The sequence below is a fragment of the Psychromonas aquimarina ATCC BAA-1526 genome, from assembly GCF_000428725.1.
Taxonomy (GTDB): domain Bacteria; phylum Pseudomonadota; class Gammaproteobacteria; order Enterobacterales; family Psychromonadaceae; genus Psychromonas; species Psychromonas aquimarina.
Window position 1 is genome coordinate 1 of sequence record NZ_KE386791.1, and the last position, 57,671, is coordinate 57,671.

Below are 57,671 nucleotides of genomic sequence, written 5' to 3' on the forward strand. Positions count from 1 at the left end.
ATATAGAAAGCTTAAGGCTGCAAAGTAAAGATAATATGGAAAGACTGGTTACTATCAATGGGTTTATTGCAACGAGATTACTTCAGCTTAAGTTTGCCAATGAACAAGCTGACAGTACAAGTTGCGAGCAAATATTATCAACAAAGGCATGGAAATTACTTTGGTTAAAAAGGGTAAAGACTAAGCTTCCAGATACCGTTCCCAATATGAGGTGGGCTTATAGTGAATTAGCAAAGCTGGGCGGTTGGAAAGATACAAAGCGAACGGGGCGCGCATCTGTCAAGGTGCTATGGCAAGGATGGTTTAAATTACAAACCATCCTTGAAGGTTATGAGCTAGCGAAGTCTCTTGAATCTGACTTGTGATCAAGAGACAGCTGAACAGCTCCTTTATTAAATGCAGCGGAGATATTAAGGCGCTGCTTACTTATCTTTGTCCATCTCTTGGACAAGGTATTCCTCGACAGATTTCAACAGAACAATATCGGCTTCTTTTAAGGTGTTGAACATCAGCCAAAGGTAGGGGTCTTTGTCGTACCAGCGTCGGCGGTACAGTGAAAGGGGGAAATCAAATGTTTTTTCATAACAAAGCAGGCTCGGATCATGTTCTTTGACCAGATCCATCACACCCTTTAAAAGTGGATCCATGACTTTTTGATCCATTTCATTAAATGCATCCAGCCTTTTTCCCAGTACTTCATATTTGTCATACCATCGATTCATTATATCCTCTCTGATTCAGCTTGTTACTTAGTTCTGTTTTCATCCTTGAGGTTTAAATCTTGTTAATTGCGATAATAGTGTAAAGCTGCTGATAATTATAGCGCTATAAATAAAATAGACATATAAAATATGTATCTAATACTTATTTGCAACCCTATGATTTAAGGGACTTTATACTTAACTTCAGTTTCAAATACTAAAACAATCAAATTAAATACACTCTAATTGACCATAACGTGATGATTTTAAATGTTAAAACAGCAATTATTCTGTTCCTAGAATGATAACATTTATAGTTATTTTAATTACATTCACAGTTGTTTAATAACAGTGATTTATCCTGCCTGTCCTTTTGCGTTTATACGTAACTTATATGCTTTATATTTCAATACGTTGTAAGCGTATGTTGATGATTACGCAATGTAAAAAATGCGATCAGCATCTATATGGATATTCAAATAATTATCAAAATATGATCAGCTCGGCATTCTTTTTTCGATTAATGCTGATAATCGCCTAGGTTATCATCAGATTCGATGATTAATATTAAAGAGTGCTGTAAATCTATGTTGTACCTGTGTTTTCATAGGTTTAGCTTCTCTTGATATTTTATAAAAATTAAAAATAAGGATATCTACAATGAGACTTAATAAGGTGATGTCGGCCCTGGCTTTGAGCGGCTTAATGTTTTTTTCTGTAACTGCTAATGCGGCAGATGCAGATCGAGAACTTGCCCGTTCACTGGCGTTAAAAGCCGAACAACTATTACCTAAGCTGGCTAATGAGAATTACCAGTCTTCATTACACAATCTGCTTAAACAGCGACGCAGCCGCCGCTCTGTCAGTGCAGTTCAGACACTGGCTAATGAGGCAGATCAAAGAACAGTAAGTCGTTTGGGTCTAGAGGGCCGTACTGATGATTTGATGCAGATGCGTCTGGCTACTCCGGATATGATCGATCGTGTTAAAGCGGGGGAAGAGGTGTTAATTGCTTATGTCCCGTCTGGAAATGAACGTGAGTGGTCGGCGGTTGAAGCTTTCGACAGTGCGGGTAACGCTGTTTACCTGGATGTTTATGAAGAGCCGGACGTACCGGTTCTGGTGGTTGAAGCAAATGCCCAGAAAGCGCATACCGCAGGAATCGCTTTGGTTAATGAAGCTCTGCAGGACGCTGGCCTGCAGGCTCCTAGAAGTGCGCGAATGACTGCTATGAGCAGTGAGCCGCAAACATTGAAAACATCTGTTTTGAAAAAAATCAGGCTTAATGATGATGCAGAGCCCTGGCTGCTTGGTAAAGCGGAAAGTTATGCCATTGTTGCCGGTGTTAGTCCCAGCCGTGATAAACCGGTAGTTGATATTGTTGATATGCCTTATCTTGATTATTCCGAGCAGACCTACTCTCCTAATCAGACCTGGATTTACTGGGACCGTTATCGCTGGGGCGCCGTTGATGTCGTACTGATGGAGCAGGACAGCAACTATAACTATCAGGAGCTGGCGACTTTGCTGATTGAAGTATTGGAGAAAGGGCTGATTGCAGGCGGCTACCCTGAAGCAGCACCGTTTCTGGAACTTGCCAGTAAGATTGTCAAAGCATTACCGGCGTCGTGGATGACTAACGACGATGATTATGTTGAGTCTTTTTATACTCTTGAGCAGGATCAGTCCTATCAGGATTACCCGGGTGCGTCCGGTAACGCGGTGATCACTCTAGAGCCGAAAGAGATAAATCTAAGTCATAACTAGAACGCTGTATAAACAAAGGCCGCTGTTATTGTAAATACAGCGGCCTTTAGTTTTAAATTTAAGCGCTTAGTTTCTGCTGCACAGTATGCAGGCGCTGTCCTAATAAAACCGCCGCAACAGTTAAGCCTACTGTGATACCGATCCAGAATCCTTTTGCACCTAGAGGGTCAACTACCAGATCTGTCATGCTCAGCAGATAACCTAAGGGTAAACCAACTACCCAGTAGGCGATAAATGTACGGGTAAATATCGACATCATCTCTTTATAGCCGCGTAATGCGCCGGCAGCAACAACCTGGATTGAATCAACACACTGATACATTGCTGAGAACAGCATTAAAGTGACCGCTAAAGTGATAACTTCCGGATTGCTTGTATAAAGCTGAGCGATATCTTCTTTAAAGATAACGGTTGATATAGCCGTTATTATTGATAATCCTAGGCCTGCGCTGAAACCGGCATAACTTGCATTTTTTGCACCTTCTGTATTATGCGAGCCTAAATTAAAACCTACGCGGATACTAACGGCATTAGCCACACTCATAGGCAGCATAAATACCATGCTTGAGAAGTTCATCGCTATCTGATGGGCCGCCACAATCATAGATCCTAACGGTGCAATTAACATGGCAATACCCGCGAAGATAGTGACCTCAAAAAACAGGGCGATGGCAACAGGCAGCCCGAGTTTAAAGATCGACCATATTTGTGTGTAGTCTGGTCTGCTGAAAGATTTGAATAACTGATAGTGCTGCAGTTTTTTAGCATATAAAACGTAAATCAGCAGTGCCAGCAGCATTACCCAGTATACTATGGTGGTTGCAACACCACACCCGGCACCGCCCAGCGCAGGCATACCGAATTTACCGTAGACAAAAATCCAGTTAAGCGGAATATTAGTGAACAGGCCGATAAAACCGATCACCATAGCCGGTTTGGTCAGTGATAAACCCTCTACATAGTTACGCAGCGCCTGGAATAATAAAAATGCGGGAACTGCCGCCAGTACGGCATATAAATACTGTGTGGTGATCTCTTTTAATGCCGGCTCGATATCCATATAGTTAACAATGGCGCTGGCATTATATAAAACCACCATAATCGGCAGTGACAGCATTAGCGCCAGATAAATGCCTTGTTGTCCGGTCTGCGGGATCAGGCTGGTCTGCTGCGCGCCGTGTGCCTGCGCTGTAAGCGGTATTAATGCCATTAATATACCGACGCCGAATAAAATGCAGGGCAGCCAGATACTGGCTGCAATGGAAACAGCCGCCATATCGTTGGCACTGACACCACCGGCCATGACGGTATCAACAAAACCCATTGCTGTCTGCGCAAACTGTGCAAAAAAGATGGGAATAGATAATTTGAGAATTTTGCTGATTTCTTGTGAGTAGGTCACGAAAACTCCGAATGAATAGTTCAAATAGGTATACCCGGATTAAGCTTTGAATCTGCTTGTTCAGGTGGTTGGGGTATAAAGGCGAAGTGTATGCCTAACCCTCTGCTGCGGCAATTAAATTTATGCTGATCAGAGCAATTTAATAATTCGATGATAGGCATCTTATTTTAGTTAAAAAGTTCGGTCAACAATACAGCTAACAAGTACACTGAATAAGCGTCTTCGTGACTACCCAGGTTATTAAATAATAGGTCCCTTATTATGAGCTTACAGATGTTGAAACATTTCTTTAACCCCAGATCAATTGCTGTTATCGGTGCATCTGTTAATCCGCATCGCGCCGGTTATCTGGTGATGAATAATTTACTGGCAGAAGGTTTTAACGGTCCTATTATGCCGGTGACGCCTAAATATGTTTCGGTTCACGGGGTCTTAGCTTATAAAAGTATCGAACAGCTTCCGATAACACCGGAACTTGCTGTGATCTGTACTAATGAATTTCGTATTCCGGAAATTCTGCATGCGTTAGGTCAAAAAGGCTGCACAGCTGCTGTTGTGGTGACCACTGAAAATGAACAGAAAACAGCTGCTGAAATATACGCGCTGGCAAGGAAGTATAAAATTCGTCTGCTGGGTATGAGCAGCTTAGGTATTATTAATCCGCATACGAACTTAAATGCCAGCCTTGCTCACTGCGGCGCTTTAAAAGGTAATATAGCATTTGTCTCCCAGTCTGCTGCTGTATGCACAACAGTGCTGGACTGGGCAAACAGTAAACAGATCGGATTTTCAGCTTTTGTTTCTCTAGGCAATGCGCAGGATATCAGTTTTGCTGAGTTATTAGACTATCTGGCGCGGGATACAAAGACTAAATCGATTTTGTTATATGTCGACAGCATTGCAGATGCACGTGATTTTTTATCGGCCGCCCGTGCTGTTTCACAGCATAAATCGGTATTAGTGATTAAATCGGGCAGTTCTTTAATAGGAGCCAAAGCCGCTGCTTTACACAGTAACGGCCGATTTGGTCATGACAGCGTTTATGATGCAGCTATTAAACGTGCCGGTATGCTGCGGGTGCATGATCTGCATGAGCTTTTTGCCGCTGTTGAAACGCTTGCTTATTCTAGCCATCTGCACGGCGAACGTTTAGCGGTTATTACTAACGGCGGCGGTTTGGGGATTTTAGCGGTGGATAATCTGGCGGCAATGGGCGGCCGTCTTGCTGAGCTTGATATAGAGCTATTGGCTAAACTAGACAGCTGTCTGCCGAGTAACTGGTCGCATAATAATCCTGTCGATATGATCGGAGATGCAGATCCTAAGCGCTATGCCGCGGCGTTAACTCATCTGATGGACAGTGACCAGCTTGATGCAGTTTTAATTATGCATTCACCTTCGGCATTATCGGACAGCGAAAACAGCGCGCGGGCGATTATTGATGTGATCAGTAAACATCCTAGGCGTAAGCAGATTAATATTTTAACCAACTGGACGGGAGAAGCGGCTGCTAAACCTGCCCGCGCTTTATTTGCCCAGGCAAAAATTCCGACATTCAGAACCCCGAAAGGCGCTGTAACCGCTTTTATGCATCTGGTGCAGTACCGTCGTAACAAAAAACTGCTGATGGAAACCCCCGCCAGTATTCCGGATCATCTTGTTTATGATATTAAAGCAGCGGCAGAGTGCATTAGCCAAAATGTTAATCCGCAGTCTCTGTCCGCCCGCCTTAACACCTATCAGGCCAAACCGATATTAGAAGCCTATCATCTTAATACTATTGAAACCGTGGTGGTAAACAGCAGCGAAGAGGCACTGCAGAAAGCGGCTGTGATTGGTTTTCCATTAGCGGTGAAAATAAATTCTCCGGATATTGAATATAAATCGCAGGTTCATGGTGTGATGCTTAATATTAACAGCCGGGAGGCATTGAAACTGGCTTTAACTGAAATTAAGCAGCGGGTTGCCGCTTTTTTACCGCAGGCGCGCTTAAGCGGTTTTACTCTGCAGAAGATGCTTGCCGGCGGCTTAGGTTTAGAGCTGAGAGTGATGATTAAACAGGATCCGATTTTCGGCCCGGTGATTGCTGTTTCTCAGGAGAGTGATGCCCGCGATTTACACACAACCCTGGAAAATGCGGTTGTTGCGCTGCCGCCGTTAAATCTGGCCCTGGCGCGTTATCTGATGATTCAGGGTATTGCCGATAAAAAAATTCAGATCAAGCGCGGCATTCAGGAGTTTAATATGGATGCCGTGTGTTTAATGCTGACCAAGATTTCGCAGATGTTAATGGACAACCCTGAAATCAAAGATCTGGATTTAAACCCGGTGCTGGTGTGCGCCGATAAGGTCACTATTTTAGACGGCCAAATGCAGCTGTCGCTTGCCGCTGAAGGTTACCTTAATCAGTTTGCTATCAGTCCGTATCCGAAACATCTGGAAGAGAATACTAAATTAAAAAATGGTCAGACCGTTCTTATCCGTCCAATTACCCCAGAGGATGAAGGACGCCACCAGGTATTTGACGCCGCATTAACAGAAGAAGATCGTTATAAACGTTATTTCTCGCAGCGCGGTAAAATGACCCATGAAGAGATGGCGATTTTAACCCAGATTGATTATGAGCGGGAAATGGCATTTATTGCGGTTCGTCTGGATAAGCATAAAAACCAGGAAACCTTAGCGGTGATCCGCGCTTCAATTGATCCGGATAATCGTGAAGCGGAGTTTGCCATGATTGTGCGCTCTGATCTGCAGGGCTTAGGGCTGGGTAATATCCTGTTAAATAAACTGATTAACTACCAGAAAACTAAAGGTACAACTTATTTAACCGGCATGACAATGCTCTCCAATGTCGGCATGGCGACTCTGGCTAAAAAACTCGGTTTTTCTGTTGAGCGGGATATTGAAGAGGGGGTGATTAATATGTCCTTAGCACTGCAGAGTTGAGCATAATATAAGGTATTTATAACAGTACGCAGAGGAAACATGCCCGGATGAGCTGATTATTTAATAAATACTGTTATTAAGGGCTTAGCAATCGGCAGCGCTTCTTGTATATTAGAGAGCTTGTTTCTGCTGAATAAAAAAGTATTTTGATTAAGGCGAGAAGAAAAAGGGCAGTTGTTTAAAATAATGATAAAGCGCAGCTTGTCCAGAAGGTCGGACTATTTTTATGCCGCTGCGTTATCAGTTTATACTAGTGAATCACAGCACCGTAAAACAGCTGCCGGCAGAAGCAAACAGTAAAGGGCTGGTCCCGAATAAATTCCAATTTACAGCATAATAAGAGTGTATAAAAATGAGCCAAGTTGCCTCTATCGAAGAAGTTACACAGAAAAACCCGCAGGAAAAGCACCTTTGTGATTATCGTGCTTGTGATTTCGCTGTCAGTACATTAGATCTTGAATTTGATCTGTTTGATGAATGTACGCAGGTTAAAGCTGTTAGTCATATCAGCCGCAGTAATAAAAGCGCCGCACCGCTGTTTTTATTCGGCGAGCAGCTGAAGTTAGTTTCAATTTTAGTAAATGACAAGTCCTATGCTGATTTTGAATTAGTTTCAGGCGGACTGCAGATTAATCAGCTGCCCGATGAGTTTAAATTAGAAATTAATACTGAAATTAATCCGGCAGCCAATAAAGCCTTTGAAGGTTTATATAAATCGGGTGAAGCATTCTGTACCCAGTGTGAAGCGGAAGGTTTCCGTCGTATTACCTATTATTTAGACCGTCCCGATGTGATGGCTAAATTCACCACCAAAATAACAGCAGATAAAAACCTTTATCCGTCACTGCTGTCCAACGGTAACCGTATTGATCAGGGCGATTTAGATAACGGCCGCCACTGGGTGAGCTGGGGCGATCCCTTCCCTAAACCGGCTTATCTGTTTGCTTTAGTGGCCGGTGAGTTTGACTGTTTAACTGACAGCTATACAACAAAGAGCGGCCGCTCCGTTGCTTTAGAACTGTTTGTTGATAAAGGCAATCTAGATAAAACCGCACATGCTATGCTGTCATTGAAAAAGTCCATGTTATGGGACGAGCAGCGCTTTAACCTTGAATATGATTTAGATATCTACATGATTGTGGCGGTTGATTTTTTCAATATGGGTGCCATGGAAAATAAAGGCCTGAACATTTTTAATTCAAAATTTGTTTTAGCCAACTCTCAAAGTGCAACAGACCAGGACTATTTAGGGATTGAAGCGGTTATCGGTCATGAGTATTTCCATAACTGGACCGGCAACCGCATTACCTGTCGTGACTGGTTCCAGTTAAGCTTAAAAGAAGGTTTAACGGTATTCCGCGATCAGGAGTTCAGTTCAGATCTGGGCAGCCGCAGTGTTAACCGTATCGCTAATGTTAAAATTATGCGTAACCATCAGTTTGCTGAAGACGGCGGGCCGATGGCGCACCCGATTCGTCCTGCATCAGTGATGGAGATGAATAACTTTTATACTGTCACTGTGTATAACAAAGGCTCGGAAGTGATCCGCATGATGCATACCCTGCTCGGCGAGACAAACTTCCAGAAGGGCATGAAGCTCTACGTTGAACGTTTTGACGGGCAGGCAGTGACCTGTGATGATTTTGTGGCCGCAATGACAGATGCCAGCGGTATTGATTTATCACTGTTTAAACGCTGGTACTCACAGTCGGGTACACCGCAGGTAAATGTGACCGATCATTATGACAGTGCATCGCAGACTTATCAGATAACCTTTAAACAGAAGAATCTGCCCACTGCGGATCAGCATATTAAACAGAGTTTACATATCCCTATTGATATTGAACTGCTTGATGAAAGCGGTACGGCACTGGATTTAGGTGATGGTAAAACTAACAGCGTACTTAGTCTGACCCATAAAGAGCAGACCTTTGTTTATAAAAATATTGCAGCCAAGCCGGTGCCGAGTCTTTTCCGCGGTTTTTCTGCCCCGGTTAAGTATCAGTATGCCTACAGCGATCAGCAGCTGCAGCATTTAATGGCTTTTGCCAGTGATGAGTTTTCATCATGGGATGCCGGACAGACTTTATTTAATAAATATCTGCTTAAAAATGTGCAGCGTCTGCAGGCAGAGCAGAGCTTAGCGCTGCCGGCAGTATTTACTGATGCTTTTAAAGCTGTTTTAGTTAATGACACTGTGGATCCGGCTTTAATCGCAGATATGTTCGATTTTATCAGTGAAAGCGGGGCAATGGAGTTATTTGAGCGAGTTGATATTGAAGCGCTGCATCAGGCGCGTGATTTTATGCTTAAGCATCTGGCCGCACAATTAAAAGATGAGTTTGTTGATGCTTATGATAAGCATCAGGTTTGTGGTGAATATCAGCCGGATAGCGCCGATATCGCTAAGCGTAAACTGGCAAATACGGCGCTGGCCTATATTAGTAAAGCAGATCCGCAGTTAGCAGATGATTTAGTGATTAAGCAGCTGAGTAACTGCAATAACATGACCGATCATCTCGGTGCTCTGTCAGCAGCCAACAGCGGGCAGCTTGACTGCCGCGAAAGTGTCATGGCAGACTTTGATGATAAGTGGTTTGAAAACGGACTGGTTATGGATAAATGGTTTAGTCTGCAGGCCAGTCTGCCGAATGCTCAGGTGCTGGATAATATCAAAGCGCTGTTTAGTCACCGCAGTTTTGATTTTAGTAACCCGAATCGATTACGCGCATTAGTCGGCTCCTTTGTACAGAATAATGCATATTATTTCCATGCGGCCGACGGCAGCGGTTATGAGTTTTTAACTGAGCAGCTGATTAAATTAAACAGTCAGAACCCGCAGGTGGCGGCACGTTTAATTACCCCGCTTATTCAGTTTAAACGCCTGGACTCACAGCGTGTTGAATTAATGAAAACCCAGTTGAATCGTTTGCTTAAACTAGATGATTTATCTCTGGATCTGTACGAAAAAGTATCTAAAGCGTTAGCGCAGTAATATTCGCAATAATTGCTGTGCAATTAGCGTGATCCACTTTGCCTTTCTGATAATTCAGAAAGGCTTTTTTTTATCTGCTTGATCTAATTCATATTATTTGTTGTGTGTAAGAGGAAAATCAACTTCAGGTTGATATACCCGTTATCATTCAAGATGCAAAAATCAGCAAGGCGTAAGGTGAACAGATTCTAGGCGTGAAGGTGAAGATCTAACGGGTTAAATCGAGACTTCACAACTAATTGTTAAATGCTTGCATTTAATCAATGTCGATAGAGGAATCACGAAGTGAATCGCTCGAAAGACAGCGACTATGATTGCCTTACGGTTTGCCCTGCGGGTCGCCAGCTCGAAAACCAATACTGCGTTGCAGCATTCGATAAGGGCTAGCCATTGTCATCATACTGCGCCTTGTATTGATGTCCGAGCTGGCGACTGATAAATGCATTTTGATTGGTAACGGGTATCGTCATTAAAATACCAACAATAAGAAGCCAGATGATGAAAAAATATTTAAAATATCTGTTACCTGTTCTCGTACCCTTTATAATTTTGTTATTACCCGCCAGTAGTTTTGGTATTGTCGGAATGACTTTAGTTGAGCAGCGGATTATTGCCATTTTTGTTATGGCCGCCCTGTGCTGGGTGCTAGAGCCGATTCCTATTTATGCTACTTCAGTGTTAATTATTGTTTTACAGCTGCTGTTAGTCTCCGATAAAGGTTTATGGTTTACCAAGGCCGCATCTCCACAGGAACTGGGCCATTTAATCAGTCATAAAGCCCTGATGGGCACCTTCGCTTCACCGATTATTATGCTTTTCCTGGGGGGGTTCTTTTTAGCTATGGCCGCGACTAAATACCGCTTAGATGTCAATCTGGCGCGTGTTTTACTCAAACCTTTCGGGCGAAATCCCAAGTTTGTTATGCTCGGCTTAATGATGATCACTGCTGTTTTCTCCATGTTTATGAGCAACACGGCAACCACAGCTATGATGCTGTCAATTTTAACGCCGGTTATTGCACTTTTCGGACGTAACGATTTAGGTAAAGTGGCCTTTGCCCTGTCAGTCCCGGTTGCCGCCAATATCGGCGGTATCGGTACCCCTATTGGTACTCCTCCTAACGCAGTTGCCCTGAAATATTTAGTGGATGAGAATAACATCAGCTTTGGTGAATGGATGTTGTTCGGCGTGCCGTTTGTGGTGGTGATGCTGTTTATTGCCTGGCTTTTACTGACTACTTTGTTCCCTGCTTCCATTAAAGAAATCAATCTTAATATCAAAGGACGCTTCTTAAAAACGCCGAAAGCTATTACTGTTTACGTCACTTTTGTGATCACCATTCTATTGTGGTTAATGGGCGGCCTGCACGGCATGAATTCTTATGTTGTTGCCTTGATTCCGGTTGCGGTCTTTTCTATGTTTAAAATCATAACTAAAGAGGATTTAAAGAAAATTTCATGGGATGTTTTATGGTTAGTCTCAGGTGGTATTGCGTTAGGTGTCGGCCTGGATAAATCAGGTCTGGCCGCTAATGCCATCGAAGCGATTCCATTTGCTGAACTTCATCCTCTGCTGTTAATTGCCGGGGCATCGACATTGTGCTTATTAATGGCGAATTTTATGTCACATACAGCAACAGCCAATTTACTGTTACCACTGGTTGCCGCGCTGGGGGCATCAATGCATTCATTATTACCCTACGGCGGGGAAGTGATGCTGATTCTGGCAGTTACATTTGCCGCGTCACTGGGTATGTCATTACCAATAAGTACACCGCCGAACGCACTTGCCTATGCTTCAGGGCATATTGAAACCAGGCAGATGGCAAAGGTAGGTGTTGTACTCGGCATTGTCGGACTGTTGATTACTTATGCAATGCTCTATGTACTTAACCAGCTGTAAATAACCAGCTGTAAACAATTATTCAAAATTTAATTTTAATGGGGACTTATGGATAAAATAAATATAATTTGTGTCGATGACGAACGCGAGGTACTGGAGTCTGTCAGCCGGGATCTCGCATACTTTGCCGACATGTTTAATATAGAAGAGTGTGAATCTGCTTTTGAATGTGAGGAGCTTCTGGAAGAGCTTGATGCGCAGCAGGAATATGTCGGGGTGATTATTTCCGATCACGTTATGCCTGAGAAGTCCGGGGTGGAGCTGCTGACGGAAGTCGCTTTAGATAACCGTTTTCTAGGAACGAAAAAACTGCTGCTAACCGGCCTTGCCACACAAGCCGATACTATTCGTGCAATTAATAATGCCAAGCTGGACAATTTTTTAGAAAAAGTATGGGATCCGCAGGAGCTGTTACAGACAGTGAAAGAGCTGCTGACTGAGTATATTGTCGAAAAAGGCTTAGAGTACGAAGACTACATAGAAAAACTGGATCCGCCGACCCTGTATCGTTTAATTAAATAATAGTGACCTGCCCGTTCTCAATAATACTGCCATAAGTAACCCTTAAGCCTTCCTGAGCACTCAGGAGGGTTTGCTTACGGCAAAGGAGTGCTAATGATAAAGCCATATTTAAAGTATATTTTGCCTGTTGTCCTGCCTTTGATTATTCTTCTGCTTCCATCTGATAGTTTCGGTATTGACGGATTAACGCTGGTAGAACAGCGTGTTATTGCCATTTTTGTTATGGCGGCTCTTTGCTGGGTACTTGAGCCGATTCCAATCTATGCCACGTCGGTATTAATTATTGTTTTTGAACTGCTGCTTATTTCTGATAACGGTTTATGGTTTGCCACCAACGGTCACCCGGAACTACAGGGACCGCTGATTAAACAGAGCACCATTATGGCAACCTTTGCTTCACCGATTATTATGCTTTTTTTAGGCGGCTTCTTTTTAGCTATGGCGGCCACTAAATACCGCTTAGATGTGAATTTAGCACGGGTATTATTACGTCCTTTTGGTAAAAGTCCTAAATATGTGATGCTCGGTATTATGATGATAACCGCGGTCTTTTCTATGTTTATGAGTAATACCGCAACTACGGCTATGATGCTGTCAATTTTAACCCCGGTAATTGCTCTGTTTGCCAAAGAAGATATTGGTAAAGTTGCATTTGCTTTATCGGTGCCGGTGGCCGCCAATATCGGCGGTATTGCAACTCCGATCGGTACGCCGCCGAATGCAGTCGCCTTGAAATATCTAGTGGATGAATACAGTGTCAGCTTTGCGCAGTGGATGGTAATAGGCGTACCTTTTGTTGTTGTGATGCTTCTGATTGCCTGGATATTATTAAACAAGCTGTTTCCGGCAAAAACTAAAAGCATCCATCTGGATATAGAAGGGCAGTTTTTAAAAACACCGAAAGCTTATTTAGTTTATGTCACCTTTGCATCAACTATTTTATTATGGTTATTAGGCGGGGCGCACGGCATGAGTGCTTATGTGGTAGCCATGCTGCCGGTGGCGATATTTTCCATGTTTAAAATTATTACCAAGGAAGATTTAAAGAATATTTCCTGGGATGTTTTATGGCTGGTTTCAGGCGGTATCGCACTGGGTGTCGCGCTGGATAAATCCGGACTGGCGGCTAATGCAGTTAATGCTATTCCCTTTGACAGCTTCCACCCATTAGTGCTGATTGTCGGCGCATCTATGATGTGTCTGGTGATGGCTAACTTTATGTCCAATACAGCAACTGCGAATCTGATCCTTCCTCTGGTGGCTGCATTAGGGGCATCGATGACTTCGTTAGTCCCCTTTGGCGGTCAGGTGGTGCTGATTCTTGCGGTCACTTTTTCTGCGTCATTAGGCATGTCTCTGCCGATCAGTACGCCGCCTAATGCTTTAGCTTATGCATCCGGCCATTTCAAAAATACGCAGATGCTTAAAGTGGGGGTAATTATCGGTGCTGTAGGTTTACTGGTGACCTTTGCTATGCTGTTTTTATTAAATAAACTCGGCGTGGTTGGTATTTAATTTTACTATAAAAAATGACTCCACTAGGAGCTGGTGGAGTCATTGAAACTTTTACTCTTGTGCTATCTGTTTCCCGCCGTTTAATAATTCCTGCTTATAAACATCTACCCAGAAAGCCGGGTTGTAGAGTAAGCGCAGCTGTTACGCTGTATGTTTCCCGCTGCTTAATAACTCCTGTTTATAAACATCTACCCAGAAAGCGGTCGCACCGCATACCGCCACCGGCATAATGACAAAGTTCACCACAGGTATAGTAGTGAAAAAACTAACCAGCATACCAAAGGTCAGGTTTTTACCTAAACGTCTGCTTAATGCGCTTTTCATGGTTTTAAAGGGTATTTTGTGATTATCGAAAGGGAAATCGGCATATTGAACAGCCATCATCCAGCCGGCAAATATAAACCAGATAAAAGGCGCAACCGTCTGGCCGAATACCGGAATAAAATACAAAGCAAAACAGAGCAGCATACGCGGTAAAAAGTAGCCGAGTTTCTGCATTTCACGTTTAAAAATGCGCGGCAGATCTTTCAACAGATCAGTAAAACCATCGTCATTAAGGCGCTCGTTAGTCAGTAAGTTTTCAGTTTTTTCAGCAAGCAGGCCGTTAAACGGCGCCGCAATAATATTAGCGGCGGTTGAAAAAATAAATGAAAATGCAAATAAAATGGAAATGACTAAAATAGGCCAGAAGAGATAAGACAGCCAGCTTAAAAAGTCCGGTAATGCGGCAATATAACCGTCTATCCAGTCCATAACTGATGTGAATAAAAACCAGAAGGCACCGGCAAAAATGAGGATATTAATTAACAGCGGGATTAAAACAAACAGCCGCAGTTTAGGATGACTCAGCAGTTTCATCCCTTTGAGCAGGTAGCCGATTCCGGAAAGCGGCTGCTTAACAAGCGTATTTGGTAACATAGGTAGCTCTTGTGAAATTATGAATGAAACGATTCTACGCTAATATATGTATAAAAATCTCGCGTTTGTATTAATGACTAACAATTTTATAAAAAAAAGCAGGCAATATATAGACGCTTTGCTTTATTCAAGGTAGTTTATTGGACATATCTCCGAGGATACGGGGCTCAATTTTCATTTTGTTAATCAAGAGAAAAAATAATGCAACATTTTCAACCTATCTTAATTGTTATCGGTTTACTGGCCATCGCAGCTGTTTTAATTCATGGATATCTTCTCAGTCGTAAAGAAAAAATGCAGGCGGTTGAAAATGCAGCTGAAACAGATATTTTTTCTGAGAAAACTACAACGCCGGAAACGCAGGACGGCATTATTGGTGATGTAAGAATTATCAGCGAAAAGCCGGACAGTGCTGAGCAGAGCATTGATTTCTCGGTGGCTTTAGATGATGACAAAGAGCCTCAGATCAATTTTTCGCGGCCTGCAGAGCAGGATGAAAAAGTTTCCTTTGATACACAAACAGTTGACAGCGCTGCGGACGAGCCAAGTACAGAAGTGCAGCATGAACTTGCTTTAGAAGTGGAGCAGGGAGAAATTCAGGCTTTCGATCAAAACAGTGAGAAGATAGAAACTCAGGTGCAGGCGGATGCTGCCGCCGAAGCTGCGGATGAAACGGTTGAGCATGCTGTTAAACCTCAGGAAGCGAAAAAAGGGCAGGTTCAAGAGCCGGATATCTTTATCTTTAATGTTGTTGCAAAAGGAGAAGCGCGTTTACGCGGTCATGAACTGCTGCAGTTTTTCTTAACGGCAGGGTTTCGTTTCGGTGAAATGTCTATTTTTCATCGTCACCTTCATTCCGACGGCACCGGGCCGGTTTTATTCAGCATTGCAAATATGATGGCGCCCGGTATCTTTGAACCTGAAGATATGGAGCAGTTTAACTCTGAAGGCGTATCGTTTTTCTTAACGGTACCGAATAATGATATTAATGTAAAAGAAGCATTTGATATGATGTTAACCGCGGTTGAGCAGATTGCTGAAGAGTTTGACTGTTTAGTTTTAAATGCAGAGCGTGAACCGTTAACCGAGCAGCAGTTCAGAAATTACCATGAGCGTTTATTACATTATATTTAACAGCAGTATGGTAAACTTAACTGAACATACAAAACCTCGTTAAACGAGGTTTTTTTATAATTAAAATTTTTAACCAGCTGGTACAAGCATGACAGTCAAAAATCAGATTAAAGAATTAAGCGCCTTATTAGAAGAATATAACTACCAGTATTATGTACTTGATCACCCAAGTGTGCCGGATAGCGAATATGATCGTATTTTCCAGGAATTACAAAAACTAGAGCAGGAAAATCCCGATCTGATTTCAGCTAACTCTCCAACGCAGAAAGTCGGCGGAGCAGCACTGAGCAAATTCGAACAGGTTACCCACCGGATGCCTATGCTCAGTCTGGATAACGTTTTTGAAGAGCAGACGTTAAACGACTTTATGCAGCGTGCCATGGATAAATCATCTCTTGCTGAAACCGCATTTTGTATCGAACCCAAACTTGACGGTTTAGCCGCCAGCATTATCTATGAAAACGGTCTGCTGGTGCAGGCTGCGACTCGCGGTGACGGTCAGACCGGTGAGAACGTAACGGAAAATGTTAAAACCATTGCTAATATTCCGCTTAAGCTGCGCGGTGAAAATATCCCGCCGTTATTAGAAGTGCGCGGTGAAGTGTTTATGCTTAAAGCCGGTTTTAATAAATTAAATGAAGGTCTGATTAAAGCCGGTGAAAAACCCTTTGTTAACCCGCGTAATGCCGCTGCCGGCAGTTTACGTCAGCTTGACTCAAAAGTGGCCGCCGCTCGCCCTTTAGCATTTTACTGTTATGCGGTTGGTGTCTTTGAAGGTGATTTAGCAGGCAGTCAGTTTGAGCGTATTCAGCAGCTCAAAGGCTGGGGACTGCCTGTTTCCGAAGAAGTAAAACGCGTTGCTGGTGAAAGTAACTGTCATGCGTATTATCAGGCCATTCAGGAAAAACGTCCCGGTTTAGCCTATGAGATTGACGGTGTTGTTTATAAAGTTGATGATATCAGCCTGCAGGAAAAATTAGGTTTTGTAGCACGGGCACCGCGCTGGGCGACCGCTTATAAATTTCCGGCAGAAGAGGCGGTTACCGAGGTTGAAAACGTCGAGTTTCAGGTAGGGCGTACCGGCGCTATTACGCCTGTTGCTAAACTAAAACCTGTTTTTGTCGGCGGCGTGACTGTGTCTAATGCAACCCTGCATAATAAAGATGAAATCGAACGTTTAGGTATATTGATCGGTGATCAGGTAGTAGTACGCCGCGCTGGGGATGTTATTCCGCAGGTTGCGCGCGTATTAGTCGATAAACGTGAAACGCAGATCACCCGGGAAATTGAATTTCCGGCTGTCTGTCCGGTTTGTGAAAGCACTGTTGAGCGTATCGAAGGGGAAGCCACGATACGCTGTGCGGGCGGTTTATACTGTGAAGCGCAGCGTAAAGAAGCTATTAAACATTTTGCATCACGTAAAGCTTTAGATATTGACGGTTTAGGTAATAAGCTGGTTGAACTGCTGGTGGACGAAAAAATGATCCAGGATCCGGCGCAGTTGTTCAGCTTAACTGCCGCGCAGATTTCATCTCTGCCGAGAATGGGTGAAGTTTCTGCGAAGAAGCTGGTTAACAGCCTGCAGGTCAGTAAAAAAACCACTCTGGCACGTTTCTTATATTCATTAGGTATTCGTGAAGTTGGTGAAGCGACTGCAAATAATTTAGCTAACCACTATAAAACCATCGAAGCGATTGAAAATGCCGGTGTTGAAGATCTGAAAAGTGTTTCCGATGTTGGTGAAATTGTTGCTAAGCATATCTATTACTTCTTCCGTCAGGAACATAATATAGAGGTGGTCAGCAGTCTGATTGACGCAGGTATTCACTGGCCGCTTATTGAAGATATTCAGGAGAGTGAATTAACTCTGTCGGGGAAGATATTTGTTATCACAGGTTCATTCAATAAAATGTCACGCAGTGATATTAAAACTGCGCTGCAGGCTTTAGGCGCAAAAGTTGCGGGCAGTGTGTCGAAAAAAACCACTACAGTTGTTGCCGGTGAAGCAGCCGGTTCGAAGCTGACTAAAGCACAGGATTTAGGGATCGAGATAATGGATGAAACTGCCGTACTGGCTTTATTGAACGCCTAAGTGCTTAAAAAATTAAGAGTTGATCACTGCATTTATTCTATAAATCAGTAGGATATTTATTATCTAAAAAAGCTGGGGAAGACATGAAAAAAATTAAAAATGAATCTCAATTATTACAGCATGCAACAAAATTAGGCGCAGCCTACGCACTGAAGCGCGGTTATGTCGGTATCGACGGTACGACATCAGCAAAAGATAAGCAGGAGTGTATTTACCGTTTGTTAGTGCAGGATAAGCTTGTTTCACCGTTAAGCAAGGAAGATGAAACAACGGCAAATATTCGTCATAAGTTAGTTCTCTGGATTATGAAGCACCTGCCGCCGGATCATTCTCTTCTGCAGTAATTAATGTCCGCATTATTTAGGTAATGCGGATTTTTTTTGGTTTATACTAATATTTCAACGTGATGTTTAAATGGAGTTATGATGTCTCGAATAAAACCGCTGATTACTTTTCTATGCAGTGCTTTTTTTATCAGCACAGCTTACGCTAAAGAGACTGCTGTGGTTGTTTATGAAGCTCCTGTTAATGCACTGGAAACAACTATACAAAAACAGCTGCAGGTCTCAGATACCGTTGAGTCTATGGCTGCCTTAAGCAATGATACATTTAAGTTGAGCAGGCCGCTGAATATTGTTTTTGGTGGAGAAGAGGGACCGTTGTTTGACCCTGAAACAAATGAAATTCTTATTCCATACCTGTTTATTGATGAGATTAGCAGTCGTTTTAAAGCGGTAAAATACGCTGAAACAGGTGTAAGTATTGAAGACGCGACCTCAGATGTGCTGATGCATACTCTTTTTCATGAACTTGCCCATGCGCTGATATCCATGTATGAGCTGCCGATTGTCGGCAAAGAGGAGGATGCTGCTGATTCATTAGCTGTACTGCTGCTGATAGAATATTTTGAGGACGGTGCAGAAATTGCGATCAGTGCTGCCGAGCTGTTTGATCTGGAAAGCATGGACAGCGAGATAATTGAAGAACAAGATTTATGGGATGAGCATAGTCTTGATGCACAGCGTTTTTATACTACCTTATGCCATGTTTACGGCAGTGATCCGCACAGCTATTCCGAGATGCCCAGGCAGCTTGGCTTCTCAGCAGAGCGTGCCGAGTTCTGTGTTGACGAGTACGCAAATATGGTAAACAGCTGGCTGATGTTATTAAAACCTTATCTTAAAAATTAAGCTTTTCAGGATGCCTGGAGAAGCACTTGTAGTACGCTGTATCAGCATTATCAAACAGCCCGCCAGCAAGCCCCATAATACTGAGTTTAATCCCCATAATGTCAGGTTTGAAGCAGTGACAAGAAAAGTAATTATTGATGCTTCACAGCGGCTGTCTGCGCTGCTGAGTGCCTGTAAAATACTTTGTTTGATCGTGCCGAATAAAGCAATACCGGCTAATGCATAAATTAAAGCATCGGGTAAACCTGCAAAGATAACCATTAAATAACCGGCGGATAATCCCATTATGATATAAAACAGACCCGCAGCGGCTGCTGCTCGATAACGCTGTCCGGGATCTTTATCTATATCTTCTGTCATACATACAGCCGCTGTGATAGCTGCTAAATTAAGAGCATAACCACCAAAGGGAGCTGTTAGTAAATTTGTTAAGCCGGTAACGGTGAGGATTGACGATACTGGTGCGGGATAGTTATGAGCTTTTAATACTGCAATACCGGGCAGGTTTTGTGCCGCCATAGTGACAATAAACAGCGGCAGTCCAATATTAAGCAGTACTTCAAAGCTGAACTCTGGCGAGGTATAACTAAAAGCCGCCGACTGCCAGTTAAGATCTGCGCTGCTGAGCCACTGCGCCTGCCACGCGAACAGAATGCTGATTATCAGTACCAGTATCATGGCAAATTTTGCAAACAGCTGTCTGGCTAATAAATAGGTGATAAACATAACAGCTACAAGCAGCGGCTGTGCGTTCATCTGGTTAAAAACGTCAATGCCAAAGTTAAGCAGAATACCCGCCAGTAATGCCGATGCAAGATGAAAGGGCAGTTTCGTAATTAATTTTTCAAACAAACCGCTGATGCCGCAGATAAAAATGAGTAAAGCTGAGCAGATAAATCCCGCCGCTGCCTGATTAAGGGTAAACCCTTGCCCAGTTGAGATAAGCAGGGCTGCCCCGGGAGTTGACCAGGCGATTAATAGTGGAATGCGGTAATAAAGCGATAAACCTATAGAAGTTACACCCATAGATAATCCCAGGGTTAATAACCAGCCGGCGGCCAGCGAAGCGTCACCGCCTAAAGTAAGTACTGTCTGATAGATTAAAGCAGCTGAGCTGGCAAAGCCGATCAGCACTGCGATAAATCCGGCTGCGATAGGGCTTAAGTAATAATTGACCAAAGACATAAATACTTCCATAATCTGTTTATTATGTGCGTTATTGCGCACAACTTAACATTGTATGTTATAACGCACAAGGTAAATATGAGTGAAAATCTAAACAATACTCTGGCAAAACAGCTGAAAAAAGCCCGTACGGTAAGGGGCTGGAGTCTTGATACAGCAAGTAAGTACTGCGCAGTTTCTAAAGCGATGCTCGGACAGATCGAACGCGGCGAGTCCAGCCCGACAGTGGCTAGGTTATGGAAAATAGCAACAGGTTTTGAATTACCTCTGTCCTATTTTTTCAGCAGTGATGAGCAGAAAAACGGTCTGCAGACAGAAAGTGGTATCGCTATCTCCACTCTGTTTGCTTTTGATCCTGTTACAAAAATGGAGGTTTTTTCATTAACCTTAGCGCCGGATCATGAGCAGATGTCAGAAGCACATAAAAACGGTGTAATTGAACATATTCTGGTGACTGAAGGAGAAATGGAGTATTTTCTGGATAATAAATGGCTGCCTTTGAGTTCAGGAGAGGTAGTGAAGTTTAAGGCAGATCAGGTGCATGGTTATCGAAATGTCAGTACTGAGGCTGCCGTATTTCATAATATAATCTGTTATCTTTCAGGGAGTGGAAGTTAAAGCGATTATTAAAACAAGCATCAAATTAGCTGTTTGATGCTTGTATATGCGAAGCTGTTTAAGTTACATTAAATCCAAATTCAATAAGATGCTGCTTTACTTCTTCTAGTCCCTGAGCCTGCCTGGCTATAAAGCCTTGTTTTTGTGCACCGGCGATATTCCCCGGATTATCATCAAGAAAGAGAATATTTTCAGGAGCAAGATTTAATTCATTAGCGACATAGATAAAACCATCGGGATCCGGTTTAGCAAAACCTATCTGGTGGGAAGCGAAACAGTGTTCAAAAAGCTTAGCCAGCTGCATCTCCTGCATTAATCTTGACCAGTGCAGACTATTGGTATTGGAGTAAATTGCAATTTTGGTCTGTTTTTTGAGTTTTTCAATCAGAGGGAAAACGCCGGGGAACAACGGGCCTGGCCATTTTGTAAAGGTATCAACAAAGTTTTCTGCGCTGGTATCTAAGGAAAATTCTGCAATGGTAAACTGAGCAAATTCTAAAGCACTGGCTTTGCCGGTTTGAAACTTGGTGACTACTTGTGAATGGTCCCATTGGTGTAGATTCGGAAGCCGGGAGGGATCTTCAAACCACTGTGTTTCAAAGGGCAGGCCGTTAAGCTGCACCAGTACACCGCCTAAATCAAAAAGTACTAGTTGAATGTCGTGCTTAAGCATCTGTTATTACCTCTTTAAATTGATGATTATCCCTTTGTTTACAACTCCCTGTGACTTTTCTGAAATAGATTAAAACTTTAGCTGGTTTTAAGCAAGACTGTTAAGCCCTGTTCCTGTTATGATCCCTGCTGCGACGCATCTAATTTCTGTTGTAACAGCTCCATCAGCTGGGCATTTAACGAGGCTAATTCAACTTCCATTGATCTGCTTTTCTGAACTGACTGCGGATCATCTTTGCCCCTTAGACTGGACAGTTCCTGAATGAGTGCTGCGATTTTTTCCTGTAGTGAAGTGATCATCTGATCCAGCTGTTCAGACGCTGATTTTTCGGTTTTTTCTGTTTGTCCTTTCCCCGCTATTTTTCGTAATGCCTGCTGGTTTTTATTCTGCATATTTTTTTCTTGCGCTTCCTTAGAGATTTCAACCTGATCACCCGGTGCAGAAGCAGCTTGTGAAGCAGATCTGTTTTCTTCTGTAGGAGCCGTTTGAGCCGAAACACTCTGCAGCTGCCGGTATTCGCTAAAAGAAGGACTGATTGTAATGGTCATTTTTTCCATAAGTATCGCCTTGAAAGGAGGATAAGCACTTTGTCGGCATCTTAACAGTAAACTTGAGCTGTTTGTATTCAGGTGTTTAGCACTCAGTGCGACCTGTATAAGCAGCAAAGTTGTCAACCACAAAATTAATAAAAACCCGCAGTCTGGCAGGTTGATACTTATCCTGCTGATAAAGCAGAAAAAACGGAGTAGAAGGGATTTCCCAGTCGCTAAATACTGGAACTAGTTGTTTTTTATCTATTTCACTGCTGCAGTAAAGCCGAGGTAAACGAACGATACCGTTACCTGCTTTTGCACTGTTTAGCATAGCGCGTCCGCTTTTACAGCGAAACGCTCCTTTAATTGCTGCTTCCACCTGCAGCTGTGGATCGTTTATATGATGAAAATGCCAGTGATTAATAGAGCCGGTAATGCACTGGTGCTCTTGTAGAGCTTTCGGATGTTCAGGGTAACCGCTTTTCTGCAGGTAAGCCGGACTGGCCAGAGTATCAATGGGAATATCCATTAACTTTCTGGCGATTAATCCTGAATCCTGCAGTTCACCCATGCGGAATACCAGATCAAATTCATCTTCAATCAGATCCACTCTTTGACTGCTGAAATCTAAATTAACGCTAATATCCGGGTACTGCTTAAGGAAGTCATTAATCATAGAGCAGATGATCTCTTCGCCGATAATACCGCCGACACTGTTGATATTGATATTTCCCTGCAGTTTCTGCGCATTATCAACAGTAGCTGCAACCGCCTGGTTGATGCCCTGCAGCGAGAGTAAGCAAGAGTCAAAAAACTGTTTACCTAAGTCAGTTAAGCGTTGTGAGCGGGTAGTTCTGGCAATTAATTTCACACCTAACTGTGTTTCCAGCTGATTTAACTGTTTGGACAGATGCGAGCGGGAGCATCCGAGAATGTCGGCAGCTTTCGTAAAGCTGCCCTGCTGTGCAATCAGTACAAAGGCTTTAATATCAGCCAGGTTTATCTCTTTTTCCATTAAAGCTTCTCATAAGTCTAAATTTACATTAACAGGGTAAATATAGTGATGATTATATATATCTATGGGGCATGGATAATAGAGTTATTGTAAAAACAATTTGAACCGCATTGCATTATTTTTTATTAACAACTGTGGGAGGCGCTTTATTTGGCAATAGTAAAAATGACCTTCAATCACTACGTGACTGCATTAGAAGGTCATTTAAAGCTTAGGGAAACTTATACAGCAGGCAGGTTTATTCCTTGTCGATAGAGCCGTTGATAGTGGTTCTATCTACACCGATAATACGGTTTAATACACCGCTTACTGAGGTTACATCATTAGGGGTAGTGGTGATGGTTTCAATTTTTGCACCTTCAGGGGCAAGGGCTAATGCACGTGTCTGCGTATCTGACGGCGGGATTTGTAAAAACAAGATATTGAAGCTTTCCGCATGTGTTGTAAAAGTTTCTTCGTTTGTACGGTGGCCGGAACAACCTGTTAGTCCAATAACGCCGGCAGCACATACTGCAGTCAGTAAATATTTTTTCATTATTTTATCCTTAATAGTTTCTTTGCAAGTGGTTGATGGAGGCATATTAACGGCTTTGATTACTGCAGTCTGTCCGGCTTTGTACTGCATTGTACGGGTTTGTATGGTTTTGCCTGGTGCGAATGGATTATACTGGGCAAACAATGTTAAGTTTGCTTTCTAATAAACTGCTATACCCTAGGAACATATGACCAATACTACAGCCGTACTTGTTGAAGATGACCAGAAGATTTGTGAGCTGCTGAGCAGTTATCTGCACAATAACCATTTTGATGTTACCTGTATCAATGACGGCGCGGATGCCGCTGCTGTTATTATTGCGCAGCAGCCGGATATCGTTATTCTCGATTTAATGCTGCCTAATGCCGACGGTTTTACTATTTACCGGCAGATTAAATCTTTATATCATGGAAAAATTTTGTTTTTGACCGCCAGTGAAGACGATTTAGATCAAGTGATGGCGCTGGAAATGGGGGCAGATGACTTTGTGAATAAACCCGTGCAGCCGAGGGTGCTGCTGGCGCGTTTGAGAATGCTTCTGCGAAGAGGTAACGAAGAGAAAACAGCGGCTCCGATCAGTAAAAATATCAATTTTGGCGATCTGCATTTAGATAATCAGCGTAAACAGTGCCGCCTTGCTGATGTCGATATTAAACTGACCAGCAGTGAATTCGATCTGCTGTGGCTGCTGGCCAGCCATGCCGAAGAAGTCCTGTCTCGAGAATATCTGGTTAAAACACTGCGCGGTATTGAATATGACGGTATCGACCGCACCATAGATAATAAAGTGGTTATACTGCGTAAAAAACTGGGCGACAATCCGGCATTGCCGCGAAAAATTATTACCGTAAGAAGTAAAGGTTACCTGTTTGTACCTGAGCGCTGGTAATGTTTAAGGATAACCTATGAAGAAGTTGTTTATTCTCACTTACCTTTTTATTGTAGTGACCTTTTTTTTTACTGTTATCGTAATGGATCAGTCGGAGCTTTTTTCTTCTGATCATTGGGATGAACAAAGCCTCAAGCAGGATATCAGTGCAACTAGTTATCTGCTTAATGAAATAGCCTTAAGTCATGATCAGGATTACGCCGAACAGGCTTTACAAAATTATATGCAGCTGATGCAGTTTAAGCTGACTGTATATAAAGATACAGATCCTGCACTAAGCAGTGAATTAAAAGAAAAAGTTATATCTGAAAAGCTGGCTGTAGAAGATGTTGACGACCTGCTCGCTTATTTTACTTTTGGTAATGAAAAGCATATATATAAAGTTGAATTAGATCTGCAGTCGCCATTCTGGCAGGAAGACAGTCGGCTGGAACTTCTGACGCTGCTGGAGATTTGTGCCGCGCTGGCATTGATTACATTTATTGTCCTGTTTGCTCTGAGCCGGCGGTTACGTCATCTGGAAAAAGTCTGTATTGCTTTTGCGGACGGGGATCTTGATGCCAGGGCGTCTACCCGTTTTGTGCGCCGGGTGGGAAATCTCAATTCGACTCTGAATTTTATGGCGGAGCGTATCGGCCAGCTTATCCGCAGTAATCGTAATTTAACCAACGCGGTTGCCCATGAGTTCAGGACACCGATTTTTCGTATTCAGTGTAATCTGGATATGCTCGATGATTCCAGCGTTCGTCCTGAACAGATGCCCTATCTTGAAGGCATGCAGGGGGATCTTAACGAGTTGTGCAGTATGGTGGAAGAGCTGCTGCATTTTGCTAAGATGGAACGCCTTGATACTCATTTAACCCTGCAGGAAACAGATATTCACTCTCTGCTGGATGCGCAGCTGCATCATCTGCAGTTTGAAACAGATAAAAAACTTATCTTAGAAACTGCCGGGCAGTGCATTGTGCCGATTGCAGTGCGGGCGTTTCAGCGGGCGGTGAGTAATATTATCCGTAACGGTTATAAATATGCGCAGTCAGAGGTGAGAATAGCAGTCCATAAATCGCTCTCAGAAGTCCATATCAGCATTGAAAATGACGGTCCGGTTATTCCGCTTGAAGATCGTGAGGCAATATTTGAACCCTTTATTCGTCTGGAAAAGTCGCGGGACCGGCAAAGCGGCGGCCATGGTTTAGGTTTAGCGATTGTGAAACAGATAATAAAGCAGCATAAGGGGCGTGTGTATATTTCCGACGGCCGCAGCGGGCCCTGTTTTAATATCATTTTACCTTTACAAGCTTAACCCGGCTAAGATCACGGCCGCGGTCAGTATTAATATTCACTAAATGTGCTCGGACTCTAGTGAAACAGTTTTGTAAGTTAAACGGGCTGTTATCTACTGTTACTTCATGAGATAGTCTGCCGAAACTTACTGATAAGGAATATTTATTATGGAAAACACATTTCCAGTACTGTCAACGGCTATCCTGATCTTTTTTATCCTGGATCCTTTCGGAAATGTGCCTCTGCTGCTGAGCATCTTAAAAAATGTCGATAAACAGCGCCACTCTAAAATCATTATCAGAGAGATGCTGATCGGATTTTTTATTTTAGTGACTTTTCAGTTTTTTGGAGAAAGGTTTTTAAGTATATTTCATCTGGAAACCCAGGCGATTACCATCGCAGGCGGCATTATTTTCTTTGTTATTGCACTGAAAATGATCTTTCCTGATCCCGGTGGTGAAAATATATTTGCCGCTAAAAAAGGGGATGAGCCGCTGGTTGTACCGATTGCTGTGCCGATGATTGCCGGGCCGGCCGCCTTAGCAACACTACTGGTTTTAGCAAAAACCAATACAGAGCATGCAGGCGGGCTGTTTATCTCTCTTTTTCTTGCCTGGCTGCTGGCCTCACTGGTGCTGCTTTTCTCTCCGCTGTTATATAAAATTCTTAAAGTCAAAGGTCTGGCGGCCCTGGAACGGCTGATGGGCATGCTGCTGCTGATCATGTCGGTACAAATGTTTATTGACGGGATCCGGGCACTGCTGCCGACTTTTGCCTGATTCTGCAGGTCAGCTGGCTTAGATTATGAGCCTCTGCCAATTTATGCGCTAGGTGCTGCTTATGTCCGAAAATCAATTATCCGAGCTGCAGGGATTAATTTTATCCCGTCAGCAGCACGAAACAGCACAGGGAGTTGAGCTGATTCTGTGGCTTGCTACTGAGCGCGGCCCTTGCAGGATAGTGATACCCGGTCAGCGTTATGTGTTTATTGTGCATCAGCAGGATCTGCCGCAGGCCGTTCATTTATGGTCTGAAAAAGGCCTGGCGGCACAGGAGATACGTCCATTACCCTTAAAATTATTTAACCAGCAGCCGGCAGCTGCGGTTTACTGCCTGACTCAGAAACAGTTTCGAGCGATGCAGGAGCTGTTAACTGCGGCTGCCGTTGCATTTTTTGAAGCGGATATTAAATTAACTGACCGTTATTTGATGGAACGCTTTATTTACGGCTCGCTAAAAGTCAACGCTGATATTAAGTGGAACGGCAGTTACTGGCTGTGCCGCACAACTAAAATATCTCCTGGAAATACAGCGCCTAAGCTTAAAATGGTGTCACTGGATGTGGAATGCAGTCCGCAGGGGCAGTTATACTCAGTTGGACTAAGTTTCGGTAATTACCCCTTAGCTAAAGAGGGCGGGCAGTATGCTGCGGTATTAATGACTGGTACTGCGCGGCCTGCAGATGATATCAATATTCACTGGCTAAAAGATGAACGGGCTCTGCTGCTTGCCCTGCAGGAGTGGTTTGAACAATATGATCCCGATGCGGTTATCGGCTGGGCGGTAGGCAGTTTTGATATGCGCCTGCTGGCTGAGAGGGCCGCTGTACATAATATGCAGCTGAAAATAGGACGAGACGGATCGCCGTTACGCTGGTTAACACACCGCAGCGATCCGCAGCAGGGGTCGGTGATTTTAAACGGCCGGGTGATTCTGGACGGTATCGAACAGCTGAAAAACGCCAGCTGGCAGTTTGAAAGTTTCAGCCTTGAATTTGTCAGCCAGGCGATGTTTTCTGAAGGTAAACTGATTAGTGATGTGCAGAATAAAGGTTTAGAAATCAAGCGTCAGTTTGAGCAGGAGCCGGTTTCGCTTGCCCGTTATAATCTCCAGGACTGCCTGCTGGTAGAACGCATTTTTGAAAAAGCCCAGTTAGCTGAATACTGCATACAGCGAGCGCGTTTAACCGGTTTAGCGCTGGACCGGCGCGGCGCTTCCGTAGCCGCCTTTACTAACCTTTATCTGCCGTTACTGCACCGCAGCGGTTATATTGCCCCCAATATTGGTGATATCGAAGCGCAGCATTCACCGGGCGGTTTTGTGATGGACTCCACACCCGGGCTTTATTCCTGGGTGCTGGTGCTTGATTTTAAATCCCTTTATCCGTCAATAATCCGTACTTTTAAAATTGATCCTATGGGGTTGATTGAAGGACTGCTGGAGCCTCAGTCAGATTCCCTGCCGGGTTTTCGAGGTGCAAGATTCAGCCGTAATAAACATCATCTTCCGGGAATCCTTGATAAATTAACCGCCGCCAGAGAGCTGGCTAAAAAGGAAAATAATCAGCCCTTTCAACACGCCATTAAGATTATTATGAACAGCATGTACGGGGTACTGGGCTCTGCAGGCTGCCGTTTTCATGATACCCGCCTGGCCAGTTCAATTACCCTGCGCGGTCATCAGATTATGCGCGAAACGCGGGACTTTATTGAATCACAGAATGAGCAGGTTATTTACGGCGACACCGACTCCACTTTTGTATGGCTGCAGGGCTGTGATAACGCTGCGGATGCAGGAGCTAGAGGTGAAAAGCTGGAAAAACAGATCAATAATTACTGGGCAACAAAGCTAAAAACAGAGCTGAATCTCGATTGTTATCTGGAGATAGAATTTGAAACTTGTTTTAGAAAATTCTTTATGCCGACACTTCGCGGCTCTGAAACCGGATCCAAAAAGCGCTACGTCGGACTGAAGCACAGCGATTCTGGTGAAAGCATGCTCTTTAAGGGCCTGGAAACAGTACGTTCAGACTGGACTGAGCTGGCACAGGAGTTCCAGAAAAGCCTCTATACAAAAGTGTTTGCCGAGCAGCCGGTTGATGAGCTGATAATTAACACGGTTAATGAATTAAAGGCAGGAAGTTTTGATCATAAACTTATTTATCATAAACGTCTGCGCCGCCCTTTAGATGCTTATCTAAAAAATGTGCCGCCGCAGGTCAGGGCCGCCCGTCTGGCAGATCATAATAACGCGCAGCTTGGCCGGCCTTTACGTTATCAGCGACGCGGGCGGATCGCTTATCTTATTACCGTTAACGGGCCTGAGCCGCAGGAGTACCTGAATTCTGCCATCGATTATCAGCATTATATTGATAAACAGCTTAAACCGATTGCAGAAGCTATTCTGCCCTTACTCGGCAAAGATTTTGATCAGCTCACTTCTGATCAAATGTCTCTTTTTTAAATACGTCCTGCTCTGATAACTGTATTTATATCAGGGCACACTTCAAAGATAAACCGCTCCTGGAGTTCAGCTGTTTGACATGATTTTTTAAATGACCTATACCTCAATAAGATGCTTGTTAAAGCTTTTTATCCGTGACGTTCATTAATGACAGCACCTTGGGAATTTAACGTGTCAAGATGAAGGAATTACTGAATATTTAATAATTAGAGGGAGTTATCATGTTACTTATTCATAATTGTAAGAAGATCTTAACTGTTCTGGTCCTAGTCTTGTTTGGCGGTGGTGTAAATGCGCAGGGCTTAAATAGTATCGAAATACTGACGGAAGCATATCCACCCTACAACTTCCGAGACGGGGGAATACTTAAGGGAATTGCCGTGGATCTGCTGGTTGCGGCTACTCATAAAATGCAGACACCCATTAAACGTGAGCAGGTAAAATTACAGCCCTGGGCTCGTGCTTATCGTAAAGCGCTGGACGGCCCGAATGTTGCGCTTTTTTCAACAACCCGTAGTGCAGAGCGGGAAAGTAAATTTAAATGGGTGGGTCCTATCGCTAAAACGCGTATTGTGGTTCTAGCTAAGAAAAGCAGTAATATAAACATCTCATCAGTAGAAAATCTTAATAACTATAATATCGGAGTGATCCGCGATGATATTGGTGAGCAGCTGATTAAAGAAGCGGGAGTTTCGGAAAGTAAAATACAACGGGCGACCAATGCCAACTCTCTGGCAAAAAAATTGAATGCCGACCGTATACAGCTCTGGGCCTATGAAGAAAATGTGGCACGCTGGTTTATCAAAACCAACAATCTTGAAAATGATGACTTTGTTGTTGTGCATGTATTAAAAGAAGGCGAGTTGTATTATGCATTTAGTAAAGATGTCAGTGATGCGTTGACTGATAGTCTGCAGAAGGGCTTAGATCAGGTAAAATCAGAACCGGGTAAAATCGGCAAAACCCTGTACGATGATATTTTGAGTAACTATTTGTAAACTGAATACGCTGTTTAATTTTAAACAAAGCCTATTAATAAATTAATGCCTGTTAGTTCTGCTGCAGGCATTTTTTTTGGATTATTGCCGCATTGTTCTGTTTAATCATTTCAGATTGCTTATGTGCTGTCGCTTTTTAATATTAGCTGTTAAATCAACCATATCGGTTTGACATGGTTTTTAATCGTAACCTACACTTATAAATATTGTAGTGAAACAGCCTAGGCGCTGAAGAGTGAGATATCTGTGAATATTTTTTAATAATAGGAAGGACTATCGTGTTACTTATTCGTAGTTTAAAAAAATTATGGACTGTTTTTCTGTTAACTATATTCTGCGCTTCTGCAAATGCGCAGGACCTGCAGGATGTTCAACTTCTGACCGAAGCGTATCCTCCCTATAATTATAGTTCCGGGGGAATACTTAAGGGAATTGCAGTGGATCTGCTGATAGCAGCTTCTCATAAAATGGAGACGCCTATCAGGCGGGACACAATAAAGCTTCAGCCTTGGGCCCGGGCTTATCGTAAGACGGTGGAGGGCCCTAATATGGGGCTTTTTTCAATGACCCGTACCCAAGCTCGTGAAAAAAAATTCAAGTGGGCGGGCCCGATTATCAAAACACGCATCGTGATTATGGCTAAAAAAAGCAGCGCTATCACAATATCATTGCCGGATGATATTAAGAATTATGATATCGGCGTAATTAGAGATGATATTGGTGATCAGATAATTACCGCATTAGGAGTGCCGGAAGATAAAATACAAAGGGGAGCGAGTGCCAACTCTCTGGCAAAAAAACTCAATGCTGATCGTATACAGCTTTGGGCATATGAAGAAAATGTAGCGCGCCTGTTTATCAAAACTAACGATCTGGATAATGATGACTTTGTTGTTGTGCATGTATTAAAAGAGGGAGAGTTGTATTATGCATTCAGTAAAGATGTTGATGATGCATTGATTGAAAAACTACAGAAGGGGTTAGATCAGGTAAAAGTGTCGCCGGGTAAAATAGGCAAAACGCTTTATGATGATATTTTGAGCAATTACCTGTAACAAGGTGGTTTTTAACTTAATGAAAGAGATGCCTGAGACTTAACAGTATCAGGCATTTTTTTTGATTGTCGTTTTAGCAGGCTAATAATACCAATTCCATTAATTAGGTGATCTATTTAGGTGTAGGAAAAATGAATGAAAGCAAGGCATTGATTGCAGTAACTAGTTGTTCTAATTGCAAAATAAATAACGAAGTTAGCATTCATTTTAACCAGCATAAATGAATAGAAAATTAGCGGATTTGGTATAATATCATTAGCATCCGTCATAAAAACGGTTTATCTTTAATTCATTGAATACGACAGGCTCGTCTTCGACAACAGTGTAGGGCCTGGTTAATTGAATATAACACTGCTGTGTGTCTATTTCGTGCGCGCTTAATTCTTTATCGCCGAGATAAACAAAAGTCGTCTGTGACGAAATTTTATCATAGCTGGTCGCCATAAAATCTTCAAAAAACATAGCATTTTTCAGATGTTCTGCATTGATACTCATATGATCATTCAGCACATACAGATCCGTATCCGGGATGTTAGTAATAGTGTTGGAGCTTTTAATTCCGGCAATTTTGGCTTTGCCCATTACCAGGCTGTCGGTTGATCTTACTGCGCCGGCGAAGCTGTCCAGGGAGGCTTTTTTGGCATCTGCGCTTAGACTCATAAACTTGGGGACAGCAGCGGCTGAAAGAATACCAAGAATCGCAATGACGATGATTAATTCGATTAAGGTAAAACCTTTATTACTATTTAACTTCACTATAACTACCATTTTCAAAATTGAATTAACCGGCAGGATTCTTATCCTACCGTGCATAAGCTGTCAGAAACAGGTCTGACAATCTGCTTTGTCACTGCGCAGGGCTCTGAAACCTGCTGACAAAACAATTTAGCTGTTGTTCAATCCATGAAACCAGAAATTATTAAGAAATTCATACGCGAAAGAAAATTTACAAGATCTCTTCAACGCTCATTCTTGAGCTGACTATTATTATTTTCTGCCTGATGTCTAACAGCATCCGACACTTTTTAGACTGCTTTTTTAGAGGATTACAATGTTGTTCAGCATCCGTCATAAGAGCGCTTTATTTTTAAATCGCCATATACGATAGGCCCGCCTGACTCCTGAACTGAGGGTCTTGTTAAGTGAATATAACACTGCTTTTGGCCTAACTCTTCCATGGTTAATTCTTTTTTACCAAGATAAACATAGGTAGACGGCAGAAAGGTTTTATTAAAGTCAGTGGCCATGAAATCGTCAAAAAACATGGCATTTTTTAGATGTTCAGGTTTGATGCTCATATGATCATTAAGCACATAGAGATCAGTATTTGGAATCTGTGTAACAGTGTTTGAGTTTTTAACGTTGGCAATTTTGGCTTTGCCCATCACCAGACTGTTGGTTGATCTTACCGCGCCGGCGAAGCTGTCCAGGGAAGCTTTTTTGGCATCTGCTGACAGATCTATAAATTTGGGAATTGCCGCCGCTGAAAGAATGCCCAGGATAGCAATGACGATGACTAGCTCGATTAAAGTAAAACCATTACTGTTTTTTAATTTCATTATAATTACCATTTTCAAAATTGAATGAAAGGCTGAGATGATTATTCATCTAAACCAGCATAAGTTGTCAGAAACAGGTCTGACAGTCTGCTTTGTCACTGCGCAAGGCTCTGAAACTTGCTGACAAAACAACCTAGCTGTTGTTCAATCCATGAAACCAGAAATTATGAAGAAATTCCGATACTAAAAAGAGGGGGCTGTTCTTATAAAAAGTAACTACAGCATCTCTTTAATGTACTTGTCATTCTAACATTGCTTATTCTTAACTGTTTGATTTGTTATGCGAATGTAGAGGTTAATCATAAAAAAATAATCACTGCCTAACATTTGTACAGATAAATATAACACTTGGAATATGGGCGCCATTGTGCCAGCAAAAGCACCATGAGCAACTCATATTTTTAACGTGTTGAAGTGAATTTATTAACTCTATATGGCTATTTTGCTTGCGAAGTAAACTGCGTTGTTTGTCCTTATTAAGCTGCTGTTAAGCAAACCGCAGCTGCCGGACTTATAGCCAAGCCTGCTGTGAAATGAACTGTCATAGTTCGTTACACTTAACCGCTGGTTTTATCAGAAAAAATTATTACCGGCAGCAAATAAAGTGAATTATTTAGTGTATTCTTCACAACCTCTATTAATTTTTTTGATTTGAAGCTCAGCAGGGCGTTTTTAATTTACTGCAGCTGAGGAAGGTTACTTTTTATGCTGACAATTTTTTATTCCATTATGCCTATTCTTGCAGCCCTAATTCTTGGCTATGCAGTCGGAAAAAGCAGACCGCAAAGTTTCCCGGCCATTGCCGGCAGGCTGATAGGACCGCTGGTTTGGCTGCTGCTGTTGTCAATTGGTGTTGAATTTGCAGAAGTTTTTAAAGATCCGGCAACGGCAGGAAGAAGTATATATTTAGCCTCTGTATTTTCACTGTTGAGTACTTTCGGCTCCTGTTTACTTATTTACATTTTTTTCTGTAAATCAACCGGACAGCCGCAGAGCCGCTCAGCTCCAAAAGGTAAAACAAATTTTCTTGAGCCGGTGAAAGAGTGTGTTATTGCTTTTTCCATGGTTTTTATCGGTGTATTACTTTCCTGCCTGCCGTTTTCAGCAGGAGAAGTCCTGGCACACCTGCCTGTTAGCGATGCGCTTCTTTATACCTTGGTTTTTTTTGTCGGTATCGATATTGTGAATGTACAACTGACTGCGGTATGGCGATCGTCAAAGGTTATTGTTATCCCGGTGTTAGTTGTTATCGGCTCTCTGATCGGCGGTGCCGCCGCTTCGTATATTTCCCAGGAAGATCTTAATACATCTTTAGCTTTATCCAGTGGTTTCGGCTGGTTTTCACTCTCTGGAGTACTGGTCTCCAGTAAGTTAGGGGCTGTTTATGGAACAGCTGCACTGCTGACAGATCTGTTTCGTGAGCTGCTGGCTATTCTTCTTTTATACCTGTTCGGATATAAGTATGCCCGCGAATGTATCGGCGCCGGCGGTGCAACATCACTGGACACAACTCTGCCGATAATTAAACAGAGATGCGAGTCAGATCATATCCCTGCTGCGCTGGTCAGCGGCTTTATTCTGACTTTAATAGCGCCGCTTTTAATGACTTTTTTATTGTCAGCAGCTTAAGACAGCCTGCTGCAGAAGCTTTAACTGAACACAATGAGTTATACTATTACTGTTTTGTGAAACGCAGGCGGTAGCGGGGATTTATGGATAGGGAAAAACCACAGAGTATACAGGAGCAGATCCGCTCTTTCTCCACTATTGAACAAGCTTTAGACTTTTTTGAAATTAGTTTTGATCAAACCTTTGTTGAGTTATACCGGCAGGAATTATTAAAGCGTTTTCTCGGTAATCTGATACTTAGTAAAGCACAGGACTGGTTTGACGGACGGCGCGCTTTGAAAAATGCCTATTGTAAAATTCAGCGCGGCAGATTAGATAAGAAAAGCCGCTCAGCTTGTAGAGGATGTACCTCCTGCGAGCGGCGTTAACTGCTGATAATCTGCTTTAGACCATCAGCAGTTTAGCTCTTACCACATATCCCAGACAACCGCTTCGATGCTGTTTTCTGTACTGTCAGGCAGATCGCTGAAGAAATCCAGATTAGTTAGTCTTTCAACTTCATCCACTGTAGTAATAAAGTCAGCTAACTCTGAAGAAGAAACTTTTCTGTGCGGTACGATAAAGGCAATAGCATCATTATAGTAAGGATCAAGAATCACCTTGTAGAAAGAGTTTGGAATATAGATACCGTTACCAATATAAGTTTCATTGCCGTCCCAGATAGGCCCCGTTACTACATATAATTCATCATAGTCATTAGCCCATTTACGCACTTTTTCTTCCAGGCCTTTCCAGCCGCCGCGGTTAAAACCAGGAAGCTGCGGTGACATATTTGACATCAGGAAGCTTTCTTTCATTGCTTCTTGAGTGAAATCCATAGTGCCGGACGGCGCTAGATGACCACGATCATAACCAGTCTTAGTATAATCACCGCTTGTAGCACGATGAGCTGCCGGTAATTCATAATCTGTTTTAAAGTTATTTGAACGTTCAAAGAAAGCATTTACGCTGTCACGGGTAATATGGTAAGCAACCCAGTCGGCCACTTTATACTGATAGTTATAACCAACGGCATAACCAGCTCGGCATAGCTGTTGATCACTGGCGCTTGGCGCGCCTTTTTCCAAGTGTTTGAAACAGGCTGCATTTGCCCCTAGGGATAAACAAAGTCCGAACAAGGTAATTAATATTTTCTTCATTTTAAAACTCCATAGTGTCTGCTTAACTAACTGTGACGGTTAAGGGCGCGCTCTTGCTTTGTCTGCACTTCAGCATTGATAAAAGTTTCTGTGCTGACTCCATGCTCAAGAGATTTCCTTATCCATTTTTGCGTAAATAAATTGACCGGCAGTAAGCCTTGAATATTTATTCACGATACTTGCCTGCTGCTCAATTTATGGCCACGCAGTTTATTTTTTAAGCAACAGCAAAAGTGTGAGTTAAAGCAATAGAATAATATTTTCTTCATTTTTATTTTTTGCGCTAACAAAATGTGTTGTTTATATAAAGGTGATTACTTTGTTTGTGTGATCGTGTGCATGCTTTTGTTTTTAATGTGGAATTGTTGTTTTGCGTGGTTGGTCACGACTAGTGTTTTTTAGGTAATTATTACCTTTTATTTGTTGGTTGTGCAGCTGGTTTATGTTTCTGACGGTGTTTAAAAATTGCGCGGAAAGTCTTTTTTAGTTTTTTACAATTATTCATTCAATATTAAGTGTTCCTTAAGTATTCAATCTTAAAGTTACTTTAGACAGTCACTTTGCAGGGATAATATGAAATGTGAACAGCACATACACTTAAAGGTGATTAATGCACACCTGTAGATATTTATGCCGTTTTTTTGCTGAAGAATCATTGCATAAAGAAAAACAGCCCTGAAAGAGGGCTGTTATATGAACAACTGATATTTTAAAGGACTTTACGGCGTCGGAAAACAGCGATGCCGATCAGGCCTAATCCAAGTACCATGATTGAAGCAGGCTCTGCAACACCCACTCCGCAGTTTACCTGGCAGGTATCTTCTTCAAAACCGCTGTAGGTCACTGCCTGTTGAGAGTAATTGTAGAAACCGAAACGGCCTGCGCTGTTGGTTAGGCCGGCTACATCTATTACAGTTTCATTATTAAAGATATCACCGTCCAGGCTGATTGTAATTGCAGTATCGGTGTAACCTAATGAAAAATCATAAAGAGTATTATCAACCCAGCCGTTAGTGGTGCTTTGGTTGGTTGCTAAAGTTGTAATACCTGTTCCTGTGTGGTCCCAGAAATTTTTGGTACCGGCTGATATTTTGTAAAGTCCGAACCCTTCTTTGGCTGCTCCCTGGTTGCCTTGTTTCCAGTCGAACAGATAATAATCATCTAATCCGTTGTATCCAAATACGAAGCCTACATAATCATTATCCCAGTAGCCTGCGCTGCCGTTTTGGATAAAGCTGCCGTTAAACTCTTTATTAATAAAAGATTCCGGGCTGACAAAATATGTGGGGTTGCCGTTAATTGACTGATAGACACTGTCTCCTGGACCGGAAACTGTCCAGTTACCATTGCCGAGCGGTCCTTCTTGAGTCCATGTATTTAAGTCGATTGGTGCTGCTTGTGTAGTAAGCGAAAATGCAGCTGCAATGATGGATGCAGTGATCAGCTTAGTTAATGAGATTTTCATATTTACTAAATCCTTATATTTTCGATAGTTTTGTATTTTTTACAAAACTAACCGTTAGATTAAGTACTTTTTATGTGTTTTTTTATTGCTTGCATATATTTAAAGCATATCTTAGGCCAACTTAAAATGTCCTTGTAAAACAATGTGTTACTTTTATCTGAAAAAAATAAGAGTAGTATGAATAATACATTTGTAAATATTATCGACAGACTGTATATCGAGCTGTGTCCATGCGGTTTTTAATAGTGGGGCTGCTAGTGTGCTAACATACTTAATTCAAACGAAGTTGTTATTTTTAGCAGGCACCGGCTGGTGAAGGGGAATTAAACGCTGTATATACTGAATCTTCAGTCCTGGTAATACGGTGGTAATGATAATCACTATTACTTGCTGAAATTCAAGGTGTTGTGCCGGGTAAGTTTTGTATATTAGATCTGAACGCGGGGCCGTTTGATATGCTGCTGTTATCAGTCACTTTGCTTTATACAAATCAGCTGCTCTGTTAATCTTTTCGACACTCTTTTGCAGATTAACGGCTAGGAAAATTGACCGGCAGACAGTTGTTAAATTATTACAGCTTTTTATTTACCGACACAAAATATCTGCAATTTTTTGAGCTGTAATACGTTCTTCTATTATGTGTCTGCAATATTTCTATGCAGATTTTATGGAAAACGGAGAAATGATTATGAATAAATTAATTAGTCTGTCAGCCGCAGTTATTATGGCTGTCTCTCTATCTATTTCACCTGCAGCTGCCGTATCTTCAAATCAACTGCTTGCTGAGGAAAGTGTTCAGGCGAATAACTGTACTAAACTAACGGGCGTCGCAAAAAGAGACTGTTTAATTAGATTATTAGGAAGTCACCAGTAGTGACACTCCTGTCAGTTTCTATAGCAGCCCCGTTAAGCATCTTTCAACCTCCGCCTAACGGGGCGCCAGGCGGCTGTTTTAAAGTTAATGCAGCTGTCGTTTTATCTTGAGCTGTATATAAGCATATCCCGCTTTTGCAATGCATTATAAACACCTTTTCTGCCAGCCGGGTTAAACCTGTTCTGACGGGAATCTGCTGCTTTTTTCCAGGCGCTTTCGCGTCACTATAAAAACATATCTGCAATTCATTGTGTTAAACTGAAATATTGTCTTGAACGTACGCCTGAATGATTTCTAGGGGGCTGCATTTTTTTGTAAAACGGAGCGTATCTGTATTTAACAAAGTATGAGAGGACACCTCAGCATTTATTTTATAAAATCATTTATTATTAATATTTGATATATCAACAGGATACGCCCAGATGATTGGGTTCTATAATAAGGTTATATTCCGGATTTAATCTGCCGGGGATGAAATTACGGGCACCTTAAGGAAGGAGTTGCACGAAATATGGGGAAGAATACAGTTAAATCGGTGTTACTATTGATAATAATAACCCTGTTACCGGTATTTTCAGTTAGTGGTAAAACATTGAAATTTGCGGTTGTTGCAAAATTTCAGGGAGTGTTTTTTGATCAAAGTGGAGACGGCTGCAGAGAGGCCGCTGCTGAGTTAGAAGAGGTAGAATGCATATACCTGGCACCGAAAAAAGGAGATGTGCGGCTGCAGGATAAAATGATTAAACAGATGATCAATGACGGTATCGATGGTATCGCAGTCGCCGTAACGGAATCTGATTTTCTGGCAAGGAACAGTATGCAGAAAGCCATACAATCGGGAATTCCTGTTGTTACTTATGACTCTGATTTTGATGCCCCTACTCGGGAGAAATATAAAAATCTGCGCCGAGCATATATCGGCACAAACAATTTTGAACTTGGCAGAGCATTTGGCGAACAGTTAAAAAAATTACGACCTGACGGCGGTAAACTTATTATTCAGACCGGGCGGCCGGATTCTCCCAATTTGAATTTAAGGGTGATGGGCGTACGCTCTGCTTTATCCGGAAAAATATACCAGACTCCTCCTGGAGAAATACTCAAAAATGACAATGGCTGGACTGAGGTACGGCTTCCTATCCCGAATTACGACAAGATAAACCGGGCTGTTAAGCAGATGGAGTCTATTCTCAAGGCACAGCCGAATCAAGCCGACTCCTTTATTGCTGTCGGCGGCTGGGCACAAAATGATGAGTATCAATATCGCAGGATGATTGATCCGTTCAAACAGAAACTTGCACAAAAGCAGGTTGTGGTTATTATTTCTGATGCATCTGAAGGGCAGTTAGCTATGTTACGGGATCATCTTGCACATGGAAATGTAGGGCAGAACCCCTATGAAATGGGCAGGCTGGCGATTTCCACACTGCTGAAAATTGTTAAAAAACAACCCTATGAAGAAATGATCTACACTCCTTTGTCATACTGTACACCTGAAAATTACGCGGTTTGTACCCATTAAAACGCAGCCGTTTCAAACTCAGTGAAAAGCACCCGCGCTTATAGAAACTCGGGTGCTGATTAGGATGATTACAGCTGAATAATTAACAAGTCGGTTACTGATGTGTTCAGCAGCTTGCGTACGGAGGAGAGCAGGCGGCTCCAGAAATCATGATGGTGGCCGCACACCAGTAAATCTGCATTTAAGTTTTTAATTGTCTCGTTAAGCTTTTTATTTAAATCACCGGTTACACATAAGCAGTTAGCAACTGGATATTCAGTTTTATCGGCTAACATCTGCATCTCTTTATGCAGAGATTCGTCTGCCGGACCGCAGGTCTCCAGTTTATTAAATTCTGCATAACTTAATCCCGTGTAATGAGCCGCGTAATCTATGTCGACATAAATCAGTGACAGTCTTGCATTGAAACTTTTCGCCAGTGAAACGGCTTTGGCAATAACAATTCCGCTGCTTTCTGATAAGTCGACAGCGACCAGTATGTGTTTATAACTCATAGTGTTTCTCCTGATTAACAGACTCTCTTACAAGCCTAGCACTATCGCGGCCGCTTTCACGCAGGGCTGATGAATTTATCTGTTTTAAAACTCCTAAATAAGAGGTCTGCAGCATAATTGTCTATGCAGACATTGGATATTTGTACTTACGTAGCATGTAGTTAAGTCAAAAATTCTGCGGTATATCACTAAAACGGCAGTCTATCTCTCAGGTTATATTTATCTAGTACTATGATTTCAAAGGATATGCTATATGTATATTTTTCGTTTCTTTGATTTTCAGGCGCAGTGGATCAATCAGGTTTACTGCTGTTTTCATCTTAGTATTAATGACACTTAATGGAGTTAATATGAGTCGATTTTTTATCAACAGCAAAGCCGCTTTAGTCGATGATGCAGTTGACGGTATTTTGTACAGCAATAAACACAATAATCTGGCACGTCTTGATGTTGATGCGCAGATCAGAATCGTTATTCGAAGCGACTGGAAGCAGGATAAAGTTGCTCTTATTTCCGGCGGCGGTTCCGGCCATGAACCTGCTCATGCTGGTTTTGTGGGTAAAGGCATGCTGACAGGTGCAGTATGCGGTGAGCTGTTTGCTTCGCCGAGTGTTGATGCCGTATTGAATGCTATTGTTCATGTAACCGGTGAAAAAGGCTGCTTAGTTATTGTGAAAAACTATACCGGTGACCGTTTAAACTTCGGCCTGGCTTGTGAAAAAGCCAAAAAAATGGGCCTGAAAGTGGAGATGGTGATCGTTGATGATGATATTTCCATTCCTGATAATATTAACCCCCGCGGCATTGCCGGCACATTATTTGTGCATAAAATTGCAGGTTACTTAGCTGAGCAGGGGGCTGAGTTAGCTGCAGTCAAAAGTGCCGCGCAGGGGGCTGTTGATGCAGTATCAAGTATCGGCGCCGCACTGTCCTGCTGTTCACTGCCGGGTGAAGAAACCAGCCGGTCTATTGTCGAAGGCAAAGTCGAACTGGGACTTGGTATTCACGGTGAGCCTGGAATTACCACCATTGATTTCACCAGCAGCCGTGATCTGGTGGATCTTATGACCGCTAAGCTTAAAGCTTGTTTATCTTCTGAGGATGCAAAAACTGCCGTAATGATTAATAACCTCGGTGGTGTATCACAGCTGGAAATGAGCTTGATCTGCAAAGATATTCTCGAATCAGAACTGCGCGATAATATTCATTTAGTTGTGGGACCGGCGGCCCTGATGACCTCTATTGATATGAAAGGTTTCTCAATATCGATTCTGGAGCTTAGCGATGCACATCTACAGGCACTGTCGGCACCTGTCGAAACACAGGCATGGCTCCCGCCGCTTGAGCTGCGTCAGTTAAATGTAGTGAAAAAATCTAAAGTTGCGGTTAATTCTTCTTTTGAAGCCTCAGAAAACACAGCCGCCGCAGCTGTTGTGACTAAAATAAGCGGAGCATTAATTGCGGCGGAAAAAGAGCTCAATCATCTTGATTCTCTAGTGGGGGACGGTGATACCGGCTCTACGTTTGCTGCTGGAGCCCGTTATATTCTGGCGCAGCTTGAGGCTGAAAAACTGCCGCTCAATGACAGCGGTTCCCTGCTGAATGTGATTGGCGAGCAGCTTGCCGCTGTGATGGGCGGCTCATCTGGTGTGTTATTTTCAATATTCTTCACAGCAGCGGGGCATGATTATAATCAGCATGCTGATACAGTGACAGCGCTTAAAGCTGGACTTGCACAGATGATGCATTACGGTGGAGCAAAACCCGGCGATCGCACCATGATTGATGCCTTATATCCGGCTTTTATCGCCTGGGAAAAAGACGGCTTACAAGCAGCTGTTGAAGCCGCCCGCATTGGCGCAGAAAGTACTTCAGGCATGGTTACTGCGAAAGCCGGCCGCTCCTCTTATCTGAGCCGCGACAGTCTGAAGGGGGTTAAAGATCCGGGAGCACTGGCTGTTGAACGGGTATTTGAGGCCTTTAGGGTTTAAAAAATTACAGGACAGCAGTCCACTTCTGAGGATTTTTAATATGAAAACGCTTTATTTCGTTCAGCATGGAGCTGCACTGTCTAAGGATGTAGATGCGAAAAGACCCTTATCGAATACCGGCAGTGAGCAGGTTAAAAGAGCCGCCGCTTACTTAAAGGCTCATAACGTTATTATCCGTAAAATTTGTCACAGCGGAAAGCTGCGGGCTGCGCAGACTGCCGCTCTGTTTTCTGAAATTCTGGCCGTAGAGCAGGTATCTGAGCTGAGCGGAATGAACCCCAATGATAATCCCTCTGAGCTGATTAAACAGATCAGCGAAGATGCGGTTATGTATATCGGGCATTTACCCCATATTCAGAAAGCAGCCGCCGGGGTTATTACTAACAATAGTGAGCATCCACTGCTTAAATTTCAGAACTCTGCGGTTGTCTGTATTGAACTTGATAAAGGTGTCGGCTGCATAAAGTGGTTTATCACACCAGATATGTGTTAGATGCAGACGGATTAGTTTTTATTTTGAAGTACGCTGAACAATAAAGGTATAAATAATATGGTAAAAAAAATTATTCTGGATACGGATCCGGGAATAGATGATGCAATGGCGATTATCTTTGCCGAGGCGAGTCCCGATATTGAACTTACTGCATTGACGACGGTTTTTGGTAATGCGACCATTGAAAATTCAACGCGTAATGCTTTGTACTTAAAGCAAAAATATCAGTTAAAGGCGGATGTTGTCCAAGGTGCCGCTAAACCGTTTTTGAGAGCGCCGGTCGGTGCGACTACTGTTGTTCATGGGGAAAAAGGCCTAGGTAATATTGAGGCACCGGAGCATCTTGAGGTTGAAGCCGATTCCCGTCCTGCTTATCAGTATATTATTGATGCGCTGACAGCAGAGCCGGGTGAAATTACTCTGGTTGCCGTCGGACCGCTGACTAATCTGGCGCTAGCATTGGAAGCGGAACCTGAAATTGTTAACCTGGTAAAAGAAGTAGTTGTGATGGGCGGGGCATTTGGTGAGAGCGGTCATAGAGGAAATGTTTCGCCCTATGCTGAAGCTAATATTTATGACGATCCCCATGCCGCCGACAGAGTATTTTCTGCTGACTGGCCGGTGGCGATTATCGGCCTTGATGTGACCGAAGAGAGTTTCTTCAGCAGTGAATATCTGGATCAGCTGCGTGATGATGCGGGTGAGGTTGGTCAGTTTATCTGGGATGTAAGCCGCTATTATCTTAAGTTTTATTCTCAAAGGGTAGGACTGCAGGGCTGTCATGTTCATGATCCTTCCGCCATTGCTTATGTGATAGATCCGCAGCTGTTTACCATGCGCAGAGGTCCTGTGCGGGTGGTAACCGAGGGCCCGGCTGCCGGTTATACGATACAAAAGTTTGATCAGCGTAACTATATGCATGATGAATGGTCGGGTGGTGCGCAGCTGGTGGGCGTGAAAGTGCACAGTGAGTCTTTACTCGAGCTTTATCGGCAGACTGTCATAAGTTTTAGTCAGAGCAGGTAAGTAGTGATTACCTGCACCCGGCTAGAATAAATGCTGTTTTTTATGAAAATCTATAAAACTTAAAAAAGAAGGTATGGAAATTGCTGACCTTAAGAAAGATGCATGACGATGAGTATTCAGATTATAAAAAGATTTTTGTTAATGAATATGCACAGGATTTAGCTGCTAATTACGGTCATACTCAAGAGCAGTCTGTTATTCTGGCGAAGTGCTCTTACGCAGAGCATTTTCCGAATAACAGGCCTAAAGCGTATAATTATATAAAGTGTATTGAAGCTGAAAAGCACACTGTCGGTTATATCTGGTATGCCGTTAATGAAAGTGCCTCAAGCGCCTTTATTTATGATTTTTATATCGCTGAAAATTTTAGAGGTAAAGGTTACGGCAGTGCCGCAGTTGCAGTTTTAGAGTCCAGATTAACGCAGGAAAATATACAGCGCCTTAATCTGCGGGTAGCCTATGATAACCCCAAAGCATTAGCACTTTATCAAAGAATGGGTTTTGCTGTGACAGGCTTAAATATGAGTAAAATAATTACTTAATCTGCCGGAAAAAATTCTGTTTGTCCTCTGCTGAAAGTTTAAGATGTTATGGTCGTATAAGGGAGCCTCGAACCATTTAAAGATATGGATATCTGTTCTATTACAAATAATATAAAAAGAGAGACATATTCAATGAATAAACCATTTCTTTACCATGGTCAGGACAGTGCCTGGCTTACTCCTAGTATTAACAGCCTCAAAGTTACTATGGTCAGTGCTGTCGAGCTGCCGGTTTCTGATGTATTTATTCGCTGTGAGCCGGATAACGAAGAACAGCTGATTGTGATGAGCCGTGGTGAAAGTAAAGGCAGGCTGCAGTACTGGCATGGTGAGCTGCCGGTAAACAGCGATAAAGATATTACTTTTTATACTTTTAAGGTGCTGCACAGCAGTGGTCAATGGTGGCTGCACGGCTGCGGTATATCTGCCCGTGTCCCGGGTAAAGAAAAACATTTCAAATATAACTGCCGGCATCAGCCCCCAGCATGGGTTAAAGGGCAGGTTTTCTACCAGATTTTCCCGGATCGTTTTGCTAATGGAAATCCGGAAATTAGTGTTCAGTCAGATGAATACTGTTTACGTGGAAAGAATAGACCAACGGTTGCAAAAATATGGGGCGAGGCGGTTTCTGAGCACGGCAGAACCGGCGCCAGTGAATTTTTCGGTGGTGATCTGCAGGGGATTTACAACAAATTTGATTACCTGCAGGAGCTGGGTATTACTGCGCTGTATTTAAATCCGATATTTACTGCGCCCAGTAACCATAAATATGACACAACCGATTACCTGAATATTGATCCGCACCTCGGCAGCAATGAACTTTTTGTCGAGATGGTCGAAGAGCTGCATCTGCGTGAGATGAAAATTATGCTTGATGCTGTTTATAACCATACATCAGTGGACCATGCCTGGTTTGATAAATACCAGCGCAATTCGTCAGACCAGGAAGCCGGCGCATATGATAATCCCGGATCACCTTACCGTCAGCATTATCAGTTTAGCGGAGAGACTAATGAGTATATCGGCTGGAACGGCATCGCCAGTCTGCCTAAGCTGAATTTCTCTAATCCTGAGGTTCAGGACTATATCTATGCAGGCGACGATGCGGTGATTAAACACTGGCTGCGTCCGCCCTATAATATTGATGCCTGGCGCTTTGATGTTATTCATATGCTCGGAGAAGGTGCCGGCGCATTGAATAACGCCCATTATGTAAAAGCATTCCGCAATGCGGCAAAATCGGTTAATCCTGACTGTTACGTACTGGGAGAGCATTTTTTTGAGGCGTCTAACTGGCTGCAGGGCGAGCAGGAAGATGGGGCAATGAACTATTACGGCTTTTCCCATCCTATCCGGGCTTTCTTCGCACACAAAGATATCTCTTATCATGCATGCCGGATTGATGCGCCGCAGTTAGTGGAATGGTTAAACGAAGCTCGGGTTAAGCTGCCCTGGTTAAACCAGCTGTCGCAGCTGAATCAGCTGGACAGTCACGATACCATGCGTTTTCTGAGCATGGTGAATGATGATACAAAGACGATGCATTTAGCGCTGCTGATGCTGTTTACCTACGTAGGAAGCCCCTGTGTTTATTACGGCACCGAGGTTGAACTGCAGGGCGGCCAGGATCCCGATAACCGGCGCTGTTTCCCCTGGGATAGAGCCGAAGCGGACAATAAGCCGCAGACCTTTGCACTTCTTAAGCAGCTGATAGCGCTGAGAAAGTCATCTCCAGCATTACAATCGGGCAGCATTCAGTGGCTGGCAGTACAGGAGCAGTCTTTTGCATTTGCCAGAAGCATGGATAGTGAATGTTATATCTGTGTCGTTAATAATGATGAATCGGCGCAGACATTAGAATTACCGCTCTGGCAGTTAGGAATTGATTCAGGCTTGTTACAGGATCGGCTCAGCGGTGCTCAATGGGTTGTTAAAGAGGGTGGTGCACAAGTGTCTTTGGCTGCAAAACAGGGGCTGTTATTATCTGTTAAGTCTTAAATTCAGACCTTTATGATTTGTTACTTTTTTACTATCTGATAGTTATCGATAGGGAGTTATTTGTGTTAAAAAGCATTCACCATGCAGCGGTTATCTGTTCCGATTATGAAAAGTCTAAATATTTTTATACTTCGATTCTTGGGCTGGAGATCATCGCTGAGAATTATCGACAAGAGCGTGATTCTTATAAACTTGATCTTAGACTGCCGGACGGCGGACAGATTGAGCTGTTTTCTTTTCCCAACCCGCCGAACAGGCCAAGTAGACCAGAGGCGATGGGGTTAAGGCATCTGGCATTTGTCGTTGAGTCCGTTGAAAAAGTCTGTGCATATTTACAGTCGTTTAATATTGCAGTCGAGCCCGTTCGAATTGATCAATATACCGGCAAAAAATATACCTTTTTTCAGGATCCGGACGCGCTTCCTTTGGAATTGTATGAGCAGTAAAAAACTTATACTGCTGTAAATAATCTAACAAAAATATTTTTTCCTCCCGCAGACGGGTATGCTGCCTGGCTGCGGGCTGCACCATTCTTCGTTCCTCCCATTGATTCAAAGTAAGTAAAACCTGCTTTTTGCTGTTTTCAGTAAACACTGCTGCAATTGTGACCCTGCTCGAATAAAAAACAGCGGGAATGTAAATGATAAGTTTGCGAGCTGTAATGATAACCGCTTTATAACCTGCCTGGAATAATCTAAGTCCATCCATTGAATGTAAAAATTAACAAGCAGTTTTATTTCTGTTTTTTGTGAACAGCAGTATTAATGAAAATCCGACGGTGTTGTGCAGTTTATTTCAGCCGGGGTCACTTAAATGGATTTTAAATAATTATCTTCCACTTAGAATAAGGAACTAATAGATATGAGTAATAAATTTACACGTCGTGATTTTCTGAGAATGTCTGCTGCAGGTGTCGGAGCAGTGGTTGTTTCGTCAGGTTTAGCAGGCTGTAATTCAAGCAGCGGTGGTTCAGTCATTGAGAACGGCAGCGGCGGGGGCGTCGATAACGGCCAGGGAGAAGTTAGTCTTGATAAGCGCAAAGCTTCGTTTAATCACGGTGTTGCCAGCGGCGATCCGCTTAGTGATCGGGTTATTTTATGGACTCGTGCAACGCCGCAGCTGCTGGACGGTGAAACAGTTGATACAATTACTGAGTTTCCCGTCAGCTGGGAAGTTGCAACGGATAGTGAATTTAAAAATGTGATCCGCAACGGCTCGACTAATACCAGTTTTGAAAGCGATTTTACCGTTAAAGTTGATGCTGTCGGCCTTGATGCCGGTGTTGATTATTACTTCCGCTTTATTTGTAACGGCGTAGTGTCGGCTGCCGCTAAAACCCGCACTCTTCCTGAGGGGGATGTTGCACTGGCTAAATTTGCCGTGGTCAGCTGTGCTAACTATCACTGTGGGTACTTTAATGTATACAAAGAAATTGCTAAAGAAGACGGCCTTGATGCGGTACTGCATTTAGGCGATTATATCTATGAATATGGTGATGAACATTCCAATGTAGCGCTGTTTGAGAGTAAGTCCGGCGGTGCGCAGCGTCTCACCGGTATCGGACCTAAAGGCGGCTGTATCACGCTGGCAGATTACCGCAGCCGTTATGCGCTGCATCATCTTGAGCCGGAATTACAGGAAGCACACCATAGAGTGCCTTTTATCACAGTTTGGGACGATCACGAACTGGCTAACGACGTATATATGGATGGTGCAGAGGCACATAATCCGGATATACACGGTCCCTGGGAGCCGCGCCGAGCCGCCGCTTTACAGACTTATTTTGAATGGATGCCGATCCGTCCTGCTTCCTTCGGTGATAATGAAACGATCACCCGTCAGTTTAAATACGGTAACTTAGTTGATCTAATGATGCTTGATACCCGTATCGCTGGGCGCGAAGTGCCGCCCGATATGTTTAACTATATTGATTTCAGTAACGGTACACTGGATAAAGATAATTACCTGCAGGATGTTGCTCAGGAACGCGGCATGTTAGGCGCAGAGCAGTTCCACTGGCTGTCAACTAAGCTGTATGAATCAGATGCCAAATGGCAGGTGATCGGCCAGCAGGTACCGATGGCCAGACTGGAGATGCCGACTACGCCGTTTATGATGTGCTTCGGCGGCGCCGGTGCGCATACGCCGGCTATGATTGACGGGCTTATTGATATCAAGAACCGTATGGCGGCCGGTGATCCGACCGTTAGCGATGCTGAGAAAGCTGAAGTTGCAGACGTTATTCCGTTTCGCTCTACCGCCTGGGATGGTTACAACAGCGAACGTAATATGCTTCTGCAGAATGCTAAATACCACAGGGCGAATCTGATAGTACTGGCCGGGGATACGCATAACTTCTGGGCAAACCGCCTGACTATTGATAACGGCGAGTCTGTCGGTGTGGAGTTTGCCATCGGTTCGATCAGCTCATTTGGTCATGAAACTTATTTTAAACTTGAAGATAGCGATGCTGCAGAAATCGGCCCCCGCTTAGGTGCATTTGCTGACGATGTAGAATACTTTAACCTGTACCGTCGTGGTTTTATGCTCCTGAGTTTCACTCAGGCGGAAACGACTGCTGAATTTAAGTATATCGATACGGCATTCAGCCGTGATTATAACAAGGTGGCAGGTCCGGTGTTTAAAGTAGATGCTTCAGATGCGACGAAGGTGATTACGGTATCGGATCCTGACAGCCTCTAACAGGTTGAATAAATCACAGAAAATGTCTGTTCAGGCTTGTTGTAAATGATTTTTTTAGTATAACCTCTTGTTATTACTACGAAATGGTTACTTGATTTTTTCAAGTAACCATTTTTTGTTTTTAGCGGTGAAAACGTTAACATTATTTTGGTGAACTGCATGGCGCTGTTACGAAATGTTACGATATTGTTCTCTTGGATACAGTAAATTGAAGTGCATAAATTTAGATTAGACTAAAATAAATAAACAGCATACAGGGAGAAATGATGTTCTATATAAACAGTTGTGCGTTTGCTCTTTACCATATATTAAAAGAGATAGATCCCGAAAATCAGGTATTAAATACCATCAAATTAGAAGCTTTTTCCGGGGCCGAGGCTTGTTTTATCAGTGAGGACCGGGTTCTGCCGGTACTGCATGCTTTGCATAAAGCCGGATTTTATCATCGTTTTGAGTTAAAAATGTTAGCACAAGCCGCTGACAGTTATGTTGAACAGGGGCGTTGTCTTTCTATGATGGCCCGGGGAGATCTCGGCAGTGTTGCACGCAGTTATATCTGTAATGCACCAACCATGGGGCATTTTATTCAAAGGATGATTGATGATCTGATGTTTGCTAACCGGGCACTCTCCTTTGATATTAAACACACTCATGAACATGTTGAAATTAGATTAAATTTTAATAATGAAGAGAAAAATTTTAATCACGGTCAGGGATTATTATTCTTTATTGCTTATCTTGCTCAGCTGTTCTTCGGAAGGCAGGTTAAGATTGATTCATTTTTCTGCACTGAAGATAAGCTGGATCTTGAGACGTACCGATCCCATGTATCGGGAACCTTGGCCTCTGCTGGAGAAAATTACATTCGCTTTAAAAAGGATGATTTTAATCTGCTTAATCAGCATCATAATGCTTATGTGGATGATGAATTAAAATTAATGCTTAAAACTTTAAGACCCTGCGAGCCTGATTTTGATAATATTAAAGAAGATGTATTAAGCAAAATTAAAGAGTACTTTTTAGAAACCAATGATTATATATCTGCAGATGCAATGGCGCATCAGTTTAATATGAGTCAGTCTACTCTGTATAGAAAACTCGAAAGTGTTAATACCTCTTACCGGGAACTGGTCGAAATGACCAGGAAAGAGCTGGCGTTGAAATTAATCAGAGAAAGTGCTGTTTCATTCGGCGAGATCAGCCATAAACTGGGATATTCTAATTTAACCGGCTTTAACAGAGCATTTAAGCGCTGGTTAGATATCAGTCCGACTGAATATAGACGTAATTTATAAATTCAACATAACTTTCAAAACTATGCCGCCGGTAAGGAAAAGCGCAATCTCCTGCCGGCTGCGTGCATATAAACTGTAAATATCAAGCACAGCTCAATAAAACTGCCTCTGGAATCATTTATACTGCTCTGTCGTATCGAAGAGTCAACTGCGCTGGTTTAGAAAAGCTCATATTTTCTGTTCTGTACGTATAATACTAATTCCATTAATTAAATGAGTAAAAAATTATTGGATTTGCTATAAGTATGTAATTTAATTTAGGAAGTCATTCATGGAAAAAAAAGACAATATGCCTCTCTGGGCATACTGGGCTCTATTGGGAATAAAAACACGTAAAACAGCTATGAAATTTTTTATCGGTTCTTTGATTTTATCGGTAGTTATCACTATTTACGGAGTTTTTATCAAAGATTACTCTCTGGCATCACTTTTCTTCGTACCTTTATGGTACTGGATATCTATAAAATGGGTTGATGTCTATTCAACCTGGGCGCAGCCTGAAAATTCATAACAACAATGTCACGGTTTGGCCTCCTGTTTAGGAGTATCCGCGAGTCTTGTGTTTTAACTTTTTTGTGAAACACAAGACCTGACAGCTTCAACCCGCATATCTATATAGCTTTACTTATCCCGCAGTCAGTTTCCCTTATTTATTACTGCTCCAGGTTGGCAAAGATTACCTGACTCAGCCATAGTTGTAGCAGGCTTGTTGTTTGGAGACTGTAGATGGTGTCTCTTTCTCTGCGTTTTATGGTTCTTTTATTGTTCACTATGCTGGCGGGCGTCTCGGCACAGGGTGCTGCTTTGCAAAAACACATGGCAGAGAAGTGGGCTGCGGATGAGTTTCAACCTTCAACATTAACTGTAAATGAACAGATGCAGGAGATGAACTGGTTTATTAAAGCCTCTGAACCCTATCGGGGAATGCAGATCCGGGTTGTATCTGAGCGCATAACCACTCATTGGTATGAAGCTAGCGTTCTGGCAAAAGCCTTCTTTGAAATTACCGGTATTCATGTGGTGCACGAGTTAACCGGTGAAGATGATGTGATTAAGAAACTGTCTGCGCAGATTTTAACCGGCCAGAATATATATGATGCCTATATCAATGACAGCGATCTTATCGGTACCCACTTCAGATCAGATGCGGTTGTTGCCCTCTCTGATTTTATAAAAGCGAAGGGGGCTGATGTTACCCTGCCTAGTTTAGATCTGCAGGACTTTATCGGCCTTAAATTTACTACCGGCCCCGACGGCAAGCTGTATCAGCTGCCGGATCAGCAGTTTGCCAATCTCTACTGGTATCGCCATGACTGGTTTAACCGTAAAGATTTTAAAAAACGTTTTAAATCCCGTTATGGTTATGAACTGGGAGTTCCGCAAAACTGGCAGGCATATGAAGATATAGCGGAGTTTTTTAGTAAAGATATTAAAGAGATAGACGGTCAGCGTGTCTATGGTCATATGGATTATGCTAAAACGGATCCTTCTCTCGGCTGGCGCATGTCAGATGCATGGTTTTCCATGGCCGGGGTCGGGGACAGGGGGCTGCCTAACGGGCTTCCCGTTGATGAGTGGGGAATCAAAGTTGAGCAGTGTCGCCCGGTCGGGGCAAGTGTGCAGCGCGGCGGCGCATTAAACAGTCCGGCTGCGGTTTATGCGGTTGACAAATTCAAAGAGTGGTTAACTAAATATGCGCCAAAGCAGGCCTCTGAACTTAATTTTACACAGGCAGGGCAGTGGCCGGGAAAAGGCATTATTGCGCAGCAGATATTCTGGTATACAGCATTTGTTGCAGATCTCACTAAACCCGGATTAGCGGTAATGAACAGTGACGGGACACCAAAATGGCGGATCGCACCGTCTCCTGTGGGTAAATACTGGCAAAGCGGTATGAAATCGGGTTATCAGGATGCGGGATCATGGACATTACTAAAAAACACACCGTTAAAACGTCAGCAGGCCGCCTGGCTGTATGCGCAGTTTGTGGTATCGAAAACCGTGTCCCTTAAAAAAACCTTAGTCGGATTAACACCGATCCGTTTATCTGATATTGAATCCGATGTAATGAGTGAACGCGCTCCTTACCTTGGCGGTTTAGTTGAATTTTACCGCAGCCGCGGGCGTGATGTCTGGACGCCGACGGGAACTAATGTACCTGACTATCCGGGGCTTGCCGGTTACTGGTGGCAGTATATTTCGCAGATTATTGAGGGAAAAGTTTCCACACAGAGCGGACTGGATAATTTTGCCGCTGCAGTGGATAGACATTTAGCCCGGCTGGGCGAGTCGGCACCGGGTAAATGCGCGCCTAAATTAAACCCGCTTTCCAAAAGAGACTTCTGGCTGAAGAAAAGCGGTTCGCCTAAAGCTGTAATAAATGAGTCTCCCGCAGGTAAGACTCTGCCTTATCAGGAGGCTGTTAATGTCTGGAAATAGTAAAAACAGTGATTATGTAGCTCCACCGCCCGGGCTGATAAATATTTCTCCGGCTTTATTGTGCAGAGCTCTTGTGCTGGTTTTATTACTATTGTTGTCTGTATCCACACTCCGCGCCGAGCCGCTTAATATACTAACCTACGAAGAGTCTCCCTATGCTCTGATGGTTGGCAAAACCCAGAAAGGTTTACTGGTGGATATGCTTGCAGAGCTTTTTTCCCGTACCAGTCTGCGCTATAAACTGCGTTTTATTCCCTTAAAAAGGGCGATTATTACTGTTGAGCGCAAGCCCGGTTATTGTGTTTTACCTATTGTGCGCAGTCAGGAGCGTGAAGCAAATTTTCAGTGGATAAGCCCGATGCTGGTCTCCCGTTATGGTTTATTTAGCCAGGAAAAACGTTCAATTCCGCTGGTCACTTTAAATGATGCCCGGCCCTATAAAATCGGCAGTTTCCTCGGCAGCGGTATTGGTGAGTATTTACTGGATCTGGGGTTTAAGGTAGAGCTGACATCCCTGAGTGCTTTAAATCTGCATAAATTAAAGCGGGGACGATTTGAGCTTTGGGCGGCAGATTTGATAAGTGCACGGGAAATGATGCGTAAACAGGGTATTAAGTTCGGCCGTCCTGAACTGGTTTTTTATACTTCCATACGTGCTATGGCCTGTTATAGAGGCATGCCTGCTGAACAGTTAAGTGAACTGCAGAATGCGCTGCTGAGCATGTACCAGGATGGATTTATGAAAGCCTTATACCTTGAATATGGTGTAGATATGTAGGTAGAAAAATAAGCGGCTGTAGATACAGCCGCTTATATGCAGAAAAAAACAGTTTATCTTGACTCAGAGAGCCGGCGGCAGCTGTCTAAGCAGAGGAAATGCCTGTTTCATATGCTCCTGAGTAACCACGAAACCAATCAGCTGGTCATTATTGTCAAACGCTTTAGCCGTCATTCCCTGATTAGATGCGTCAATCTGCCAGCGTGCTTCCGCCTGCGTCGTACTGCCGCAAAGCTGGATCGGATAGTCCGGTGTTTTTACTTTCACCAGCATGGCCGGCAGTTTTATTTCGCTTGGCTGGCCAAGTAGTGTTTTGGCCAGTGCATTGGCGCTTAATAATATCGGCTGCAGGAAGGGCTGCAGTTTACCTTGTATTTCTGCACAGTCACCAAGCGCGTAAACATCGCGGGCAGAGGTCTGAAGCTTAGAGTCAACTACTATACCGCGGCGGCAGCTGATCCCTGCTTCACTTGCCAGACGGGCATTCGCCTGCAGGCCGGCGGCAGAAATGACTGCGTCAACCTGAAAAGTCCGGCCGCAGTCAAGTGTGATATCCATACTCCGGCCGTCTGCTGCTTGTTCAAGTCTGCTGACTTTAGTGCCAAGATTAATATCGACCCCTGAATTTCCTAAGCTCTGATACAGCTGGGCTGCTATAAAATCAGGCAGCATAGCCGCCAGCAGACTCTTTGCCGGATCAACCATTACAACTTTTCTGCCGCTGCTGCTTAAATCCATGGCAATTTCTGTTCCAATCAGGCCGGCTCCAATGACCAGCACCGATTCAGCTTCAGTTAGAGTCTGCTGTGCGTTCTTATATTCAGACAAGCTGTTTAAGGTAATTATCCGATCGCTCCCGCAGCCCTGTGTCGGCGGTATAAAAGCCGATGCTCCCGTTGCCAGAACCAGCTTGTCATAAGCGAATTGTTTATTATTAGCTGTTAAGGTTTTATTAAGCGTGTCGATTGAGTCGACTCTGTGCCGGGTTAACAAGGTGATATTGTATTCAGCGGCAAACTGTAACGCATTCATCCTGACCAGATCGCCGGCAGTCTGTTTCTTAGAAAACACATGACTGAGATCCGGTTTATTGTAGTCGTCACCATCGCAGGCGGTGATCACTGTAATTGCCTGCTGCGTATTTTGTCTACGCAGCGTTTTTACCAGCTGATAGGCTGCAAACCCGCTGCCGATAATAATAATTGGTTTGCTCATGCTGCGCTAACCTCGCTGAATTTTTCAAACACCTCTTTACCAAGGTTACACTCAGGACATAAGAAATAATCAGGTACTTCATCCCATGGGGTACCCGGGGCTACATCCTGATTGGGCTCGCCGTCTGCCGGATTGTATACCCATTGACAGACAGTGCACTGCATAAGCTGCTCATCTGATGCCTGCTGGTTTGTTGACTGCACTGGCTCTTGTGCACTGTCCTGTATTACCGGGGGCACTGTCTCATTGGCTGCCGGTTCATTATCGATGACCTGCTCCAGTTCATGCAGTGCCCATTGGCGTGCAATCAAACGGCCGTGCTCACGACAGGCTAAAAGCGCCTTACCATCCGGACGCCATTTGGTTTTTAAACTGATGCAGGTTTCAAAACCGGAATCAGTTAACCGTGAGTGGATGCGGTCCACTGCACCGCCGTTCCAGCCGTAACTGCCGAATGCGCCGGCTTTTTTGTTTTTGAAGCGCAGACCGGTGATCTCTTCCAGCATAGCGGCGACTTTGGGCATCATGACATTATTCATGGTTGATGAACCGACCAGAATACCTTTAGAGCGGAACACATTAGACAGGATTTCATTTTTATCATGACGTGCAACATTAAATACTTTTACGCTGACACCCGGATCTACTTCATGGATACCCTGAGCAACGGCATCGGCCATCATGCGGGTATTGTTAGACATGGTATCGTAAAAAATAGTGATATGGTCTTCTTGATACTGATCTGCCCACTGCAGGTATTTTTCAATGATCTGCACCGGATTATCCCGCCAGACAACGCCGTGCGCAGTGGCAATCATATCTACCGGCAAATTGAAGCTCAGCACTTCTTTGATTTTTGCCGTAACTAACGGGCTGAACGGTGTCAGGATATTCGCATAATAACGCAGGCACTGATCCATTAATTCATTTTGATCTACCTGATCGTTGAATAAACGTTCATCACAATAGTGCTGTCCGAATGCATCGTTACTGAATAATACCGCATCACCGGTCAGATAGGTCATCATGCTGTCCGGCCAGTGTAGCATAGGAGTCTCAATGAAAATCAGCTGTTTGCCGTTACCAATATCCAGAGTGTCGCCGGTTTTAACTGTGATAAAATTCCAGTCCGGCTGATGATGGTGGCCGACAATTGAGTCGATCGCGTTTTCAGTGCAGTAAACAGGGGTATTAGGAATTTTATTAAGCAGGGCGCTTAGCGCTCCAGCATGATCTTCCTCTGCGTGATTGATAACGATATAATCAATGTCGCTGAGATTTATTTCCATTTCTAAATTCTGTACAAATTCATGACTGAATTTGTGATCAACAGTATCGATCAATACTGTTTTTTCTTCGCGGATCAAATAACTGTTGTAACTGGTACCTTTTTCCGTTTTGTACTCGGTGCCGTGAAAATCACGTACTTCCCAGTCTCGTTGTCCGACCCAGTTAATGTTGTTTTTGATATGAATAGCCATTGAGGTACCTTATAAATAATATTAATAAAAAAGAAAAACTTATTTACAGTATTGCAACGGCTGTGCCATGTTTGCAACTTGTTGTATTTGTTGGTGTTTATATTCATTGTTATTGGCTTTGTGTCATAATGACAGTGTTGATTTTGTGTCATAATGACAGTAAGGTGTCCTAATGACATTGTATTAACAGGGAATTGTTTATGTTTTATGATTCAAACGATCTGACAGATCTGGCTTTAGATTTAACGAATATAATCTCAGATCAAGACAGGTTTGAACGTTTATTAGCCACTATACGCAAGTTATTCAAATGTGATGCATCAGCTCTGCTGGCATTTAAAGGCGGACAGTTCAGCCCTCTGGCAATTAACGGATTATCGCAGGATGTGTTAGGCAGACGCTTTGCGCTTGACCAGCATCCGCGTCTGGAAGCGATTGCCCGGGCTGGCGATATTGTCCGATTTCCTGCAGACAGCAGTCTGCCGGATCCCTATGACGGATTGATCTCCAGCCATACTGAAGAGCTGAAAGTGCATGCCTGTATCGGCCTGCCGCTGCTGGCTGACCAGCAGCTGATTGGGGCCGTAACGATTGACGGTTTTGATCAGTTTCAGTTTGACCAGTTCAGCGATGATCTGCTCCGTAAAGTGGCCGCTTTAGCCGCCGTGAGCCTTAATAATGCCATGCTTATGGAGCAGCTTGAGAAACGTGACGGCGGTATCTCCCGCGTTGAACCAGTGCTGTCCCATACAAATTCTAACCCTGAAATTATCGGCAGATCTCTACAGATAAAGCGCTTACAGTCGCAGATCGAAGCCGTTGCTAATACTGAACTGACGGTGTTAGTGACCGGGGAAACGGGAGTAGGTAAAGAGCTGGTTGCCTCTGCGGTTCATAAGCTGTCATTAAGATCTCAGGCTCCTCTGATTTATCTCAATTGTGCGGCACTGCCGGAGTCGGTTGCTGAAAGTGAGCTGTTCGGTCATGTTAAAGGGGCTTTCACAGGCGCCGTCAGCAACCGCAGCGGTAAGTTTGAACTGGCAGATAAAGGTACCCTGTTTCTTGATGAGATAGGAGAATTATCCCTGCCTCTGCAGGCAAAACTGTTACGGGTTTTACAGTCTGGAGATCTGCAGCGGGTTGGTGATGATCGACGTTTACAAGTTGATGTACGCATTATCGCCGCTACTAACAGGGATTTAAACAGGGAGGTCGCCGCTAATAACTTCCGTGCAGATTTGTATCACCGTTTAAGTGTTTTTCCGCTGCCGGTACCGGCGTTACGGGAACGTGATAACGATATATTATTACTGGCCGGTTTCTTTATTGAACGCTGCCGTATTAAGCTGGGGTTAATGCACTTAAGTTTAGCGGAGCAGTGCCAGAGCAGTCTGCTTGATTATGCCTGGCCGGGTAATGTCCGGGAGCTTGAGCATAGTATTTACCGGGCCGCAATTCTTGCCAGAGCTGAAACACGTAATGCGGATGTTATTATCCAGGCGCATCATTTTGATATTGGCGGAGTGAGTAAAAGTTCTGTTAATCAGCTTGGCTCGGTATTAACTTGTGAACAGTCGCCGCCTTTGATTGAGCAGAGTTTAAAGGATGCAACTGAACAGTTCCAGCGCAGTTATATTAAACAGGCTCTAAAGCAGAATGAAAGTAACTGGACTGCAGCTGCCAGAACACTATCTGTAGATGTCGGCAACCTGCACCGCTTAGCAAAACGATTAGGCATGAAATAAAAAAATCCGAGCAGCACAGGCTGTCGGATTTTTATGATTAAAAACAGCTGTTGATTACCCGTTTCATAATCGATTTCTGTTTATATTTCGCTTTATGTGTTTATCCAGCCTCAACGCTCCACTAAGGGGAAAATTATTAGCTGCTTAAAATATTTGAGCGTAGCGAAA

The 57,671-nt window shown here is 43.3% G+C and carries 48 protein-coding genes and 1 pseudogene; 34 read left to right on the forward strand and 15 right to left on the reverse strand.

Annotated features, from left to right (window positions below):
* Positions 1-365, forward strand: a pseudogene (locus tag G337_RS26880) (IS4 family transposase); the annotation flags it as partial.
* A 57-nt stretch (positions 366-422) separates the two neighbouring features.
* Here G337_RS26880 and G337_RS0119480 read toward each other — a convergent pair.
* The gene (locus G337_RS0119480) at positions 423-722 is read right to left on the reverse strand and encodes a hypothetical protein (protein WP_028865321.1); all 300 of its coding nucleotides are present in this window, start codon (positions 720-722) and stop codon (positions 423-425) included.
* 639 nt (positions 723-1,361) lie between these two features.
* Between G337_RS0119480 and G337_RS0119485 the strand changes: the two genes are divergently transcribed.
* The gene (locus G337_RS0119485) at positions 1,362-2,468 is read left to right on the forward strand and encodes a DUF3103 family protein (RefSeq protein WP_028865322.1); all 1,107 of its coding nucleotides are present in this window, start codon (positions 1,362-1,364) and stop codon (positions 2,466-2,468) included.
* A gap of 58 nt (positions 2,469-2,526) precedes the next feature.
* Here the strand turns inward: G337_RS0119485 and G337_RS0119490 are convergent, their stop codons facing one another.
* The gene (locus G337_RS0119490) at positions 2,527-3,870 is read right to left on the reverse strand and encodes an MATE family efflux transporter (protein ID WP_028865323.1); all 1,344 of its coding nucleotides are present in this window, start codon (positions 3,868-3,870) and stop codon (positions 2,527-2,529) included.
* Between the two features lie 261 nt (positions 3,871-4,131).
* Between G337_RS0119490 and G337_RS0119495 the strand changes: the two genes are divergently transcribed.
* The 5 genes from G337_RS0119495 (at position 4,132) to G337_RS0119525 (ending at position 13,753) form a co-directional block, all read left to right on the forward strand.
* The gene (locus G337_RS0119495) at positions 4,132-6,819 is read left to right on the forward strand and encodes a bifunctional acetate--CoA ligase family protein/GNAT family N-acetyltransferase (protein ID WP_028865324.1); all 2,688 of its coding nucleotides are present in this window, start codon (positions 4,132-4,134) and stop codon (positions 6,817-6,819) included.
* Between the two features lie 352 nt (positions 6,820-7,171).
* On the forward strand, positions 7,172-9,814 hold the full coding sequence (gene pepN, locus G337_RS0119505) for an aminopeptidase N (RefSeq protein WP_028865325.1): 2,643 nt from the start codon (positions 7,172-7,174) through the stop codon (positions 9,812-9,814).
* A 495-nt stretch (positions 9,815-10,309) separates the two neighbouring features.
* Complete coding sequence (locus G337_RS0119510; protein WP_211235829.1) at positions 10,310-11,716, forward strand: SLC13 family permease; 1,407 nt, start codon at positions 10,310-10,312, stop codon at positions 11,714-11,716.
* 48 nt (positions 11,717-11,764) lie between these two features.
* Complete coding sequence (locus G337_RS0119515; RefSeq protein ID WP_028865327.1) at positions 11,765-12,238, forward strand: response regulator; 474 nt, start codon at positions 11,765-11,767, stop codon at positions 12,236-12,238.
* A 93-nt stretch (positions 12,239-12,331) separates the two neighbouring features.
* On the forward strand, positions 12,332-13,753 hold the full coding sequence (locus tag G337_RS0119525; protein ID WP_037028219.1) for an SLC13 family permease: 1,422 nt from the start codon (positions 12,332-12,334) through the stop codon (positions 13,751-13,753).
* A gap of 141 nt (positions 13,754-13,894) precedes the next feature.
* Here the strand turns inward: G337_RS0119525 and cysZ are convergent, their stop codons facing one another.
* Positions 13,895-14,671 carry a sulfate transporter CysZ gene (cysZ, locus tag G337_RS0119530; RefSeq protein ID WP_028865329.1) on the reverse strand — a complete coding sequence of 259 codons (777 nt, stop codon included), beginning with the start codon at positions 14,669-14,671 and terminating at the stop codon, positions 13,895-13,897.
* A 201-nt stretch (positions 14,672-14,872) separates the two neighbouring features.
* On the opposite strand from cysZ, the gene zipA reads away from it, so the two are divergent.
* The 4 genes from zipA to G337_RS0119555 all read left to right on the forward strand — a co-directional run bounded on the left by zipA (position 14,873) and on the right by G337_RS0119555 (position 19,087).
* A complete protein-coding gene (zipA, locus tag G337_RS27950; RefSeq protein WP_028865330.1) occupies positions 14,873-15,805 on the forward strand; it encodes a cell division protein ZipA in 933 nt (310 codons plus the stop codon).
* An 88-nt stretch (positions 15,806-15,893) separates the two neighbouring features.
* Complete coding sequence (ligA, locus tag G337_RS26890) at positions 15,894-17,897, forward strand: NAD-dependent DNA ligase LigA (RefSeq protein WP_037028221.1); 2,004 nt, start codon at positions 15,894-15,896, stop codon at positions 17,895-17,897.
* 83 nt (positions 17,898-17,980) lie between these two features.
* Entirely contained in the window at positions 17,981-18,241 is a 261-nt protein-coding gene (locus tag G337_RS0119550) for a DUF5062 family protein (RefSeq protein WP_028865331.1), read from the forward strand.
* Between the two features lie 81 nt (positions 18,242-18,322).
* On the forward strand, positions 18,323-19,087 hold the full coding sequence (locus G337_RS0119555) for a DUF4344 domain-containing metallopeptidase (RefSeq protein ID WP_028865332.1): 765 nt from the start codon (positions 18,323-18,325) through the stop codon (positions 19,085-19,087).
* Here G337_RS0119555 and G337_RS0119560 read toward each other — a convergent pair.
* On the reverse strand, positions 19,064-20,272 hold the full coding sequence (locus tag G337_RS0119560; RefSeq protein ID WP_028865333.1) for a benzoate/H(+) symporter BenE family transporter: 1,209 nt from the start codon (positions 20,270-20,272) through the stop codon (positions 19,064-19,066). The genes G337_RS0119555 and G337_RS0119560 overlap by 24 nt on opposite strands.
* A gap of 78 nt (positions 20,273-20,350) precedes the next feature.
* On the opposite strand from G337_RS0119560, the gene G337_RS0119565 reads away from it, so the two are divergent.
* Positions 20,351-20,890 (forward strand): helix-turn-helix domain-containing protein, encoded by a 540-nt coding sequence (locus G337_RS0119565; RefSeq protein WP_028865334.1) that lies wholly within the window; start codon positions 20,351-20,353, stop codon positions 20,888-20,890.
* Between the two features lie 58 nt (positions 20,891-20,948).
* On the opposite strand, the gene G337_RS0119570 is transcribed toward G337_RS0119565, so the two are convergent.
* The 4 genes from G337_RS0119570 to G337_RS0119585 all read right to left on the reverse strand — a co-directional run bounded on the left by G337_RS0119570 (position 20,949) and on the right by G337_RS0119585 (position 23,646).
* A complete protein-coding gene (locus G337_RS0119570; protein ID WP_028865335.1) occupies positions 20,949-21,563 on the reverse strand; it encodes an HAD family hydrolase in 615 nt (204 codons plus the stop codon).
* Between the two features lie 116 nt (positions 21,564-21,679).
* Positions 21,680-22,120, reverse strand: coding sequence for a hypothetical protein (locus G337_RS0119575; RefSeq protein WP_028865336.1), 441 nt, complete (start codon positions 22,118-22,120; stop codon positions 21,680-21,682).
* A gap of 76 nt (positions 22,121-22,196) precedes the next feature.
* Positions 22,197-23,111 (reverse strand): LysR family transcriptional regulator, encoded by a 915-nt coding sequence (locus G337_RS0119580; protein WP_028865337.1) that lies wholly within the window; start codon positions 23,109-23,111, stop codon positions 22,197-22,199.
* Positions 23,112-23,349: 238 nt separating this feature from the next.
* Positions 23,350-23,646: a hypothetical protein gene (locus G337_RS0119585; RefSeq protein ID WP_028865338.1), complete on the reverse strand. Its 297-nt coding sequence runs from the start codon at positions 23,644-23,646 to the stop codon at positions 23,350-23,352.
* A 187-nt stretch (positions 23,647-23,833) separates the two neighbouring features.
* Here G337_RS0119585 and G337_RS0119590 point away from each other — a divergent pair, with 187 nt between their 5' ends.
* The 6 genes from G337_RS0119590 (at position 23,834) to G337_RS0119615 (ending at position 31,115) form a co-directional block, all read left to right on the forward strand.
* Positions 23,834-24,535 carry a response regulator gene (locus tag G337_RS0119590; RefSeq protein ID WP_028865339.1) on the forward strand — a complete coding sequence of 234 codons (702 nt, stop codon included), beginning with the start codon at positions 23,834-23,836 and terminating at the stop codon, positions 24,533-24,535.
* 16 nt (positions 24,536-24,551) lie between these two features.
* Entirely contained in the window at positions 24,552-25,838 is a 1,287-nt protein-coding gene (locus G337_RS0119595; protein ID WP_028865340.1) for an ATP-binding protein, read from the forward strand.
* A gap of 148 nt (positions 25,839-25,986) precedes the next feature.
* A complete protein-coding gene (locus G337_RS0119600; RefSeq protein ID WP_028865341.1) occupies positions 25,987-26,598 on the forward strand; it encodes a MarC family protein in 612 nt (203 codons plus the stop codon).
* A 61-nt stretch (positions 26,599-26,659) separates the two neighbouring features.
* On the forward strand, positions 26,660-29,062 hold the full coding sequence (locus tag G337_RS0119605) for a DNA polymerase II (RefSeq protein ID WP_028865342.1): 2,403 nt from the start codon (positions 26,660-26,662) through the stop codon (positions 29,060-29,062).
* A gap of 221 nt (positions 29,063-29,283) precedes the next feature.
* Positions 29,284-30,060: a substrate-binding periplasmic protein gene (locus G337_RS26895; RefSeq protein WP_037028223.1), complete on the forward strand. Its 777-nt coding sequence runs from the start codon at positions 29,284-29,286 to the stop codon at positions 30,058-30,060.
* Between the two features lie 278 nt (positions 30,061-30,338).
* Positions 30,339-31,115 carry a substrate-binding periplasmic protein gene (locus G337_RS0119615; RefSeq protein ID WP_051303434.1) on the forward strand — a complete coding sequence of 259 codons (777 nt, stop codon included), beginning with the start codon at positions 30,339-30,341 and terminating at the stop codon, positions 31,113-31,115.
* 255 nt (positions 31,116-31,370) lie between these two features.
* On the opposite strand, the gene G337_RS29445 is transcribed toward G337_RS0119615, so the two are convergent.
* Positions 31,371-31,871: a type II secretion system protein gene (locus G337_RS29445; protein WP_028865344.1), complete on the reverse strand. Its 501-nt coding sequence runs from the start codon at positions 31,869-31,871 to the stop codon at positions 31,371-31,373.
* A 302-nt stretch (positions 31,872-32,173) separates the two neighbouring features.
* A complete protein-coding gene (locus G337_RS0119625; RefSeq protein WP_028865345.1) occupies positions 32,174-32,674 on the reverse strand; it encodes a type II secretion system protein in 501 nt (166 codons plus the stop codon).
* 705 nt (positions 32,675-33,379) lie between these two features.
* Between G337_RS0119625 and G337_RS0119630 the strand changes: the two genes are divergently transcribed.
* Together G337_RS0119630 and G337_RS0119635 are read left to right on the forward strand one after the other, a co-directional pair.
* A complete protein-coding gene (locus G337_RS0119630; RefSeq protein WP_051303436.1) occupies positions 33,380-34,303 on the forward strand; it encodes a LysO family transporter in 924 nt (307 codons plus the stop codon).
* Between the two features lie 83 nt (positions 34,304-34,386).
* On the forward strand, positions 34,387-34,671 hold the full coding sequence (locus G337_RS0119635; RefSeq protein WP_028865347.1) for a nitrogenase-stabilizing/protective protein NifW: 285 nt from the start codon (positions 34,387-34,389) through the stop codon (positions 34,669-34,671).
* 39 nt (positions 34,672-34,710) lie between these two features.
* Here G337_RS0119635 and G337_RS0119640 read toward each other — a convergent pair whose 3' ends face one another.
* Entirely contained in the window at positions 34,711-35,442 is a 732-nt protein-coding gene (locus G337_RS0119640; protein ID WP_028865348.1) for a DNA/RNA non-specific endonuclease, read from the reverse strand.
* Positions 35,443-36,151: 709 nt separating this feature from the next.
* Positions 36,152-36,907 (reverse strand): PEP-CTERM sorting domain-containing protein, encoded by a 756-nt coding sequence (locus G337_RS0119645; protein WP_028865349.1) that lies wholly within the window; start codon positions 36,905-36,907, stop codon positions 36,152-36,154.
* A gap of 688 nt (positions 36,908-37,595) precedes the next feature.
* Here G337_RS0119645 and G337_RS0119650 point away from each other — a divergent pair.
* Both G337_RS0119650 and G337_RS0119660 read left to right on the forward strand, forming a co-directional pair.
* Positions 37,596-37,781 carry a hypothetical protein gene (locus tag G337_RS0119650; RefSeq protein ID WP_157619408.1) on the forward strand — a complete coding sequence of 62 codons (186 nt, stop codon included), beginning with the start codon at positions 37,596-37,598 and terminating at the stop codon, positions 37,779-37,781.
* A gap of 511 nt (positions 37,782-38,292) precedes the next feature.
* On the forward strand, positions 38,293-39,303 hold the full coding sequence (locus tag G337_RS0119660; RefSeq protein WP_028865351.1) for a substrate-binding domain-containing protein: 1,011 nt from the start codon (positions 38,293-38,295) through the stop codon (positions 39,301-39,303).
* Between the two features lie 68 nt (positions 39,304-39,371).
* On the opposite strand, the gene G337_RS0119665 is transcribed toward G337_RS0119660, so the two are convergent.
* Positions 39,372-39,797, reverse strand: coding sequence for a universal stress protein (locus G337_RS0119665; protein WP_028865352.1), 426 nt, complete (start codon positions 39,795-39,797; stop codon positions 39,372-39,374).
* A 350-nt stretch (positions 39,798-40,147) separates the two neighbouring features.
* Here G337_RS0119665 and G337_RS0119680 point away from each other — a divergent pair, with 350 nt between their 5' ends.
* From G337_RS0119680 to G337_RS0119735, 11 genes are all read left to right on the forward strand, one after another.
* Positions 40,148-41,788, forward strand: coding sequence for a dihydroxyacetone kinase subunit DhaK (locus G337_RS0119680; protein ID WP_028865353.1), 1,641 nt, complete (start codon positions 40,148-40,150; stop codon positions 41,786-41,788).
* 40 nt (positions 41,789-41,828) lie between these two features.
* On the forward strand, positions 41,829-42,281 hold the full coding sequence (gene sixA / locus G337_RS0119685; RefSeq protein ID WP_028865354.1) for a phosphohistidine phosphatase SixA: 453 nt from the start codon (positions 41,829-41,831) through the stop codon (positions 42,279-42,281).
* A 57-nt stretch (positions 42,282-42,338) separates the two neighbouring features.
* Entirely contained in the window at positions 42,339-43,307 is a 969-nt protein-coding gene (locus tag G337_RS0119690; protein ID WP_028865355.1) for a nucleoside hydrolase, read from the forward strand.
* Between the two features lie 80 nt (positions 43,308-43,387).
* Positions 43,388-43,849: a GNAT family N-acetyltransferase gene (locus G337_RS0119695; protein ID WP_028865356.1), complete on the forward strand. Its 462-nt coding sequence runs from the start codon at positions 43,388-43,390 to the stop codon at positions 43,847-43,849.
* A 132-nt stretch (positions 43,850-43,981) separates the two neighbouring features.
* The gene (malZ, locus tag G337_RS0119700; RefSeq protein ID WP_028865357.1) at positions 43,982-45,847 is read left to right on the forward strand and encodes a maltodextrin glucosidase; all 1,866 of its coding nucleotides are present in this window, start codon (positions 43,982-43,984) and stop codon (positions 45,845-45,847) included.
* A 62-nt stretch (positions 45,848-45,909) separates the two neighbouring features.
* A complete protein-coding gene (gene gloA2, locus G337_RS0119705) occupies positions 45,910-46,293 on the forward strand; it encodes an SMU1112c/YaeR family gloxylase I-like metalloprotein (protein WP_028865358.1) in 384 nt (127 codons plus the stop codon).
* Between the two features lie 415 nt (positions 46,294-46,708).
* Complete coding sequence (locus G337_RS26900; RefSeq protein ID WP_037028229.1) at positions 46,709-48,550, forward strand: alkaline phosphatase D family protein; 1,842 nt, start codon at positions 46,709-46,711, stop codon at positions 48,548-48,550.
* Between the two features lie 266 nt (positions 48,551-48,816).
* A complete protein-coding gene (locus G337_RS27955) occupies positions 48,817-49,845 on the forward strand; it encodes a helix-turn-helix transcriptional regulator (RefSeq protein ID WP_028865359.1) in 1,029 nt (342 codons plus the stop codon).
* A 271-nt stretch (positions 49,846-50,116) separates the two neighbouring features.
* Entirely contained in the window at positions 50,117-50,356 is a 240-nt protein-coding gene (locus G337_RS0119725; protein WP_028865360.1) for a hypothetical protein, read from the forward strand.
* 215 nt (positions 50,357-50,571) lie between these two features.
* Complete coding sequence (locus G337_RS0119730) at positions 50,572-52,284, forward strand: ABC transporter substrate-binding protein (RefSeq protein WP_028865361.1); 1,713 nt, start codon at positions 50,572-50,574, stop codon at positions 52,282-52,284.
* Positions 52,271-53,062 (forward strand): substrate-binding periplasmic protein, encoded by a 792-nt coding sequence (locus G337_RS0119735; RefSeq protein WP_028865362.1) that lies wholly within the window; start codon positions 52,271-52,273, stop codon positions 53,060-53,062. The genes G337_RS0119730 and G337_RS0119735 overlap by 14 nt, the downstream gene beginning before the upstream one ends.
* Positions 53,063-53,125: 63 nt before the next feature.
* On the opposite strand, the gene norW is transcribed toward G337_RS0119735, so the two are convergent.
* A complete protein-coding gene (gene norW, locus G337_RS0119740) occupies positions 53,126-54,277 on the reverse strand; it encodes an NADH:flavorubredoxin reductase NorW (RefSeq protein WP_028865363.1) in 1,152 nt (383 codons plus the stop codon).
* On the reverse strand, positions 54,274-55,758 hold the full coding sequence (norV, locus tag G337_RS0119745; RefSeq protein WP_028865364.1) for an anaerobic nitric oxide reductase flavorubredoxin: 1,485 nt from the start codon (positions 55,756-55,758) through the stop codon (positions 54,274-54,276). The genes norW and norV overlap by 4 nt, the downstream gene beginning before the upstream one ends.
* Before the next feature lie 200 nt (positions 55,759-55,958).
* Here norV and norR point away from each other — a divergent pair, with 200 nt between their 5' ends.
* Positions 55,959-57,503, forward strand: a complete 1,545-nt coding sequence (gene norR / locus G337_RS0119750) for a nitric oxide reductase transcriptional regulator NorR (RefSeq protein WP_028865365.1) — start codon at positions 55,959-55,961, stop codon at positions 57,501-57,503.
* Positions 57,504-57,671 lie beyond the last annotated feature (168 nt).

Bases quoted from the DNA above. Each gene is read 5' to 3' on its own strand.
- cysZ (WP_028865329.1), bottom strand. From the start codon at position 14,671: ATGTTACCAAATACGCTTGTTAAGCAGCCGCTTTCCGGAATCGGCTAC.
- G337_RS0119730 (WP_028865361.1), top strand. From the start codon at position 50,572: ATGGTGTCTCTTTCTCTGCGTTTTATGGTTCTTTTATTGTTCACTATG.
- G337_RS0119580 (WP_028865337.1), bottom strand. From the start codon at position 23,111: ATGGAAAAAGAGATAAACCTGGCTGATATTAAAGCCTTTGTACTGATT.
- malZ (WP_028865357.1), top strand. From the start codon at position 43,982: ATGAATAAACCATTTCTTTACCATGGTCAGGACAGTGCCTGGCTTACT.
- norV (WP_028865364.1), bottom strand. From the start codon at position 55,758: ATGGCTATTCATATCAAAAACAACATTAACTGGGTCGGACAACGAGAC.
- pepN (WP_028865325.1), top strand. From the start codon at position 7,172: ATGAGCCAAGTTGCCTCTATCGAAGAAGTTACACAGAAAAACCCGCAG.
- G337_RS0119590 (WP_028865339.1), top strand. From the start codon at position 23,834: ATGACCAATACTACAGCCGTACTTGTTGAAGATGACCAGAAGATTTGT.
- G337_RS0119550 (WP_028865331.1), top strand. From the start codon at position 17,981: ATGAAAAAAATTAAAAATGAATCTCAATTATTACAGCATGCAACAAAA.
- G337_RS0119515 (WP_028865327.1), top strand. From the start codon at position 11,765: ATGGATAAAATAAATATAATTTGTGTCGATGACGAACGCGAGGTACTG.
- G337_RS0119635 (WP_028865347.1), top strand. From the start codon at position 34,387: ATGGATAGGGAAAAACCACAGAGTATACAGGAGCAGATCCGCTCTTTC.
- G337_RS0119485 (WP_028865322.1), top strand. From the start codon at position 1,362: ATGAGACTTAATAAGGTGATGTCGGCCCTGGCTTTGAGCGGCTTAATG.
- G337_RS0119650 (WP_157619408.1), top strand. From the start codon at position 37,596: ATGAATAAATTAATTAGTCTGTCAGCCGCAGTTATTATGGCTGTCTCT.
- G337_RS0119645 (WP_028865349.1), bottom strand. From the start codon at position 36,907: ATGAAAATCTCATTAACTAAGCTGATCACTGCATCCATCATTGCAGCT.
- G337_RS0119570 (WP_028865335.1), bottom strand. From the start codon at position 21,563: ATGCTTAAGCACGACATTCAACTAGTACTTTTTGATTTAGGCGGTGTA.
- G337_RS0119555 (WP_028865332.1), top strand. From the start codon at position 18,323: ATGTCTCGAATAAAACCGCTGATTACTTTTCTATGCAGTGCTTTTTTT.
- G337_RS0119680 (WP_028865353.1), top strand. From the start codon at position 40,148: ATGAGTCGATTTTTTATCAACAGCAAAGCCGCTTTAGTCGATGATGCA.
- G337_RS0119625 (WP_028865345.1), bottom strand. From the start codon at position 32,674: ATGAAATTAAAAAACAGTAATGGTTTTACTTTAATCGAGCTAGTCATC.
- G337_RS0119605 (WP_028865342.1), top strand. From the start codon at position 26,660: ATGTCCGAAAATCAATTATCCGAGCTGCAGGGATTAATTTTATCCCGT.
- G337_RS0119725 (WP_028865360.1), top strand. From the start codon at position 50,117: ATGGAAAAAAAAGACAATATGCCTCTCTGGGCATACTGGGCTCTATTG.
- norR (WP_028865365.1), top strand. From the start codon at position 55,959: ATGTTTTATGATTCAAACGATCTGACAGATCTGGCTTTAGATTTAACG.
- G337_RS0119595 (WP_028865340.1), top strand. From the start codon at position 24,552: ATGAAGAAGTTGTTTATTCTCACTTACCTTTTTATTGTAGTGACCTTT.
- G337_RS0119640 (WP_028865348.1), bottom strand. From the start codon at position 35,442: ATGAAGAAAATATTAATTACCTTGTTCGGACTTTGTTTATCCCTAGGG.
- G337_RS27955 (WP_028865359.1), top strand. From the start codon at position 48,817: ATGTTCTATATAAACAGTTGTGCGTTTGCTCTTTACCATATATTAAAA.
- G337_RS0119665 (WP_028865352.1), bottom strand. From the start codon at position 39,797: ATGAGTTATAAACACATACTGGTCGCTGTCGACTTATCAGAAAGCAGC.
- G337_RS0119480 (WP_028865321.1), bottom strand. From the start codon at position 722: ATGAATCGATGGTATGACAAATATGAAGTACTGGGAAAAAGGCTGGAT.
- G337_RS0119565 (WP_028865334.1), top strand. From the start codon at position 20,351: ATGAGTGAAAATCTAAACAATACTCTGGCAAAACAGCTGAAAAAAGCC.
- G337_RS0119560 (WP_028865333.1), bottom strand. From the start codon at position 20,272: ATGTCTTTGGTCAATTATTACTTAAGCCCTATCGCAGCCGGATTTATC.
- G337_RS0119510 (WP_211235829.1), top strand. From the start codon at position 10,310: ATGATGAAAAAATATTTAAAATATCTGTTACCTGTTCTCGTACCCTTT.
- ligA (WP_037028221.1), top strand. From the start codon at position 15,894: ATGACAGTCAAAAATCAGATTAAAGAATTAAGCGCCTTATTAGAAGAA.
- sixA (WP_028865354.1), top strand. From the start codon at position 41,829: ATGAAAACGCTTTATTTCGTTCAGCATGGAGCTGCACTGTCTAAGGAT.
- G337_RS0119690 (WP_028865355.1), top strand. From the start codon at position 42,339: ATGGTAAAAAAAATTATTCTGGATACGGATCCGGGAATAGATGATGCA.
- zipA (WP_028865330.1), top strand. From the start codon at position 14,873: ATGCAACATTTTCAACCTATCTTAATTGTTATCGGTTTACTGGCCATC.
- G337_RS0119525 (WP_037028219.1), top strand. From the start codon at position 12,332: ATGATAAAGCCATATTTAAAGTATATTTTGCCTGTTGTCCTGCCTTTG.
- G337_RS26900 (WP_037028229.1), top strand. From the start codon at position 46,709: ATGAGTAATAAATTTACACGTCGTGATTTTCTGAGAATGTCTGCTGCA.
- norW (WP_028865363.1), bottom strand. From the start codon at position 54,277: ATGAGCAAACCAATTATTATTATCGGCAGCGGGTTTGCAGCCTATCAG.
- G337_RS0119735 (WP_028865362.1), top strand. From the start codon at position 52,271: ATGTCTGGAAATAGTAAAAACAGTGATTATGTAGCTCCACCGCCCGGG.
- G337_RS26895 (WP_037028223.1), top strand. From the start codon at position 29,284: ATGTTACTTATTCATAATTGTAAGAAGATCTTAACTGTTCTGGTCCTA.
- G337_RS0119585 (WP_028865338.1), bottom strand. From the start codon at position 23,646: ATGAAAAAATATTTACTGACTGCAGTATGTGCTGCCGGCGTTATTGGA.
- G337_RS0119600 (WP_028865341.1), top strand. From the start codon at position 25,987: ATGGAAAACACATTTCCAGTACTGTCAACGGCTATCCTGATCTTTTTT.
- G337_RS0119495 (WP_028865324.1), top strand. From the start codon at position 4,132: ATGAGCTTACAGATGTTGAAACATTTCTTTAACCCCAGATCAATTGCT.
- G337_RS0119630 (WP_051303436.1), top strand. From the start codon at position 33,380: ATGCTGACAATTTTTTATTCCATTATGCCTATTCTTGCAGCCCTAATT.
- G337_RS0119575 (WP_028865336.1), bottom strand. From the start codon at position 22,120: ATGGAAAAAATGACCATTACAATCAGTCCTTCTTTTAGCGAATACCGG.
- G337_RS0119660 (WP_028865351.1), top strand. From the start codon at position 38,293: ATGGGGAAGAATACAGTTAAATCGGTGTTACTATTGATAATAATAACC.